Origin of the sequence: Microcoleus sp. N3A4 (genome assembly GCF_036701805.1) — a bacterium.
Lineage (GTDB): Bacteria > Cyanobacteriota > Cyanobacteriia > Cyanobacteriales > Microcoleaceae > Microcoleus.
Map to the genome: position 1 here is coordinate 1 of NZ_JAUBRJ010000036.1, position 57671 is coordinate 57671.

The window sequence follows — 57671 nt, forward strand, 5'->3', positions numbered from 1 at the left end:
GGGGAGAGGGGGAGATTGGGAGAGGGGGAGAGGGGGAGATCCGGAGAATGGGGAAAATCTTCCTTGATTTCTCTTCCTTCTTCCTTCTTCCTTCTTCCTTCTTCCTTCTTCGTTGTTCCTTCAGAAGCCTTCCACATTGTCAGACAATAGAAAGCAAAAGTAATCGCAGCAGTGAGGGGATAGTCGAGCAAAAATTGCAAGCGGAAGCGATAAAGTCCCGGCAACAAAACGCAAATTGCAGCAGCCCACAAACCGACTTGCCGGTTAAATAATTGGACGCCCAGACTGTAGACTGAGGCGAGGAGAATTGCACTAAATAATAAATGAACTAGGGTTGCCCGATCGACCCCTGTACCGAAAACCTGAAGAAACGGAACCGTTAAGATGTACGCCAAGGGCGGAATTTTCGTCGAAAGCAGCCAGAAGTTTGTCCACCACTCCCCGGAAAACCACTGAGGATGCTGCAACGCCTGCAAGTAATTCAGCGTGCTAGTCAGGTATTCTGCCTGATCCCACGCGGGGACGGATCGATCGAGGGTAAACCAGAGGCGATCGCTAATTGCCCCCAGCAGCCAAATTATGCCCAAGACAAGCAGACTCTTACTTCCGCTGTCCCGATGTTGCTGTGCCATTGCGATTTTTGGATTTTAGATTGCAGCTTTTAGCTTACAGGCGCGCGGTTCCGGGCGATCGAAAAATTAATTGAGAAAAGTGCTTGCTAAATTCTGTATGTGTCTGCTAAGATAGTAAAGCGCGAAAAAACAAGCCGGGATAGCTCAGTTGGTAGAGCAGTGGACTGAAAATCCACGTGTCACGAGTTCAAGTCTCGTTCCTGGCATCGCAAAGCCCTCACAAAGTTGAGGGTTTTTTTTTAGGAAAATCCGAGCCATGCAGTCAATTATCGAACTCGATTTGCCTGAAAGTTTAGCTGACGAGATTGATGAATCTGTTCGACCTGAATATTTGAAGCTGTGGATAAGCGTTCAACCGCGCCGAGAATAGTTTTTAGAATGAATTATTTACATCTGCTTGCGCTCATTGGTAACTTGGTCAACTCGGGGCGATTGCCTTGAAATGCCATCCAGCTATGGTTTAGGACACCAGAAAACTAATAATTTGGCATACTAAGTACGGAAGAGCCGATGCTTCCAAAACCAACAACTTCCACGGCCAGATGTCTGGTGTTATCGGCAGCGGCAACGCTGAAGTTAGCAATAACCAATTTCTTCAAAATAATAACGCCAATACGGCAGATATACTGAAATTAATCGCATCTTTGCGTGAAACCTGCGCGCAGTTTCCCGAAGACATTCGAGATGAGATAATTATTGACATTGAAGATGTCGAAGCCGAAGTCATTCGATTTTAGATTTTAGATTTTAGATTTTGGATTGACCCTACGGATCAATTCGGGGGCTTGAGGATTTGAGATTTGAGATTTTGGATTGATTCCACGGATAAATCGCGTGGCGGGTACCACCTTTGAAATTCTTGGTCAAGAAACCGGAGAACTCATGGAATAAAACAAAATTTTAAAAAAGGTTAACAGCTATTTTAGCGATCGCAATTCCGATCGCAGGCATGACTGATTTTGCCGATCGGGCGATCGATGTCAGCAACAAACTGGCTATCAAACTCAAGCTACCGTCAGGACGCTAAATCCTTTAAAATTAAGGTCACGGGGGCGATGTTCGCCCCACTCATCCCAAAAAGCTCGGTGTTGCCATGCGTAAAATTGTACTATTCATTGCATCTAGTTTGGACGGTTATATCGCCCGCTCGAATGGCGATATTGACTGGCTGTTTACAGACCAAAATTACGGTTATACTAAATTCTTAGATAGCATCGATACGGTTCTCATGGGTCGCAAAACTTACGAACAAGTTTTAACTTTTGGCGAGTATCCGTACCAGGAAAAAAAGAGTTATGTTTTTACAAAAAATCTAGATTTTCAAGCAACTTCAGATGTCGAATTCGTAACACATTTAGAGAGTTTTGTCAATGATTTGCGCTTGCTTGACGGCAAAAATATTTGGTTGGTGGGAGGTGCTCTGCTGATTCGCGATTTCCTGAATCAAAACTTTGTCAACGAAGTGATTCTCTCGGTACACCCAATTATTTTGGGCGAGGGAATCCCTTTATTTGCTAATCCCATAAATACTACAGCTTTGCAGTTAACTGGATGTCAGACATACAGTTCTGGTATGGTTCAGCTATCTTATGATGTCGCGACTTGAGGGCGCGCCCAATTGCTAAGTCGCTTGCCAAATACTGCCAGTTGGTTATCGAAAAAGGTAAGATAGGAATAAGTAAGTTAGTTATCGATATATTATGTCTGCCAGAGATGTTTTTCATGAAGTTGTCAAAACAGCTTTGCAAAAAGAAGGCTGGCATATTACCCACGATCCGTTTCCGATTAGTGTGGGCGGTGTAGATATGTCGATCGATCTGGGAGCAGAAAGGCTGATTGCCGCAGAAAGGGAAGGCGAAAAAATTGCCGTTGAGGTCAAAAGTTTTTTGGCAAAATCGTCGGCAATCTCGGAATTTCACAGAGCATTGGGGCCGTTCATTAATTATCGAGCCGCACTTAAAGAAAAAGCACCCGATCGCATTTTGTACTTGGCTGTGCCGTTAATAACTTATGAATAATTCTTTCAACTAGATTTCCCGAAAGCAAGGATCGAGGAAAACCAGGTAAAAATGATTGTTTATGATACAGCACTTGAGGTTATTGTAGAATGGAAAAATTAAGCAAATATCGGCAAATTGTGCAGCAAATGTTACTGGAGTACGGCAAGCGCAAACCTGCTCACGGAGACATTGAAGTCGAGACTATTCTTGATACAGAACGAGATCATTACCAAATCTTTTATGTGGGCTGGGACAAGCAGACTAGGGTGCATCACTGTAGCATTCACATTGATATCAAGGGCGGGAAAATTTGGCTTCAATGGAATGCCACTGAAGATGATATTGCTGAAGATTTAGTAATAGCCGGAGTTCCAAAAGAGGATATTGTTTGGGGATTTCAGCCGCCCTTTATGCGAAAGTATACGGGTTATGCAGTGGAATAGATCGCAGATGATGAAATGTGTTTGCTGCTTGTTGCTATTAATATCTTTTTTCGGGAATGCGCTTCCTGCTGACGCCTCTGTATGCCGCAATTATCGAGGAAGCGAGATTTGCATTGTCGATATCAAACGCAGTGCGAAAAATTATTGGGAATACAGGGTAATTCTGAGTGTTGATGGAGTTAAACAGCCTCTGGAAGTCTACAATTGCCGCGATCGCACTACAGTTAAGAAAGATGGAACAGTTTTGACGTTTGGACAAAACAACCCTGGTGAAATCGTCTGCCGTTTTTTTAAGAAATAGCATATTCTGGACGCTGCTCAAAGCCCATCCCACTCATTGTTTGATTGATTTAACTGGTTCCAAGGCTCTGCCTTGGAACCCATATAAGCGAGGCTCTGCCTCGGCTGGGAAGATGGAGGCAGAGCCTCTGGATCTGCGTTACCAGGCTGCAGCCTGGTAACGAGTAGATAGTGAAGCAATCACGGAGTCTGCGATTGCTTCGCGTATAGCTCGCAATGACAGTTACAGCGGTGTGCGGTGTACATCATACGGTTAGAATTTGCCGTCTACTGCTGAAACGCAGCGTTCGCAAATTAGCGGATGTTCGATCGACTCTCCGACGTGAGTAGAGTAATTCCAGCAACGATCGCACTTTTCGCCGTCTGCTTTGACTACACCAATCGCCAACTCGGGAGACTGGAAACTGTACGGCAATTCTTGCAGAATTGCATTCGATTCTACCAGTTCCACTTCCGAAGTAATGAACAAATACCGCAGTTCGTCTACACCGCTGCCGGTCATTGTAGAATCGTGCGTTACAGCTATTTCAGCAGGAATTTCTGGTTTGGGTTCGATCGCAACTAATTCTGCTGTCGGGATTTGGGGTGTTTCTACAAACACTTTTTCGGCTGGGGCTGTTTGTGCGATCGCCTGTGTTTCTACAAGCACAAGCGCCGTATCTAATGCCGGTGCGAGTACCATCGCCTTTGTTTCTGCAAGTACAAGCGCTGTACTCCGGCCCACCACATCTGCTGTCAGCGAATCAATTTGTTCTGCAATTTCTTGACGGTTGGCGGCAAACAACAAGTGACGGAAAGCAAACCAGATTGTAAATAAGATGCCGATGACTTCCAATAGGCTTCCCAATACCGGAATCTGATTCATAGTATCCAAAATCGCCAGCGTTACTCTGCCGGTTATCAACACAGAGGCTAACAGCCCAAGTGTTACCAAAACTTTTTGGTATTCTGTAAAAAAGTTGCCCGCGTATTCAGGCAGATCCGCCACAAACTGGACGCTTCGATCTAAAATTTGCTGCCAATCTAAAGCCGACGGTTCAGGGGCAGAATACTGTACGATCGCAGAAGATCGATCGCTCTTTTCTGCGATCGTTTCCGCCTCAACATAAACTGTGTTTTCTGTCAAGACTTTGGCAACTTTTGCCGCTTGTTCTTCCTGTTTATCTTGTGCTGCTTTTGCTTTCTCTTCTGCGGCTAACTCGATGACTGAATTTTGCGATCGCACATAATCCACCAATTCTTCGCTGCTGGGATTCAAAGCTTGCAATTGCTGTCTTTTCTCAACATCGGGAACGTACACCAAAACCTTAGCTTCCAAAGAAGAACCGATCGCCTTTTCAATCCTGGCTTTTTCCAAAACCTTGTTAACTTCGCCGCGAACTTGCCGCAAATACTGCCAGCGAGTAGCCAATTCTGGATTGTGCCATTTTGCATCAATTTGCACCCAGCCGGCTTCAAATACTGACTTGTAAGGAGTCGGATAGGGAAGGTACTGCCAAATATCCTCAGCCATGTGACACAAAACAGGTGCGATCGCCTTTGCCAAATTCTCCACAGCAATTGCAATCACCGTCTGACAACTGCGGCGGCGACGGGCATCTTTGGCGCTGATGTAAAGTCTGTCTTTGGCAATATCCAAGTAAAAATTCGACAAATCCACCGTGCAGAAATTCTGCACAGTTTGGAAAAATCGCGAAAATTGGAAACTTTCAAAAGCATCTTGGACTTCCGCAAAAACTTCGCCCATTCTGTGCAGCATATAGCGATCGAGTTCCGGCAATTCCTCGTAAGCAACAGCATCTTTTGCCGGGTCGAAGTCATGCAAATTTCCCAGCAAAAACTTAGCTGTATTGCGAATTTTGCGGTAAACATCCGACTGCTGTTTGAGAATGTTTTTGCCCAAAGGCACATCGGCAGAGTAGTCTACCGAAGACACCCACAACCGCAAAACATCGGCTCCATATTCCTTAATTACGACGGCCGGATCGACGACATTGCCTTCAGATTTGCTCATCTTGCGGCCTTTTTCATCGAGCACAAAACCGTGAGTCAAAACTGTTTTGTAAGGAGCGACGCCGTTAGTTGCTACACTCGTAAGCAAGCTGGATTGAAACCATCCCCGATGTTGGTCTGAACCTTCCAAATACATATCAGCAGGATATTTCAATTCCGATCGACCTTTGGCAACTGCGGCCCAAGAAGAACCGGAGTCAAACCACACATCCATCGTGTCGGTTCCCTTGCGGTAAGTGCGGCCGTTGTTGCGGTAAGATTCCGGCAGCAATTCGGCGATCGACAATTCCCACCAAGCATCCGAACCGCGTTCGGCAAAAATGGCTTGCACGTGGGCGATCGTTTCTTCATTTAACAGCGGTTCGTTGGTTTCTTCGTCGTAGAATACGGGAATGGGAACGCCCCAAGTCCGCTGGCGAGAAATACACCAATCCGATCGATCGCTAACCATTGCAGTAATCCGATTTTCCCCTTGCGCGGGAATCCAATTCACATCGGCGATCGCTTTTAAGGCTTCATCTCTAAACCCTTCCACCGACGCAAACCACTGTTCCGTCGCCCGAAAAATAGTCGGCTTTTTCGTGCGCCAATCGTAAGGATAAGAGTGAGCGTAACTTTCCTCTTTAATCAAACAATTTGCTTCGGCAAGGGCATCAATCACTGCGGCATTGCCGTTTCCGAGCACATTTAAACCTGCGAACTGTCCGGCTTCTGCGGTGAAATTTCCGTTCTCATCTACAGGTGTTAAAACTGGTAAACCGCAGCGTTTTCCGACGATAAAGTCTTCTTGTCCGTGCCCCGGTGCAGTGTGCACCAATCCCGTCCCTGAATCAGCGGTAATGTAGTCGCCGCCGGCAACAATTGGACTTTCGCGATCGAACAGCGGGTGTTTGTAGATGCAGCCTTCTAATTCTTTACCTGAGAAGGTGGCAAGTATTTTTAATTGAGTGTTAAAAGTTGCCGACAGCCGATCGACCGCATCGACAGCTACTAACATAAATTGTTGTGCGATGTGGGAATTTGCCGGCGGTTCCACCACCGCATAAGTCAGTTCGGGATTGACTGCGATCGCCAAGTTTGCCGGAATTGTCCAGGGGGTAGTAGTCCAAATCGCCGCCCAGAGGCTCGGCATATAGCGCTTGAGCTTCTGTTGCAAAGATTTTGACAATTTTTTCACGTGGAAGCCGACATAGATGCTGCGCGACGTGTGGCCTTCGGGATATTCCAGTTCGGCTTCGGCGAGGGCTGTTTTCGAGCTCGGACTCCAGTGAACCGGTTTGAAGCCTCGGTAGATGTAGCCTTTGAGCACCATTTGACCGAATACGCCGATTTGGGCGGCTTCGTATTCGGGTTTCAGAGTTAAATACGGGTGTTTCCAGTCGCCCCAAACGCCGTAGCGCTGGAAGGATTCGCGCTGCTGTTCCATTGTTTGCTGCGCGAAGGCGGAGGCTTTGCGGCGGAGTTCGATCGGAGTCAGATTGAGCCGCTCCTCCGATTTCATGTTCTGCAATACTTTAAGTTCGATCGGCAATCCGTGACAATCCCAACCGGGCACGTAGCGGACTTTTTTGCCGCGCAGCATTTGGTAGCGGTTGATAAAGTCTTTGAGGATTTTGTTGAGGGCGTGGCCGATGTGGAGTTGTCCGTTGGCGTAGGGCGGGCCGTCGTGGAGGATGAACAAGTCGCCTGGGTTATTCTGGGAGAGGCGATCGTAGATGTGTTCCTCTGCCCAAAATTGTTGCAATTCTGGTTCCCGTTTGACGGCGTTGGCGCGCATATCAAACTTGGTTTTGGGCAGGTTTACCGTGTCTTTGTAAGATTTAGCTTCCATTTTTGACAAACTTTTTATGTAGTTAGTTGTTAGTAGTTTGCGGTTATTTGAGAGATGATATCAAGTCCGGTTAAATAATCATAATTAAGTTTGTAGTGAGGAACGCAAGTCCTCTCTCGTCCTTGAAGTGTTGACAGCCAGATATTCTAGTATAAGCGATCGACCGCACATTCGATCGCAGCAAATCCGTAGAGATATCTCTCTTCTCTTCCTCTGCGCCCTCTGCGCCCTCTGCGGTTAAATCATTCCTAAACCGAGGTGGCGCTACTGAGTCAGCCAACTGAACATTTCACCGACGGTGAGATTAAAGGATTCGGCGAAGGTTGGAACGGGGATGCGATCGCCCGGTTCTTCAAAAAATGCTATGGTGCGATCGGCAAAATAGACAAACACCAGTTCTTCTTCCGGGTCAATCAGCCAGCCCATCTGAGTTCCGTGGGCGAGACAGTGAAGGATATTGCGGACGACTTTGGTTTGGCTTTGGTCTGGGGAGAGGATTTCGATTGTCCAGTCGGGGGCGATGGCGAAGGTGTTGGCGACTTCGCCGTTTTCGTCGCGGGGAATGCGTTCCCAGGTAAAGACTGCAAGATCGGGTACAGTCGATCGACCGCCAAAGGTACAGCGCAATTCTGGATAGGCGCGGGCGATGCGTTGGGGTTTGAGTACCCGGTTGATGTCAGCACCCAAATCGCTTTGAATTGTGCTGTGTTTTCCTTGGGGCATAGGTTTCTGGATAATTTGACCGTCGATGAATTCGCTGGCGGGTTTGGTTTCCGACAGTTGGAGAAATTCATCGAGATTCAAAGATTTAGTCGGGGTTTGAACCATTGTTTTAATTTGATTTAAGTTGAATTTGTATTAGTTAAGCGATCGCGCATTTAATTTATACTCACATCTCTCAAGAACAGGCAAGATGCCTGTTCCACAAAGAGTAAATTTGCTTGTGGGGTGGATTTCTTCAAACTCTTGTGGGGTGGGCATCTTGCCCGCCCAAAAGCTTAAATTTTAAGGTTCAACCACTTATTAGCCGCCATTCCGGTTATAGAAATATTCCCAACCCGCGGCTGACGGCATTTCCCATACGATCGCACAATGACGCGGCCGGCACTCCCTGTCCTTGCTGTTCCCATTTTTCCACGAGTTGGCGGCCCAGGGGCGTGAGGCGAAAACTGTCGGTAATGCCTTGTCCGTCTACTTCCCGCCGCAGTACGCCGACTTGGATCAGCCAGAGTAGGGAGTTTTCGGCTGCGAGTTCGGATACGGGCGATCGGGTGTAGCCGCTTTCGACACCGGAATTTGAGGCGATCGCAGTTAGGAAAACACTGTTATCGCGGATTGTCTGGAAGAAGTGTAATAGAAAAGGGGAACAGCGGACGGCGCGATCGGCTCTTTTGACGGTGCGGCTGGGATAACTAATAGATTTAAACGCTTCGGATGGGATAAAAGTCATTCAAAAAACCTCTGAACAGGTACTATATTTTTAATTGTTACAGATTATATGGTAAGTTTGGCGGTTGATTTACTAAACCAAGAAACTATCTATCTCATCAATAAACCTTTTGAGTTGCTTAACACTGTTAACCAAGTGCAAATACAAAATTTCATAATCAAGATTATTTATAATCTCTTGCGATGCTTTTTCACTTTTCTCATAATTTCTACTTACTAATCGATAAATTTCATCTAAATCTTGACTAGGATGTGCCCTTTGTTCAGGATCGATCATTCTTAGGTCTAAACCACATTTTTGTAGGATAAAATCACAGGTTAAACGATTATCTACTTTAGCCAAATAATTCCATTCTGCTAAAAACCATGCTTCAACTTCCATTACAGCTAAAATTACAGAAATTGGAACTCCTATTTTTTGCAAAGGTTTCAACAATCCTCTGATTCCTGTTTCTATTTCTTCTTTTTTCCCTAAAGGTGTTGGGTATAAATCTCTAAGCCCTAAAATTTTTTCATAACCCTTCTTGATTAAGCTCTGATGCTGTTTTCTGATATCAGAAACTACATGAGCATCATTACCACAATCATATAAAAGGACAAAAAAAGGAGCATTTTTTATGGTACTTAATTTAAGTGGTTGAATTCTACGATTATCTTTACCGCCTTGAAATTTATAAGTTTCAATAGATATTTTTTTATGACCAGCAATTTCCTGAAATAACCTTTCAACAAATATCTGTTCTGTTTGTCCTTCAACAAAACAAGCAATTTTCTTTGGTGTCATAATTTATGCTGCCTCTTCATCACCTTCTTTTTGTAACAGAAACTCACTGGTGAACAAATCAAAGTTATTAAGTCCAATAAACTCAAACTCCTCAATCTTCTCCCGTGAATTATAAATATTATGTAATTTTGCACTCCCAGGAGTTCGTTCAATCAATGACCAATATTCTAGCGGAACACCATTCATAATAAACTCATCATTGGTAGTCATAATAAGTTGAATTAATCCTGTTTTAGCTTTGTCTATTAGAAGTTTAATTATAGACGAAGAGCGTTGATAATCTAACCCTTCTCCAATATCATCAATCACAATACAACTAGGTTTACTCGCTAGTAAAGAGTAGTTAATTTGAATAAACAATGATAAAGCTCGAAACATTCCTTGTGACATTTCTAATTGTTCTGTCACGGAAGTTAAATCTGCTTCCTTAATGTATAGAGATTGTGGTACTTCCTCTGAACTATCAGCAGCAGAAATATCGGAATTGATGAAAGATGGCACTTTTATTCCAACTTCTAATAACTGATAACCAATTTTCGTCATATCAGAGATAATTGCGTCTATAAACTGCTCGCCAATTTCCTGTTTTCCCAGCACAAATATACCGACAACAGACCTAGCATCTTTGACCTTTATCTCATTTTTTGATAATTCTCGGTCTCGAGGAAAGGGAGGAACCCACATAAAATTCTTACCTAGTTCTGTTCCAAACTCATAAAATCTTAGGGAACTAGACCATTGATATAAATCCTCTAAAAATGGATGCTGAATAGAATCTCTACGCTTAACTACTGCGAGTTCTGTTGGGTCAGTTTGAAACCGAATATCTTGGTCAAGTTCTTTAGCAAAGATAGTACCTTTGCCTGATTCATCCCTATCTAAAAGTGGCTCATTGCTTTTACTGCCTATAATTAATTTTTCTTTAATTACAAGACCTTTCTCTATTTTCAATATATATTCTGTTTTTTCTTCAGACCGATCAATATCAAACAACAAATGCCATTCAGAGCTTTTGGCTTGTGGAAGAAGAGACCTACTATTTGATAGTAACTGTGACAGAGTATATATGGTTCTCACAATTTTTGATTTACCACTAGCATTTTTACCTACAATTAAATTTATTGGGCTTAATTGACATTCTTCGACTCGCCATTCACCAGGCAGACCTTTATTATACACATACTTAAAAATATCGAGCTTCATAAATTTGTTACCTTTATTACAAAATTTTTATAACAATAGGATCAAACACCAATAATTTAACACACAGTCGCCCATCTGAGAATTACGACCGCAGAAACACCTCGGTCCCAGAAAGGTATAGAATACTTAGGATGCAGCAATCAATTTACCCACTATGACAGAAGACAAAACATTGACAACCGCTAGCGGAATTCCGGTTGCAGATAACCAGAATTCCTTGACTGCGGGTGAACGCGGGCCTATCCTCATGCAGGATTTTCACCTGATGGAAAAACTGGCTCACTTCAACCGGGAACGCATTCCTGAGCGCGTTGTCCATGCAAAAGGAGCCGCTGCATTTGGCACGTTTACCGTCACCCATGACATTACTCGCTACACCAAAGCTCAGCTATTCTCAGAAGTTGGCAAACAAACTCAGGTTCTCCTGCGTTTCTCTACCGTAGGCGGCGAACAAGGTTCAGCGGATGCCGAACGTGACCCCAGAGGTTTTTCGATGAAGTTCTACACTGAAGAAGGCAACTGGGATTTAGTAGGCAACAACACGCCTATTTTCTTCATCCGCGATCCCCTGAAATTCCCTGATTTTATCCACACCCAAAAGCGCCATCCCCAAACGCATCTCAAAGATCCTGACGCGAAGTGGGATTTCTGGTCTCTGAGTCCAGAAGCTTTGCATCAGGTGACAATTCTGTTTTCCGATCGCGGTACGCCGAAAAACCACCGCCACATGGACGGTTTTGGCAGCCATACGTTCAGCCTCATCAACGATCGAGGAGAACGGGTTTGGTGCAAATTCCACTTCAAAACCATGCAAGGTATTGATAATTTCACCGCCGAAGAAGCGACGCAGATCAAAGGCGAAGACCCCGATCATGCGACTCGCGACTTGTTTGAGTCGATCGAGCAAGGTAATTATCCCAAATGGCGGTTTTGCATTCAAGTAATGACCGAGGCCCAAGCCGCAGAGTATCGCGAAAACCCCTTTGACTTGACGAAAGTGTGGAAACACTCAGAGTTTCCATTAATTGATGTGGGAATTCTTGAACTCAATCGCAATCCACAAAACTTTTTTGCTGAAGTGGAACAGGCGGCATTTTCTCCTTCTAATGTCGTTCCAGGTATTAGCTTCTCTCCAGACAAAGTGCTGCAATCTCGCATCATGTCTTATGCAGATGCTCAACGCTACCGTCTCGGTGCAAACTATCAGCAATTGCCCGTCAATCAACCAAAGTGTCCGGTGATGCACTATCAACGGGATGGCGCAATGGCACTGGGTAACAACGGTGGTAGCGGGCCGAACTACGAACCCAACAGCCACGAGGACGCGCCGAAGCAAAACTGTGCTTATGCTGACCCAGCTTGGGACTTAGGAAATGTCAAAGTCGATCGCTACGATCACCGTAAGGGCAATGACGATTACACCCAAGCAGGAGACCTCTATCGCTTGATGAAACCCGACGCACAGCAGCGGCTTGTCGCTAACATTGTGGACAGTTTGAGTGCAGCAAAACCGGAGATTCAGATGCGCCAACTGTGCCATTTCTTCCGCGCCGATCCGAATTACGGCCGCCAAGTTGCAGAAGGTTTAGGAATTGCGATCGATCCTTCTATGATGGCTGCAGCAGCTCAACCGGTTGGTGTGTAGAACCTCTTAGCAACCAGGAAACGGCAGTGCCGTTTCCCTACAATTAATCACGGTAGCCAGAACATGGCATTGCCGTGTCCCTACCCAAAATAATATTGTAGGGACACGGCACTGCCGTCTCCTCTATATGATTCCGGTGCAACCGGAATTGATATCATGTCTGAGTGCAACCGGAATTGATACTAGGGGCGATCGCGATTTTTAGCAAAGGTCTCTTGCAAAGCGACAGAACCAACTAAAATAAGTTGAGGAACTGCAAGAAAAACCAAACAAGGGAAACAAAACTATGACTTTACCAGTTGGGTGCGCTGCCCCTCAGTTTACCGCCAAAGACACCAACGGCAACACCGTCTCCCTCTCCGAATTCGCCGGTAAAACCGTAATCTTGTATTTCTACCCCAAAGATGACACCCCAGGCTGCACAAGACAAGCCCAAAGCTTCAAAGCAGCCCATGAAGAATACAAGGGCAAAGATATAGTAGTTCTCGGTGTCAGCCGAGACAACGAAGAATCGCACCAAAAGTTCACAGAGAAATACGGTTTGCCTTTCCAGCTATTAGCAGATGTTGATGGCACGATTACCAAAGCTTACGATGTCGAGAAGGGCGATTATGCCAAGCGCGTTACTTTCGTCATCGACGGTACAGGCAAAATTATTCAGGTTTATGAAGGAGAAAATCTGAAAGTTGACTCTCACGCTCAAGATATTCTTGTAACCATAGTTTAGTCGATCGAACTCAAAGGTACTTACCGCCCTTAGACTAAATCTAGGGGCGGTTTTATTTGCGATCGAGCAGTTGTATTGATAAAATTAGAAGTTATAGCAATTCCGGTTACAGATGAAATTGCCCTCAGAGTGCGATCGAATACAGCCACCGACAACACGGCAAGGTCGGACACGGCAATGCCGTTTCCTTACCCCAAAATAATCAATCTTCCTCGCTCGGATGTAACCATCTCCCGATTAATTTTCGGGAAACGGCACGGCGCCGCGTCCTGACTGTGGGTAATATCAATTCCGATGAAGCGCTGAATAGATATTATTCTTGTTATAACTGAACAATTACCAGATTTGTGAAAATTTTAAAGCCAGATTTAACTGCAAACATCGCTCGAGGAGATTGAAATGACAAGCAGCAACATTATTTTGAGCTACTTAGGCCCACAAGAAATTGAGGCAAATCGAGCCGCTGTCTTAGTTGGCAGTTTTGACAAAAATCAAGTGGCGGCGATTTCAGCAGCAGAAGGCTCAAATGCCCTGAATGTCGGGATAAATCTATCTACAGGCATTTGGAACATCAGTTTAGAAAAAGGATTCGATAGCGCAGGAACTCGCGCAGTGCAGGTGAGGGCAACTGATAAGACCGGCAAAGTTATCGGCCAAAAAACAGTTAACATCAAAGTTAATCCTGCTTCTAAGTCACCCGCTCAATTTTTCACGTTAATTACTCTCAGAGATACCGTATTCAAAGCCGGAACACTGCCCGCGAGCAATCTAAACCCGCAGCAAAAAGCGGAAATACCCGCAGGTAAAACTTATCAAATTACCGACTACGAGTTAGAAGACGGACACCTGAACATTCAACTAAATAATGCAATTTCTCCGGTGGGAAAGTCCGGCTTTTTCTACGAAAAACACGTACTCGTCGCCAAAGGCGCAAAAATTCTCATATTCGATCGCGCCGAGTTGCCCGCCCCGCCACCTGGAATGCAGTTACTGTGGGTTATCAAAAAGACCTGGTTAAAGCTCAACCCGGCAGATTCTACTACTTTAGGACAAACTCAGAAATTACAATTTAACCCGGGAGAAACTTTCAATATTCTCGGCTACGCTTGCGTGGAAAACCATTTTCGAGTCGCTTTTGCTCGGGCAGTTCCTAACTTAGGAACTTCGGGATTTCTGTACTCGCAGCACGTCCAAATTTTGCGAGACGGGAGGGGAATTCCGTTTGATACAAATGCAGTTACGATGACTGTTATCAAAACTACTGCGATCAAAAAACAGCCTGTAAATGCTGCTAACCTGCCACCCCAAGAAAAATTTACTTTGCCGGCGGGAATGATTTACGGAATTGCCGGATTCTCGATCGAACAAAGCCACATTAAAGTCTCGCTGAACGAGAATTTGCCGCAATTTGGCAATACGGGTTTCATTTATCCCGATTTTGTGCAATTCAGCCGCGGTGGCAAATCTTTCAATCCCGCTGTGAATTTAACTTATCAAGGGCCCTCAGAAGTTTTAATAAATCAGCCGATCGTCCTTCGGGGTACTTTTGACCGGCAACAAGCCGCAAAAGTTGAGGTGATAGCTGAGGATAAATTTCCGCTAAGCGTCACGCTAAACCAACAAGCCAGCACTTGGCAAGTGAATTTTCCTAAAGGATTTAGCGTAGCTGGAGCTCGCTGGCTCAGGTTGCGGGCAACTGACAGCAAAGGCAACGTTACTGGCAGCCAAATAATTTACATTACCGTAAGTTCCGATCCGCTGACAGTCGGAAAAGGTTTGACCTTAAAGATAGTTTCTGACACTTTGTTTAAGGTAGCTCCGCTTGATGCTTCCCGGCTCAACAATCAGCAAAAAGTTCTTGTCAAAGCAGGTCAGACTTTGGCAGTTAGCAAGTACGGATTTATTGACGGGCATCTCAAGGTGGTTGTGGATTCAGCAATTTCGCCGATCGGCACTTTTGGTTATTTTTACGAACCCGACGTTCAGTTGGCCAAAGGTACTCAAATCCTAAAATTCGATCTGGCCGACGTACCGAATAGCAACGTCAGCGCTCAACTGTTGGTAACTCAAACCACTCAGATTAAAGCTCAACCCGAAGATTCCTCTAAACTGCCTGCAAATCAAGTTGCTGACATACTTTTAGGTAGCACCTATGCCATTACTGGTTATGCCTGCATTTTGGGGCATTTCCGAGTAACTCTCGCCGAATCTATTCCCGGTTTCGGCAATATCGGATTTATTTATTGGCAGGACGTTAAAATCAAAAAAGACGGCAAAGAAGTTCCCTTTGACCCCGGTGCTTTGACGATGACAATCCTGCAAGCAACTGTGTTTAAAAAACGGCCGGTAGATGCTGCTAGCCTGAGCAGTACCGAGAAAACTACGCTGCCTTTAGGTCGAGTTTACGGCGTGGAAAGCTACGGTTTGGAAGGATCTCACCTGAAAGTTTCCCTGACTGAAGAACTGCCGAATTTGGGCAATACAGGTTATATTTTTCCTAGTTTTGTTCAGTTCAAGCGGGGAGATAAAATTTTCGATCCGGTTCCGAACAATGTGGAATTGAACGTGCCGTATTTTTCGCAGCGGGACAATCCGCGTTTTGACTGGTCTACTTGCAACGTAACTGCGATCGCGATGGTATTTTATTACTACGGCATTCGTTCTCAGTGGGGGGGACAGTTGGAGGATGAGTTGTTGCAGTGGTGTTTCGACTATGCCGGTCAGGGTTCTCAAACCGATCACAACGTACTTTCGGCACTGATTCAAGCTTACGGGTTTAAGACAAGTTTTAGTACGACTCGTATGTGGGCCGATGTGCGATCGGAATTGCTGAATCGGCGGCCGGTAGTTTTAGCGGGAGATTTTACTGCGGCCGGTCACATTATTACTTTAATTGGCTACAATTCTCAGGGTTATATCGTACAAGATCCTTGGGGAGATGCACTCACTGGTTACAGCGATACTGAGGGGAGAAAGTTGATGTATCCCTACAGTTACGTCAATCAAGTTGCGGGGCCAGATGGGAATGTTTGGGCGCATTTTATCTCTCGATAATTTACCAGTCTTATCGATCGCCCCTATTAAGCTGCTACGCATCTAAATTGTATTTTTGGGCGGGCGGGACGCCCAACCCCTACTCCCCACAAGAATTTGCTCGAATTTGACTGTCAAATTTAGATGCGCCTCAGCTTATCAACTCCGTCGATCGCTTGCGATAAAAGCTTACTTGTCCTGAGTCAATCGAAACGCAGTGAAGCAAAGCATCGGGCGAGATGCTTCGCTTCATTTGCTAGGGACTAAGTGGATAAGCTGTTCTGCATTTAAATTGTATGTCAAAAAACAATCAAACTCTTGTGGGGTGGGCGTCCCGCCCGCCCAAAAATACAATTTAAATGCGCGACAGCTTACAGCGTATTCCAGGTTTGTGAATTGTAGGGACACGGCAATGCCGTGTCCCTACTGGCTTATTTATCAATAAATCTTTACAGAGTTTTATGCGATAAACCCTTATGGTTGAGACAACAAATTTTTTACTCTTTTTTCAACCCGCAGTAGGTATCTGATGCCAAAATTAAATACTCAAGTTTCAGGAAGTGCGATCGCCTTTATCGATTCTCAAGTTGAAGATTATCAAAGTTTGATTGCCGGGGTAACACCGGGTAAGGAAGTAGTGGTTTTGGATGGGGACAGAGATGCGATCGACCAAATTACGGAAATTTTAGCTCTTCGTACCAATATTGACAGCATTCACATAGTTTCTCACGGTGCTCCGGGTAGCTTGCAACTGGGCAAAACTAGATTGTGTTCTGAAAATCTGGAAACTTATTCCGAGAAATTGCAGCAGTGGCGGAGTGCTTTAACTCAGGGTGCGGAGATTCTGATTTACGGTTGCAATGTTGCATTGACATCCTTCACCTTCATCCAGCGCATCGCCCAACTCACAAATACCAACGTTGCCGCCTCCAAAAACCTCACCGGAAGTGTAGCAAAAGGTGGGGACTGGGAACTAGAAGTGACAACCGGGAAAATAGCAGCCTCTTTAGCATTTCGGCCTGAAGTTCTAGCAGCATACAGCCACGTCCTTGCAACCTTCAGTGAAGCCAGGAACTATACTGTACCAAATGCTGGAGACATTGATACGGGCGACCTTAATGGTGACGGTTTCCTCGACTTAGTAGTGACAGGTAAGCAGGATCGCTTCTTCCCAAGAGATATTTCCATATTGTTGGGGACGGGCACTACGGGCAGCTTTGGTACTCCTATCAGCTTACTTAAGCCAGCAGGTAAGGAGAATCCCACTGGCGTTGTAGTGGGCGACTTTAATGGAGACCGTAAACTCGATTTAGCTGTAGCCAATCGTAAGGATGGACAAGGTAACGGCAATTTCGTTTCCATCCGGCTGGGGACAGGTACTGGCAGTTTTGGCGATCCTACCAACTTTGGTGAAAATATAGATCATGCTTCGATCGTAACCGGTGACTTTAATGGAGATGGTAAGTTAGATTTAGCCACAACTCCTTATCTGGATAACTTCATTTCAATACTTTTGGGAGACGGTGCTGGTAGCTTTGGCACTGCCGTTAAGATTAACACACAAGCACGCAAGTTTACTCTTGACACAGCCGACTTCAACGGCGACGGCAAACTCGATTTAGTCACGTCGAACTATGAACTGACTGATAACATCTCCGTTTTCTTAGGAGATGGTAAAGGCAACTTTAACTCCCCCGTTAACCTTACCTCCCCCGGAACTGAGTTTCGCACTGTCGTCACAGGCGACTTTAATGGCGACGGCAAACTCGATATTGCGGCTAATAACAACTTGAATCAATCTGTCTCAGTCTTCTTGGGAGATGGTACGGGTAATTTTGATACTGCTAACAACTTTAGTGTCACACCTTATCTATTTGGAGGTCCCGAATCTGTGGTTGCAGGGGATTTTAGTGGCGATGGCAAACTCGATTTAGCCACGTCTAACTACGTGCAGCAGGAACTTTCAGTCTTGTCAGGAGATGGTACGGGTAAATTTGGTACTCTCAGCAACTTTACGCTCCCGAAGGCCCCGAACACTGATGGTTATATTGCTTTTGCGGTTGCGAGAGATTTTAATGCTGACGGTAAGTTGGATATAGCTACGGCTTCCGGTCAAACTGTCTCGATTCTGCTGAATACATCGAATACAGTTAATTTTGGTGCGGCCACTTACAGCGGTGTGGAAGGAACAACAGACACAGTAGTTAATATTCCCGTCAAGATCACCGGTGGCACTCCCTTAAACGATGTAGTTGTGCCAATTCTCCTCGACTCCAGCAGCACAGCCACCCAAAATACAGACTACACCTTTTCCCCTACTTCGATTACATTCCCCGCCGGTGCAACAGGTGCCGCACTCACCAAGAATATTGCAGTTACTATCAAGCCAGACAATATCTCTGAAAATGCCGAAACCGCAATTTTCAACCTTGGCACTATTACCAATGGCGTTGCGGGTGCCACAAAAAAAACCACACTAACTATTTCCGATCCGGTTTCTGTTGCTTATGCCATTGCCACCGATACTGCCACCATTGACGAAGGCAATAGCGGCAAAACACCTCTAACTTTCACTGTGACTCGCAGCAACGTCACTAACGGGGCAAGTAGCGTCAAATATGCAATAGGAGGAACTGCTACCAACGGCAGCGATTACAACAATATCGGCGGCACTTCTGGGGCAAAAAATGCTACTGGCACGATTGATTTTGCGACGGGTGAAACATCAAAAACCATCACTCTGGATGTGTTGGGCGACACCACGGTTGAACCCGATGAAACTATAGCAGTCACCCTGTCAGATCCTACAGGCATCGCAGCGGTAACACCAATAATTACCACTGATACCGCTACCACAACTATTATTAATTACACTGCACCGACGCCGACACCGCCGACGCCAACACCAATACCTATATCAACGCCGACACCGACACCAACACCGCCGACACCGACACCAACACCGCCGACACCGACACCAACACCGCCGACACCGACGCCGACACCAGAACCGACGCCAGCGCCGACACCGACACCGACGCCGACGCCAACACCCACGCCGACACCAGAACCACCGACACCAACGCTGACACCAGAACCACCGACACCGACACCAGCGCCCACACCGACGCCGACACCGCCAACGCCGACACCGCCGACGCCCACACCAACGCCGACACCAGAACCACCGACACCGACACCAGCGCCAACACCAACGCCGACACCGCCGACGCCAACACCGACGCCAACACCGACGCCAGCGCCAACGCCATCGGAAACTCCGACGCCAGCGCCAACACCAGCGCCGACGCCGACGCCGACACCGACGCCAACTCCCACACCATCGGAAACTCCGACTTCACCAACTCCCACACCATCGGAAACTCCGACGCCGACACCATTGGCAACACCGACACCAAGTTCAACTGAAAGTGATTGCATTTGCAATACTATTAAATATCCAAATTTGGATTTACCCAATGAAGCTGAAAATATTATCACCAGCAATGGCAGCGGTGAAATCCAGTTTGGTACTCCCGATAATGACGCTTTTTACGGCAGTTCAAATCCGAACATATTCGATGCGGGTTTCGGCAATGACAACTTATATGGGGGCGAAAACAACGATACTTTTTACGGCAACAAACAAAATGATTTTATTAGTGGCGATCGGGGAGATGATATCCTGTTGGGTGGCAAACACAATGATATCATTTTCGGCGGTGAAGGTGAAGATATCATTTTCGGCGATCGGGGCAACGATTCGATAAATGGTCAGGAAGACAACGACTTACTTTTTGGCAATGCCGGTGCTGATTTTATCGACGGCGATAAAGGAAATGATATCGGATTGGGGGGTAAGGGAAATGATATTATCTTTGGCAGCGAAGGTGAGGATAGTCTTTACGGTAACTTCGGAGATGATAGTATCTGCGGAGGCGATGGCAATGATTTCTTAAGCGGAAATCAAAATAATGATTTGCTAGATGGATGCCTTGGGAATGACACTCTTTATGGTGGCAATGGTAACGATACATTGCTGGGAGGTAGCGGTGATGATGTTTTGTTTGCGGGCCGCGGTGATGACAGTTTGAATGGCGGTAATGGCACCGATCTTCTACTGGGTGGTAACGGTGATGATTTGCTGACTGGCGGTTTGGGAAGTGATGTTTTGTCAGGAGGTGCTGGCAACGACCGATTCTTGCTTTCCACCAATTCTGGCATCGATACTATCTTGGATTTTGAGGATGGCAAAGATTTGCTAATACTCGCCAACAATCTCACTTTTTCCAAACTGTCAATTACTCAAGAAAACAGTGCAACTTTCATCCGTTTGTCAGCAACAGGTGAAATTTTAGCCTCTCTCAATGGGGTGTCTGCCAGCCAGATTAATGCTGCCAATTTCAATCTAGCTTAGAGGAGTAGTAGATACAGCAGATTGCAGTTTATGAAGTGCAGGACACGGCATTGCCGTGTCCCTACGGGGAGCGATCTAAAATCCATTTCAGCTAATCTTGCGCTGAATTTTGCGTTTCGCCGCACCAATGCCTAGAATCCCAAATCCGGCTAAAGTACCGAAGATAGTAGCAGGTTCTGGTACTGGTTCAGCAGAGCCTTGTTCAAAAGAGCCTTTAATGGCGATCGCATCGTTAGCGCACTCGGCAAAAAAGTTAGCAATATAGTTCCCCGAAGGCATTGAGGATTTATTGAAACTGAATCCGATTGTTTGAGAACCTACTGCATTAAACTGAGCGAAATTAAGACCGAGGGCGCTCAAAGTTGCTGGCGTTAAAAGATTGATTTCTCCTACTTTTGTACCCGTAGCAATTGAGTTGAGAACAGTCCAGTTACCTGTTTGTTCAAAATAGGGGTCGGTGGCAGCTAAATCTCCCATAGACGGCGTTCCACCTGCTGATAGAACGCGATCGTTGAATTGACTTATATTTGTAAAGCCAGAGTTAATTTGGGTGACGTTCTTAGCAGTAACGTTACTGTAAATGCCTGTTGTGGCTACGCTGGAGTCATTTCCTCCGGCAAAGCGGATACCAAACAAGCTGCCGTTTGCGTTAGCTGTCTTGAAGTTTTGACCGGAAAAATTGAAGAATAAATCGCCGTAGTTGATGTTGCCTCTTTGAGTTAGTGGGTCGGCATATCCTGCTAAACTCAGATTGGAGTTAATCGCGATGAAAGCTGTATCTGATGTTTCTTTGATGGCGATGCCGTAAAATTCAAATTGGCCACCGCCGATTTGAGTCCCTGTCACACCGTCGCTGAAGGAATCGATCGCATAATTCCAGCCGTTAGATAGCGTTGCTGCTGTAGCTTTTTGTTGCTGTAGTGCGATAATTGCACATAAAACAGCCACTGAGTAAGTCCAGTGGATGCTGTTTTTAGTAATGGAATTCATAAAATGCTCCCTGGGAATAATTTTTAAAGTGTCCAGTCTGCTCGATCGACTATTTTTAATTTTTAGTAAATCATACATTCCGACCGAATTTATTAAAGTTTCGGTAAAGATTTTGTCCGGCGATCGCATCTCGATCGCTCTCCGTAGGGACACGGCATTGCCGTGTCCCTACCTCTGCTATTTACCTCACTCACTTACCTGAAAAGTATACAGAGGACACGGCGAGTGCCTTAGTCCCTACAATTAATCGCGGTAGGGACTAAGGCACTCGCCGTGTCGAAAGCTGTGGGTAATATTAATTCCGATGCTACCGGATTTGATATGATGTTGTAGATGCCGATGCCTGATTCTGTTAATATTTCGATTGTTTGATTAATAATTTTCATAACTTGCCTGCCATCTCCAGCCCTGTTCAATAGACCTCTTCAATAATTATTGTGGAACAGGCATCTTGCCTGTTCAAGACTGGCTTTTATGGAGATATCTAATAATTATAATTACGTTTGTTGTGATGACTTCACTGCTCAAACTCTAGAAATGCCGATCGCCCACAATTTTACTACTTTTACTACTATAAGCGATCGACCGAAAAGGGTCTCAATCGTTTAACAAAACTGTGAATCAGCACTTTTTCTGGAAGTGCTGCACAAAGCGAGAATTGGAGAATCAAAAAAATTTAGACGGCGAGTAGCGATCGCACGTTTTTAGAACAGTCAACAAACTTCCTGCAATACATCAGGTGCAGGCATCGCGGGTTCTTTCTAACTAGGGCGGTGGTTTCAGCACTTGAAGCGCTGCATAAATCAATCAAATTTCACAAATAGTTGCTCGCAACTATTGGGCCTTGCCATTTTTTAAATGCTGTTAACCTATCACCGAGAGTTCGTTGACTATCTTGACTCTTCCCTTGATCACAGAACGCAGCAGGCGGTTGATCGAAAGTCTGCATTCATCGTCGAGAGAGTCGTCTAAAACAGCGGCCATCAAACCGTAGCGATCGGCTAAAGTCAAACAACCCGTATCGGTAACAGAGGCAAGCATTTCGGAAATAGCGCCGGGGATAAGTTGAACTAAAAACATGAGACGTTCCCTTAATTCGATACTTGTATCATCTCTCGTTCTCCGAAAATCAAGAGTGACGCTGGCATAGCAAAGAACGTGATGTTTTGAGGCAAACTGTGTGACAGCGACGGCTCTAATTGTGTGACGAGCTGCGTTTTAAGTCTGCGATCGCAGTCACAACATTATCTTATATATTCCAATTTCCCCCTCTCCCCTCCTAAATCTAAAAATTTAGAGAGATTTTTCGGTTTTGTGGGTGTTTTTACCAATTACCCAATGTATAAAACGCATGGTCACAATGCGAAATATTCATAAAACTCAATATTTTGTAAAAATAGCTACGAATATTTACAGTGGTGCGCTTTACATTAGCTCATAACTAAGGTGCATCGAAACTCAGCGATCGACCGAACCATCGGTAGCAACTATAACCATAAATAGTTTTGCGACGTTCGAGCCAGCACCCAGTCAAGCTCAAGTTTACAGAAGACCAACCATGCTTAAAAGAAATTCCATCTAGTAACTAAATATACAGTTTTAAATCCATACAGTCACTAAGGTTAGCAGGAAACACACACTTTATGCTCCAAGTCAATACCTCCCCACACAAGCCAGCAGCGAGGGTAAACCGATGACCCAAACAGTAGAACCCAAAGCCCAAGCGAGCCTGAACAAGTTTGAAAAACTCAAAGCCGAAAAAGATGGCTTAGCATTAAAAGGCGAACTAGACCACTTCGCCACAATCGGCTGGGAAGCAATGGACGAAACCGATCGCGAGCACCGCCTCAAATGGCTCGGCATCTTCTTTCGGCCAGTAACTCCCGGCAAATTCATGATGCGGATGCGTCTCCCCAACGGCATCATTACTAGCAATCAAACCAGAACGCTAGCAGAAATCGTCCAGCGCTACGGCGACGACGGCAGCGCCGACATCACCACCAGACAAAACCTGCAACTGCGCGGAATCCGCATCGAAGACGTGCCAGACATCTTCCGCCGCCTCAAAGAAGCGGGCATGACCAGCATTCAGTCTGGCATGGACAACGTGCGGAACATCACGGGTTCCCCAGTCGCGGGCCTGGACGCGGACGAACTGATAGATACGCGGGAACTGGCGAACCAAGTCCAAGACATGATTACCAACAGCGGCGAAGGCAACCCCGCGTTTTCAAATTTGCCGAGAAAGTTTAATATTGCGATCGCAGGCTGCCGCGACAACTCAGTCCACGCAGAAATCAACGACATCGCCTTCGTACCAGCCTACAAAGACGGCAACATCGGCTTTAACGTTTTAGTCGGCGGTTTCTTCTCCGCCAAACGCTGCGAGGCGGCAGTTCCCCTCAACGCCTGGGCAAGTCCCAGCGACGTTGTAGATTTGTGCAAAGCAATTTTAACTGTGTTTCGCGATCGAGGCCCGAGAGCAAACCGCCAAAAATCGCGGCTGATGTGGCTGATTGACGAACTCGGAATCGAACAATTCCGAGCCGAAGTCGAACAAGAATTAGGTCGCACTTTGCCTCCCGCCGCCCTCAAAGATGAAATCCTCTGGGACAAACGCGACCACATCGGTATCTACGCCCAAAAACAATCCGGGCTTAACTATGTAGGGCTGCACGTTCCCGTCGGACGGCTAACTGCATCGGATTTGTTCGATTTGGCCAGAATCGCCGAGGTTTACGGCAGCGGCGAACTCAGGCTCACCGTCGAAGAAAACGCGATCATCCCTAACGTTCCCGACTCGCGGATTGAATCGCTGGTAAAAGAACCGCTGTTGCAGCGTTTTTCGATCGACCCCGCACCCCTGATGCGAGCATTGGTTTCCTGCACCGGCTCGAAGTTTTGCAACTTCGCCCTCATCGAAACCAAAAGCCGCGCCGTGGCAATGATTGAAGAACTCGAAGCCGAACTGTCAGTTCCCAAACCGGTCAGAATTCACTGGACTGGTTGCCCCAATTCCTGCGCTCAACCCCAAGTAGCAGACATCGGTTTGATGGGCACAAAAGTTCGCAAGAACGGCAAAACCCTCGAAGGTGTAGACATTTTCATGGGAGGCACAGTCGGCAAAGACGCTCATTTGGGTACTTGCGTCCAAAAAAGCATCCCTTGCGAAGACCTCAAACCAGTGCTGCGCCAACTTTTAGTCGATAACTTCGGGGCAGTTCCCAATCTATCTCAAGAAAATGAGGTAGCTTCCCTCAACCGGCAACTGCAACTGACGGTTGAGATGGACGAAACGGCAGTCCCGGCAGCCAAACCTCAGACATCTACTGTCATTTTCGCTCGATCGGGCAAAGAAGTTGCTTGCAGCGAAGATGAATTCATTCTCGATGTTGCCGATCGCGCTGGGATTGAACTCGATAGCAGTTGTCGATCGGGAACCTGCGGCACTTGCAAGCAAAAACTCCTAGAAGGCAAAACAGTCTACGACAGCCAACCCGACGCGGCGGCCGGCTTAGAACCGGGGTTCATTTTAGCTTGCAGCGCGCGGGCGATCGGCAAAGTGTCGATCGACGCTTAATCTCACAATGTGAGATGGATCGGGACAAACAAAATCATGTCATTTCACAGTCAACAGTCAACAGCGTCGCCCTGAGCGCAGTCAACAGTCAACAGTCAACAGTCAACAGTTAACAGTCAACAGTCAACAGTCACCTGACGGTGCAACCGGAATTGATATCGCATCTCACATTTCCACCATCTCAAAGTACAACAACAATTCAAGACAAATGAGCAACCTTTCCAGAAGAAAATTCATCATCACCGCCGGAGTAACAGCAGCCGGCACCCTCCTAGCCCACGGTTGCAGTTCCGGTTCCACCACATCTAGCGCAACTCCCAGCGGCGCCACACCCAGCGCCGCCCCAGCAGTCAACATCAACCCCGCCGACGCCCCAGAAGTTACCGCAGCCAAACTCGGATTCATCGCCCTCACCGACTCAGCACCCTTAATCATCGCCCAAGAAAAAGGGCTGTTTGCTAAGTACGGCATGAAAGACGTACAAGTTACCAAACAAGCATCTTGGCCAGTTACTCGCGACAACTTAGAACTCGGTTCCGACAAAGGCGGCATTGACGGCGCCCACATCTTATCCCCGCTACCTTACCAAATGACATTAGGCACTGTTACCAAAGGCAATCAGCCAGTGCCGATGTACATTCTCGCTCGGTTAAATACTAACGGTCAAGCAATTTCCCTCAGCAAAAAATACCTCGAATTAAAAGTAGGTACAGACAGCGCACCCCTGAAAGCAGCTTTTGGCAACCAAAACCTTCCTGTTGCTATGACTTTTCCCGGTGGCACCCACGACTTGTGGCTGCGCTACTGGCTAGCAGCCGGCGGTATTAATCCAAATACAGATGTTTCGGTGATTCCCATACCGCCGCCCCAAATGGTAGCGAACATGAAATCTGGCAGCATGGAAGCCTTTTGCGTAGGCGAACCTTGGAATGCTCAGCTAGTTACTCAAAAGGTAGGATACACCGCCTTAATAACTGGAGAAATGTGGAAAGATCATCCTGAAAAAGCTTTAGGTTTAAGAAAAGATTGGGTTGACAAAAACCCCAAAGCTGCTAAAGCAATAACAATGGCCGTACTGGAAGCCCAGCAGTGGTGCGACAAGGCAGAAAATCACGATGAGATGTGCCAAATCATCTCTCAAGATAAGTGGTTAAAAGTTCCAGTAGCAGATATTATCGGTCGCTCAAAGGGTCAAATTGACTACGGTACCGGCCGCATTGAAGCTGCCAGCCCAGTGGCGATGAAATTCTGGGCTGATAATACTTCCTATCCCTACAAGAGTCACGATGCTTGGTTCCTCACTGAAAATATTCGCTGGGGTTATATCCCGGCAACTACCGACATCAAAGCAACGGTTGATAAAGTTAACCGCGAAGATATTTGGAAAGCAGCAGCGACAGCACTTGGCGTTCCCGCAGCCCAAATTCCTGCTACGACTTCTCGCGGTGTCGAAACCTTCTTTGACGGCGTGAAGTTCGACCCAGAAAAACCAGAAGAATATCTGAAGGGTCTGGCAATCAAAAAAGCATAATTAGTCAAATGTTGACTGTTGACTGGGGACAGTTGACAGTTGACAAACGCCTAAAATTGATAGTGTTGGGCGGAATGAAACCGAGGGTTAGTTCCACGAGTCGAACCTGCTGAACTCTGTTCAAATTATCTACAAATAATCGATTATTCACGATACTGCAAAAACAAAAATGGCAACAAACCTCGCTGTTTCTAAAAGCAAAAATCCAGTAAATTTCGTTCTGGATCTGGTTCAAAAAAACCGCCGAAAAATCATCCGCCCGCTGGTAGCAATTACAGTTCTGCTCGTAATCTGGCAAATCCTTTGCAGCAGTCCAGAGTCGAGCTTGCCGGGGCCAATCAAAGCTGTCCAAGAAAGCTGGAATCTGATTATCAATCCTTTCTTCGACAACGGCGGTACAGACAAAGGCTTGTTCTGGCAAATTTTGGCTAGCTTGCAGCGGGTGGCGATCGGCTTTACTTTGGCAGCAGTTCTCGGCATCAGTTTGGGAATCCTGATCGGTACAAACTCCTTAATGTTCGATGCTTTAGACCCGCTGTTTCAAGTATTCAGAACTATCCCGCCTCTGGCTTGGCTGCCGATCGCCCTGGCCGTATTTCAACAGTTCAATCCCTTTGAAGCAATGGGGGTGAAAGCTAACGAAGTTTCAGCGCTTTTCGTGATCTTAATTACAGCAATTTGGCCGATTTTAATTAATACCACAGTAGGCGTTCAACAAATACCCCAAGACTACAGAAACGTCGCCCGCGTATTGCGCCTCCCCAACCAAAAATACTTCTGGAAAATCCTGCTACCATCTTCAGTTCCTTACATCTTCACGGGCTTGAGAATTGGCATCGGTTTGTCTTGGCTGGCGATCGTAGCTGCGGAAATGTTAGTCGGGGGCGTCGGCATCGGCTTCTTCATCTGGGACGCTTACAACAGTTCTCGACTCAGCGCCGTGATTCTAGCAGTGCTTTATGTAGGAATTGTCGGTTTAATTTTAGACAGAATTGTTGGTTTCATCGCTTCCAAAGTTGTTCCCGAAGAACAGAAATAGAATTTGGGCATGGGGCATGGGGCATGGGGCATGGGGCATGGGGCATGGGGCATGGTTGATTAGTGATTGGTGATTAGTTATTAGGAAGCGGGAATAATTATATATGCCCAATCCCCAATGCCCAATCCCCAATGCCCAATCCCCAATGCCCAATCCCCAATGCCCAATGCCCAATCCCCAATGCCCAATTAATAACTAGCATCTAGAAATTACAAACTAACCTAAAATTGCCATGTCAGTATTTGTTGAAGTAGACCACGTTGACCGCGTATTTAACTTGCCAAATGGAGAGCAATACATCGCTCTTAAAAATATCGAACTGAAAATAAAACAGGGAGAATTCATCACCTTAATCGGACACTCGGGCTGCGGCAAATCTACACTGCTAAATATCATCGCCGGCCTCGACAACGCAACTCAGGGCGGGATTACTTTAGAAGGGCGCGAAGTCCGCGATCCAGGCCCGGATAGAATGGTGGTGTTTCAAAATTACTCGCTGCTACCTTGGCTGACGGTGCGCGAAAATATCGCCCTAGCAGTAAATGAAATTTACAGCGGTAACTCTAAAGAAGATCGCGAGTTGGTGATCGAACACCACATTAAATTAGTCGGACTCGGACACGCCGCCGACAAACGCCCAGGCGAAATTTCAGGGGGGATGAAACAAAGAGTTGCGATCGCCCGCGCCCTGGCGATTCGCCCGAAACTGCTGCTGCTAGACGAACCCTTCGGCGCCCTCGATGCTTTAACTCGCGGCGGTTTGCAAGAACAGTTGATGAAAATTTGCGAGGAGAGCAAAGTCACCAGCGTGATGGTAACTCACGACGTGGACGAGGCTTTATTGCTCAGCGATCGCATTGTGATGCTCACCAACGGCCCGGAAGCGCAAATCGGGCAAATCCTCGAAGTGAACATTCCCCGCCCCCGCAAGCGCATGGAAGTTGTCAACCATCCGAGTTACTACGCGCTGCGTAACGAAATGGTTTACTTCCTCAACCAGCAAAAGCGGGTCAAACAGCGCAAGGCCAAACAACAACCGCCTGTCATCGCCCGCAACGGCCTGGAAAAAATCAACCTCGACATCGGCTTTATTCCCCTCACCGACTGCGCCCCCTTAGTCGTAGCCAAAGAAAAAGGATTCTTCAAAGCCCACGGCTTGGAAGAAGTTACTCTCAGCCGCGAACCTAGTTGGAAAACGATCGCCCAAGGAGTCGCTCAAGGACGGCTGGACGCGGCGCAAATGGTTGCAGGAATGCCGATCGCCATGCTGTTGGGCCTGGACGGCGAAGCCCCTGTGCCCGTCTGCAGCGCCCTCACGCTGTCTCGCAACGGCAATTCGATTGTTTTCGGCAAACACCTTTACAAACAAGGTATTCGGACATTAGAGGATTTCAAAGCTGCGATCGCCAAGAGTCCAGATAAAGTTCACACCTTGGGCACGGTACACTCCGCCTCCATGCACAATCTGCTGTTCCGCTACTGGCTGGCCGCCGGCGGCATCGACCCCGATCTCGACGTGGGCTTGACCGTGATTCCGCCTCCGCAGATGGTATCGAATTTAAAAGCAGGCAACATTGACGGCTACTGCTCGGGCGACCCCTGGAACTCCCACGCAGTCAACAGCGGTACGGGTTTTGTCATGGCCCGTTCCCTCGATATTCTGCCCGGACACATCGAAAAAGTTCTCGGCGTTACCGAAGATTGGGCTCAGAAATATCCTCAAACCCACCTCGCTCTCGTCAAAGCGCTTTTGGAAGCCTGCGACTACTGCGACGACCGCCGCAACCGCGAAGAAGTCCTAGAATTGATTAGCCAAGGACAATACATCGGCGCCGATCCGAAAGACATCCGTCCGGGGTTCATCGATCCGTACAACTCCGGTACGGAGGCAGAACCTGAAATGCTCTACAACTTCAACCAGTTCTACGTTGACAAAACCAATTGTCCAGACCGCCTAGAAATGGTGTGGGTGATGGCGCAGATGGCTCGCTGGGGACTGATTCCGTTCCCGAAAAACTGGGTGGAAGTGGTCGATCGAGTTTTGCGGCCCGATGTTTTCGGTCAAGCCGTGCGCGAATTGGGTTTGCCGGATATTTCCAGAGCTCGCCGGACGATCGAGCTATTTGACGGCACTGTGTTTAATCTAGACGACCCGATCGACTATCTTCACAATGTCAAAATCAAGCGCGGCGTCCGCATTGAAGAAATCTTAATTGAACAAATAGGCAGTCAGTGTTCCATCAAACTGCCAGCATAACCAGCAAATAGGAAGAGGGAATGAGGAGCAAGAAATCAGGAAACAAGACTCCACATTTCCCGCTTCCTAACTCCCTAATTTCAAATTCTCAATCCTAAGTTGTCATGACTAATACCCCAACCCAAAATCCCAATACTGAAAATATGCAAACTCTCAAAACCCCCCAAACAACCAAAATTCAAACGGAGAAGCCAGACTTTCTTACGATTAAAGACGTATCGAAAGTCTACGAAACTCCTAAAGGCCCTTACGTCGTTCTCGACGGTGTAAACCTGACTGTTAATGAAGGCGAATTTATTTGTTTGATCGGTCACTCGGGCTGCGGCAAATCAACTTTGCTGAATATGATCGCGGGATTCAACGGGCCGACAAACGGAGAAGTGGCCCTGCAAGGTTCGCAGATTACTGAACCAGGCCCCGATCGCATGGTGGTGTTTCAAAACTACTCGCTTTTGCCGTGGCTGACTGCTACTGAAAACATTCACCTCGGCGTTGAAAATGTTTACCCGGAAAAGTCCGCCGACGAACACAATACGATCGTCCAGGAACACTTGGAATTAGTCGGGCTTACCGAAGCTGGTCACAAAAGACCGGGCCAATTGTCCGGGGGGATGAAACAGCGGGTGGCGATCGCCAGAGCTCTGGCAACTCAACCCAAACTCTTGATTTTAGACGAACCTTTCGGGGCTCTAGACCCAATTACGCGGGAAGAGTTGCAGGAAGAATTGCTGAAAATTTGGCGGCAGCACAAAATTACCGTCATTATGATTACTCACGATATTGATGAAGCTTTGTTTTTGGCCGATCGCATCGTGATGATGACCAACGGGCCTGCAGCTTCGATCGGCGAAGATATGCACGTTCCGTTCAGCCGTCCCCGCAACCGGGTGCGGATTATGGAAGACCCGAAATACTACGAACTTCGCAACTTTGCTTTGGAGTTCCTGTTTTCTCGCTACGCGCACCACGAAGGCGATGAAGCAACGGACTCGGAGACAGAAGCCGCCGCGCTACCGATGCCATTACCTGCTAGCAAAAAGCCTGGGGCTGCTAAGACTGCTGACAGGCCGATCGCACCTGCACCTTTTGTGTCTCACGCAGCCGTTGCCTCAGAAGCTTCGCCGATCGAACGCGGCATCCTGGCAGCCTCGTGGTTGGTAGCAATGGTTACTTTAGCTGCGGTCAATATGTCTGTTGTTTCCAGCCAGCTAAAGCAAGCGAAACTAGCAGAAACTGCACCGCAGGCGGCGACTCCGGCGGCGGTTGTGAGTTCTCCCCCCAGCCCGGAAATCGCAGCAAGTTCGATCGCGCCAACTGCCAGCCCTGCACCCATCGCTGCCAGCCCTGCACCCATCGCTGCCAGCCCTGCACCCATCGCTGCTGCCAGTCCTGCACCCATTGATGCTGCAAGTCCTGCACCCATTGATGCTGCGGCTAGCCCTGCACCCATCGCTGCTGCTAACAGCGCCACCGCGCCCAATGCAGCAACCAGTGCCACATCAGAGATTTCTGACCAAGCCGAACTCGATGCGATCGGACAGCAGTTGTATGCACAAATCGACCAAAAATGGAGAACAACTCCGACATTTACCGAAAGTTTGACTTATCGGGTCAAAGTGAAACAAAACGGCGATATCCTACAGTTCGATCCCACAAATAAAGCAGCTAAAGATTTCATCAAAGAAACTCCTCTGCCGGTTTTGCAAACTCCTGCCGGTGCCGCAGCAGTCGCTGAAAAAACTGCTGAATTCCAAGTAACTTTTAGCCCCAACAACGGCGGCGTATTAGAAGTTAAAACAGGAAAGTAGGCGACATAATACTCCCGCACCAAATCTCAGGTTTGTATTAACAATCAAGTCCAAAGTAGTATCGGCCCGCTGTTTGAGTCCTGCAAAGATTCCTCCTAGCCCCCATCCTTGGGGGTGACAAGAATTAGGTTTTGATTCCCTCTGTTAGAGGAAGATTTAGGAGCAGCGATTTACTGGCTACAATCCAGATAGCTCTGGAGTTTGAGCGAGATAGCGGTTAATTTAAAATCAGGTATTGTCCGTTTATATGAAGCATTTTTGCGGTAATTTAGTAATTATTAAAACGTTATTTGCAGGAGCCATCAGTTCCTACTATAATAACAAATTACCAATTACCCATTAGCTTTCAAAAATTAGCATCTAAAATCACCAGATGGAAACTATAAAAACTCTTTGTCCTTATTGCGGTGTAGGTTGCGGTCTAGAAGTTGTTCCAGACAAAAAACAAAGTTGGAAAGTTCGGGGCGATCGCAATCACCCATCGAGTCAGGGCATGGTTTGTATTAAGGGAGCAACGGTAGCAGAGTCGATTCGGAGCGATCGGCTACTTTATCCGATGATGCGAGATACTCTCGACCAACCGTTCCGCCGCGCTAGCTGGGACGAAGCTTTCGATGCAATTGTTAACCGCATCCAAACAATTCGCAGCACCAGCGGCCCCGATGCTTTGTGCGTTTACGGTTCGGGTCAATTCGCTACAGAAGATTATTATATTGCCCAGAAACTCATGAAAGGTTGTCTGGGTACAAATAATTTTGATGCCAATTCTCGCTTGTGTATGTCTTCAGCAGTTTCGGGATACGTTCAAAGTTTTGGTTCGGACGGGCCGCCTTGCTGTTACGACGATTTAGAATTAACAGATTGCGCTTTTATTATCGGCAGCAATGCAGCGGAATGCCATCCGATTGTGTTTAACCGATTAGCAAAATACCACAAAAAACATCCAAATGTCAAGATGATTGTGGTAGATCCGAGGCGGACTCCGACTGCTGAAGCGGCGGATTTGCACTTAGCAATTAAACCGGGTACGGATATAGATTTGCTTAACGGAATTGCATATTTGCTGTTGCGGAGGCAAGCAATAGATCCTGAGTTTATTCAAGAATGCACGGCGAATTTTTCAGCTTTTGCTGAGGTTGTTAGCAGCTACACGCCGGAGTTTGTAGCCTCGCGCTGCGGGATTACTGTCAGCGAGTTAGAAACGGCGGCCAACTACTGGGAACAGTCGCAGCGGGTTTTGTCGCTGTGGTCGATGGGAATCAACCAGTCGTCGGAAGGCACGGCAAAGGTGCGATCGCTGATTAATTTGCACTTGATGACCGGTCAAATCGGCAAACCGGGATGCGGCCCGTTTTCCCTGACCGGCCAGCCAAACGCGATGGGAGGGCGGGAAGCAGGAGGACTGTCTCACTTATTGCCGGGATACCGGTTTGTGAAAAATGACGAACACAGAACCCAAGTCGAGGAGTTTTGGGGCATCGCACCGGGAAGCATTTCCCCGAATCCGGGCCGCACAGCTTGGGACATGATTGTGGGCTTGGAAACTGGCGATGTCGAGTTGCTGTGGATTGCAGCTACTAATCCGGTGGTGAGTATGCCGGATTTGGAACGCACTAAGGCGGCTTTGCTGCGATCGCCCTTTACTATTTATCAAGAAGCTTACTATCCCACTGAAACCTCAGCCTACGCTCACATCCTGCTGCCGGCAACGCAGTGGAGCGAAAAAACCGGAGTAATGACGAATTCCGAACGCCGCGTTACGCTTTGTCCCGGTTTCGACGTTCCCTCCGGGGAAGCGCGCGACGACTGGAGGATTTTCGCTGAAGTGGGCCGCCGGTTGGGTTTTGCCGAACACTTTGCTTTCGAGAACAGTGCGGAGGTTTTTACAGAGTACGCGCAGTTGACGCGGGGCCAGCCTTGCGACATGACCGGTCTGAGCCACGAATACATCCGCCAAGAAGGGCCGCAGCAGTGGCCTTGCCGGGAAAACGAGCCTGTGCATCCAGGGAACGAAGCGAAACGGCTGTATACTGACAGGCGTTTTCACACTCCTGATGCGCGGGCGAGATTTTCGGCCTATCACTCCCGGGGACTGGCAGAACCTCCCGATCCGAATTATCCGTTTGTGTTGACGACAGGGAGACTTTACGGACACTGGCACACGATGACGCGCACGGGTAGAACAGAAAAAATTAATCAATTGCACCCCGATCCGTTTTTGGAAATTCACCCCCGCGATGCTGCCAAATTGCAGATTAAGGAGGGGGATTTGCTGGAAGTTCGATCGCGCCGCGGCAAGGCGCAGTTTCCGGCAAAAGTCACAAAGGCGATCGCCCCGGGTACGCTATTTGTACCGATGCACTGGGGTTCTCTCTGGGCTGAAGGTGCTGAAGCTAATGCCATGACTCATTCTGCAAGCTGTCCAGATTCCAAACAGCCCGAGTTAAAAGCTTGTGCGGTGCAGTTGGTGCTGGTTGGGGCAGAAACAGCAGCAGAAGTTGCCGCAGAAGTTGCAGCAGAAGTTGGGGAATTTCATTGGGCAAAATCCACCCTAGCCGTCACTTCTTGAGCTGGCATCCAACTATGGGATGTGACAACTCACATAGCCCCACCAATCTCATCACCTTGGTTTCTTGCCGCAGGCTCGCGTAAAATCCTAGTTTTTTGTCAAAAAACCGGGTTTCTGAGCAGTTGCTGAGGCACGATCGCAGGGTGATCTACTGGACTCAAAACCTCTGTCGAGCGAGCAATTTTGAGCCATTACGCACCCTAAAAGCTAGGTTTCCCCGGCAGAACCCGGGAACCAGGAAAATTAAATTATTCTGAGTTTTTCCTTCTTTAATTCGGGGTTTTTCCTTCTGACGAATGACTTCTGCCTTCTTTGTAATTAATCGAGTCAGACAATTGCAGTTTGCACCTGTATGTGCTATCATCTTTTTACAAGGCTTTATTTTCGGCAGTACAGTTCGTTCTATCGGCGTTCCTCCGGATTTAAATCTCTACACCCTCTGATTCTGGAGAATGTTCAATGTCAATCTATGTCGGCAATTTATCCTACGAAGTAACGCAGGAGCACCTCAACCAAACTTTTGGAGAGTACGGAACAGTAAAGCGCGTTCAGTTGCCTGCTGACCGGGAAACAGGTCGGATGCGGGGCTTCGCTTTTGTAGAAATGTCTACTGAAGCAGAAGAAGCCGCAGCCATTGAGGCTCTTGACGGTGCTGAGTGGATGGGTCGCGACCTCAAGGTCAATAAGGCAAAACCCCGCGAAGAACGCGGTCCTTCTAACAGCGGTAACTGGGGCAACAACGATCGCGGTGGCAATTCTCGTCGCTACTAAACCACCCGAGCTAAATATTTAGCTCTCTTGTGTTGGGCCGAGCGAGCCGGGAGTCAACAATCATTATCTCTTGAGAGTTGTTGATTCTGCGATCGCACCGTTTCTTAAAGTCCTCAAAATATTGCTAGCCAATAGTTTGAGGATTTTTAATGGCAAAATTTTATTAATTAGGAGTACGATCGCGTGCGATCGATTCCTGACCGACATGAAAAACTCTAAAATATAATCGGCAGGCATAGCCTCCGCAGCCACCTTCCCCACAGCCTGGTGGCGCAGTGAAACCAAGCAATCGCAGAGTTGGGCGCTTGCAAACTGTACGGAACAATGACAGAATCATATCAAATCCGGTAGCATCGGAATTATATAGCGCTCACGTCGTCCATAGCGAACGATCTATGTCGTTCGCTATGGACACTCGCACTGATACGCTCCAAATATATGATTCCGATGCAACCGGAAACGATATCATCAGTGAATGATGACTAAATCACTGGTATGCTGAAAAAAATATTTAGGCAAATTTCTAAGTTAGGCAATGATGAACAATTTTTGCATTTTACAGAAAGTGTAGAAGTAATAATATCGAAAATTTTATCACTGGCGATGATTTTGGTAATTATCGTCAGCGTTTGCGATTTGCTGGTTTTTTTAGCAAAAGAATTGCTAAACGACCCCCAGACTTTGTTAAGAGATACGTTGTTTGTTATATTTGGATTATTTTTAAATATTTTAATTGCTCTGGAAATATTGGAAAATATTACAGCTTATCTCAAAAAGCACGTAATTCAAGTAGAGCTAGTAATTGTAACTTCTTTGATAGCAGTATCTCGAAAAATCATTATTCTCGATCTGGAAAAGAAAACAGCAACCGACTTGATTGGTTTGGCAACTGCAATTTTCGCGCTTTCCATCAGTTACTTGATAGTGCGGTACACAAATAGAGAAAATAATTAATATTGGGAATTGGAAATTCGGGATTGGGAATTGTTAATAACTAATATCATGTCCGGTCGCTCGACCGGACATGATATTATTCCAATAAACCAGGAGGAGGCACAATTTCAATTCTGCCTTGTTCTAAGTCAACAACTGGCACAATCTCTTCCACAAAAGGAATCAATATTTTTGTGGATTTAGGCTCTTTAACGCGAATTTTCCGTGGTTTGCGGGTATTTCTAGGGTCAGCGTTTGCTTTGGGAGTTTCAGGCTGTTTTGGCTTTTCTAATTCTGCGACGACAGTTTCCGACGGCGTTAGATTCGTTTCTACCTCTAAAAGGTCGTTACCTGCGGGAATAATATCACTTACCTTGCCTAAAATTTCCCCGGTTAACTGGTTAAAAACTTCCATACCGATCAAATCTTGGACGTAAAACTCATCAGATTCGAGGTAAGGTCGATCGGTCTTTTCAACAAACAACTTGCAGCCCCGCAATGCCTCAGCACCGTCGCGGTCTTCCACACCCTCTACCTCTACAGCATACAGCCCTTTGCCCGGGATGTAGCGACCGCCCAAAAACTCGATCGGTTCCGGTTCACTTTTATTAGGGCGCAAAATCCACCGCTTCCCCGGTTCGATAAACCTTTCCGGGAAATCCGAATCGGGATAGACTCGCACTTCCCCGTCCAAACCTTGAGCTGCTACAATTTTACCGATTTCTATCCATTCAGACATAAACTTTTTGGGAATTAGGAATTGGGAATTAGGAATTGGCAATTGACAATTGACAATTGGCAATTGGGCAGAAAAGCATCTTCGCAGAAAAGCATTGGTAGTAAACAACAAATAACTACTGACTACTGACTAATGACTACTGACTGCTGACTACTGACTTCTTTACACCAATCCAGTTCTCAGCGCTACAACGGCTGCTTGCACGCGGTCATCCACTGCCAACTTATTCATAATACCGCGAACGTGAGTTTTAATAGTATTTGGACTCAAGTAAAGCGCCGCTGCAATTTCCGGGTTGCTGTTACCTTCCACCATTAATCTTAACACCTCCAATTCCCGCTGCGACAACTGACCAAAAGTAGTTGTAGAGGCAGGGATCGGGGGTTTGAGATGTTCGATGACAGTACGGGCAATTTGAGGATCGAGGTATGTAGCCCCCTCTGCGGCGGCTGCAATCGCTGCTAACAGCCTGTCTACGGTAGCACCTTTAATACAATAAGCATCAGCACCACTAGAAAGAGCAGCAATAATTTCAGTTTCTGCCGTGTGAGAAGTTAACATTACTACTCGAACTTCCGGCAGTTGTGCTTTAATTTGCTGCGTCGCTGCTATGCCGTCGAGCCGCGGCAAACCGATATCCATCACAATAATATCAGGTTTGAGTTTCAGTGCGGCTGCTACACCTAAATAGCCGTCTTCTGCTTGTCCTACTATTTCTATTTCTGGGGAATCGGCTAAAACTTGCTCTAATCCCAGTTGCATCATCGGATCGTCTTCAACAATTAAAATTCTCATAATACGAAGGAAGAAGGAAGAAGGAAGAAGGAAGAAGGAAGAAGGAAGATTACTTAGTTGTTAATATGTTACATGAACTTATACCGAACCAATAACAAATAACCCATAACAACTAACTAAGGACTAACTTTTAAAACTTCAACGAATTCGCCCGGCCCAATCCAGGTGTCCCCTGGAGGCAAAACTGCTAAACCACTCGTATTGGCGAGGTTAATTAAATTCGCTGAATTTTGGCTGCCGCTAGCAGGTTCAAATTCCCAGACTCCGGCAACTAAATGTAGTTTACCCCAAACATAAGTTTCCCGCCGGCCGTGCGATCGCAATTCAACATTGCACCTAGCTTTGACAAACTCCGGCCCCCAAGCATCAGACCCAATTCCAGACATCTTTCTCAAAGCAGGCACAACAAACCTCCAACAGCAGACTAAAGCTGAAACCGGATTTCCCGGCAAACCAAAATAGAGACAATCCGAACTCGCAATCGGCGAATCCGATTTTTTTTGATTTCGTTTAAACGCAGCAACCGTTAAAGGTTTTCCCGGTTTAATCGCCACAGAACTAATGTGAATTTTTCCTCCCAAGTTCCCTAAGATTTTCTCAATATAATCGTAGTCTCCTACCGAAACGCCGCCCGTAGAAAGCACCACATCTGCTGTAGCAACAGCCCGATCGATCGCCTTATTTAACGCATTTTCATTATCACGAACAATCCCCAATCGAATCGGTTCAAATCCCATTTGTGCCAACAAAACTGTCAAAGCATACTGATTCGAGTCTACCAGTTTCCCCGGTATCAAAGGTTCGTCTGGGGATACCAATTCGTCACCCGTAGAAAAAATTGCCACCCGCAGGCGCCGGTAAACCCGAACTTGAATGCACTGTGCAGTTGCTAATACCGCCATTTCTGGGGCGTTGATAACCGTACCGGGAGTTAGCAAAGTTGTTCCTGCTTGATAAAAAGCGCCTTTGTGCCTGACAAATGCTTGCGGTTTTTCAGGAGAAACTAAGATAAAAATACGATCGCCCTCACGCCGCGTTTCCTCCTGCATTACCACCGTATCAGCACCTGCAGGCATCACAGCACCCGTAAAAATTCGCGCCGCTTGTCCCGCTTGTACAGTATGTTGAGGCTGATATCCCGCTGGAATCTCTTCAACTAAATCGAGTGCGACTGGTGTTTCGGCGCTGCAATTTTCCACATCAGCAAACCGCACCGCATACCCATCCATTGCCGAATTATCCCAATAGGGAAAATCCAGGGGACTTGTCACTGGCGCAGCCAAAATTCGCCCCGATGCTGCCAACAAGTCCACAGTTTCTACATCCCGCTGACTGTCGGGGGGTTGCGCCAAATTTAGAACGATCGATTCTGCTTCTTGTACTGACAGCATGACTGTCTCCTTGTTTGATAATACTCTTCTTACTTTAGCAAATTAGCAGCTATACTGGAGAAGTATTTTTTTATTTCTTTGCGGTCAAGTTTACTTGTATTGTACCTCGCTTATGACTGTTTTTCGCTCGGTTTTGCGACTCAATTGTTTATCGGTTTTGCTGGTGATAATCCTGCTGATATTAACTCAAATGTCAGGTTTAAAAGTTAGCGATTTATTCTTTCACCCTTTTTTCGCCCGCACTCCCAATGTTGCCTTGTTAACTCGCACCTTTCAACTATTATGTTCTGTGCCAGTCATTGTTTGTACTTTTAGCTATGGTTTGGCTAAAACTATTCAACCGCGCCATTCAGAAAATCGATTTATTTTGTTCTCGGCTTTGTTAACAGGTGGATTTCTCCTGAATGAAATTTACAGAATTCATATATATATGATAGCATTAGGAATTCCCAAGCTAGGAGTAAGTCTTTTGTACGCCCTTGTTTTGTCCTCCTACGGATGGTTTTTTCGGCGAGAACTACAGTTGACTCCCTACCAAATACTGTTAGCTGGGTTGGGCTTGTTGTTTTTTGCGATCGGCGTGGATTCGCTGCATTTAAAAAACCAGATAATTTCCAGTTTACTAGAGGGAGTACCTAAATTGTTTAGCGAAATTAACATTGCATTTTATTATTGGTATGTCTGCAAGTGTTTTGTAGAAAAAGCTTTTTATAAAATTGTTGACAGCTAATTGCAAACAAGCGATTTTGTTACAATATGATTTCCGCCAAAAATTGCCATGACAACTATTAAATAATCACAACAAATCCCGACAAAATACCATGATAGCAGTTACCATCAATTTTAATGCGATCGCCCAAATAACCGACGACCAATTTTATCAACTCTGTCGCGAAAACCCCGATGTCAAATTTGAACGCAACGCCCAAGGAGAAATAATCGTCATGTCACCCACAGGAGGAGAAACCGGAAACCGCAATTTTGAAATAGCTACTGATTTTGGAATTTGGAACAGACAAACTAAACTGGGAGTTTGTTTCGATTCTTCAACTTGCTTCAAACTGCCCAGCGGTGCAAATCGTTCTCCCGATGTTTCTTGGATTGAAAAATCAAGATGGGATGCACTAACTACCGAACAAAAACAAAAATTTCCTCCGATTGCCCCGGATTTTGTCTTAGAGTTAATGTCGCCCACCGATAGCCTAAAAGACACTCAAGACAAAATGGAAGAATACATGAATAACCAAGTAATACTATGCTGGTTAATTAACCGCAAAACCCGCCGAGTTGAAATCTATCGCCAAGGACAAGAAAAAGAAATTTTGGCATCTCCAACAGAACTATCGGGAGAAGATGTTTTGCCCGGTTTCGTGCTAAACTTGCAAGCAGTCTGGGAATAACTAGACATCTTGCATCTATCAGCGTTTATTTGCGTTCATCTGCGGTTAAAAAAATCTCATGGAAACCAATACAGAAACCACTGCAACCACTGGCTTAACAGCGGAACAGCACAAACAGAAAATGCAGCGCCGCCAAGAAGTACAGGCGCAGCGAATTGCTAACTCCTCCAAAGAAAAAGGTTTAATTATAGTCAATACAGGTAACGGCAAAGGCAAAACCACCGCAGCTTTGGGAATGGTTGTGCGATCGCTCGGTCACGGCTACCGCGTCGCCATAGTACAATTTATCAAAGGCGCGTGGGAACCCGCAGAGAAAGCTGTTTTTCAACTCTGGGAAAAACAGCTAGAATTTCATGCAATGGGAGAAGGTTTTACCTGGGACACGCAAGACCGCGATCGAGATATCGAAACAGCTCAAAAAGCCTGGGAAAAAGCTATAACTTTTATCTGCAATCCCGAATTTAAATTAGTGCTTTTAGATGAAGTTAATATAGCATTAAAGCTAGGTTATTTGCAAGTAGAACAAGTCCTAGCAGGGTTAGACCAAAAACCTGAAGAAACCCACGTTATTTTAACAGGTAGAGGCGCACCACCTGCACTAATTGAACGCGCTGACTTGGTGACAGAAATGACTTTAGTCAAGCATCCATTCCGGGAACAAGGAATTAAAGCTCAGCCAGGTATTGAGTATTAATAAATGTGGCATCAATTATTCAATTCCTCATCCAAAATCTCAAATCGATTCATAACTAGGCCGGCAACTTTACAGTAAAAGTTGACCCGTTGCCAAGCTCACTCTTAACGCTAATTTCTCCCCCTAGCATCTGAGAGTATTTCTGGGCAATTGCTAAACCCAAACCCGTACCTCCATACTTGCGGGTAGTCGAAGCATCAGCTTGCGTAAAAGGTTGAAATAACTTCTGTACCTGTTCCGCATTCATCCCAATTCCAGTATCAGCACAGTTAAAAATTAACCAGTCAGAATCGTAACTATTCTCGTCCTTTGTAATTCTTTTAACGCTGAGTGTAATCGTTCCTTGCTGAGTAAACTTAGCTGCATTGCTGAGCAAATTAAACAAAATCTGAGTCAGTTTCATTCGATCTGAGTGGAAGTCGCCAATCCGATCTGGATACTCAACATTCAGGCGATTGGAGTTTCGCAAAAATAGTGGTTTAACAGTTGTCGCTACCTCTTGAATTACCTCCGACAGGTCAAAAGTTTCTAAGTCAAGCTCCGTCTGGCCGGCTTCAATCTTTGATAAATCTAGAATATCATTTATTAATCCTAATAAATGATTCCCGGCCTTGTGAATTTTTTCTAAATCAATAACAAAATCATCTTGCCCCAAATCCAAAGCATCTTCTTGCAGAATCTCGCTGTAACCGATAATCGCGTTCAGAGGAGTTCGCAGTTCGTGGCTCATGTTAGCCAAAAACTGACTTTTAGCCAAACTCGCTGCTTCTGCTGCTTCCTTTGCCTTGTACAGTTCTGCCTCAGCTTGCAAGCGGTCGGTCACGTCGTGAGCCAGCACTAATTCGGCAGTTCTGCTATCAAATAGCAGAGCATAAGAAGTAATTTCTACATCAATAATTGTGCCGTTTTTTGTCTGGTGCTGCCACACATCTGCCAAATCAATACCGACATCTACTTGGGATATATTTTCTAACAATCTCGGCAGCTTTTGGGGGGGACGAATGTCCGCAATGGTCATGTTGAGAAATTCGTCGCGAGTGTAGCCGTAGTGGTGGATAGCAGCTTCATTGACGGCTATAAATTCCAGAGTTTCTAAATCGTAAACCCACATCGGATGGGGGTTATTTTTAAACAAAAGTCTGTAGCGTTCTTCGGAGGCTCGCAGTTCGGCTTCGGCTTGTTTGCGTTCGGTAATGTCGCGGAAAACAGTGCAAATAATCTCGCGGCCACCGTAGGAAATCACGTTGGCGCTTACTTCTACATCCACACAGGAACCGTCTCGTCGCAGGTAGAGAACTTCGCCAATTCTGAATTTTTTGTCCGCCAGCATCAACTCGATATTGCTGTCAACTAGGTCTTTAGAGTAAGCGACGATATCGTAAACAGTCAGTTGCGAAATCGCATCAAGACTGTAATCGAGCAAGTTTCTAAACGCTGTATTGGCTTCCAAAAGGCGTTTGGTTTGAGCGTCCCACAGGAAAATGCACTCTGTAGCTTGCTCGACTACGGCTCGGTAGCGGGCTTTTTCCTCAAGTTGTTCGCTTTCGGCTTGGGCGATCGCCCCCAGCATTCCGTTGATAGTACGGGCAAGGTCTGACAACTCGTCTTCGCCCGTCACGGGCAGCCGTACCGAGAGGTCTTGGCTGCTGCTGATGCAGTTCACTGCTTTCGCCAAACCGCTCAACCGAGATAGTACCAGATGCTCTAGCAGCAGCAGAGTGCAGCCGACCAACCCAACTCCGGCTAACCCTACAGACACCAGCAGGTACAGCAAACTGATCTGACCTTGCCGGTATATTTCTCTGGGGATATCAACCCGCAATAGCAGCGCAGGTCGATCGTAAATATCGCGGATCAGAGTGTAACCCGCGATCGACTCTTCGCTTAAAGGACTCACCAAAATCGGTTTTTTTTCCGACAGTTTCTCCCGCGCTTTCTGAAAGTCTGCAGGCAACCGAGCCTCATTAACGCTGTGTACGATTAGCGGCAAGCGAGTAATTCTAGAAAGCTTCGCAATGCCCGCAGCATCCAAATTGCGCCCGAATACCAGCGTACCTCGGATCGGGCCGGTGCTTTTAGTCGTGAGAATTGGTCGGGAAGTAATCAGTATCGGCCCTGACGGTAGCAGCAGGATACCAGCGAGGCTGCTTTCGGCGTTGGGGTGCTGCAATAGCGGGTCATTTAGAGAAATGTGCTGTTTTAATGCTTCTGGAACAGGCGTTAGTTTCAGCTTTTCGCTGTCTAAACCCGTACCGTAAACTATTTTGCCAGAAGTATTGACAAATACGGCTATATTAACTCTTATATTAGCCAGCCCTTCTGGAATTAAATTGGAGGCAATGAATTCTGAGTTGCGGTTTTGGATAAAAGCGTAGGTGTCGTCCCACGCTGACCAGTCGGCAAAGCGCGAGTTGAAGTCATCTGCGGTTTGTCCGAACACGTTGAGCACTCCCTTGACAACCTGTGTAGCTTCTTGTTCCTCTGCTTTGGCAAGGCTGCCCAAGAGGATTCTTGAGGAGGTGGCATATAGAATGCCAGTCAGTCCCGCGATAGTAATGCCAACGATTGATAGTGTTTTCCGACGCAGTTTCATCTTGCCGTGTGTGTGGTGTCCGTCCGAAATTGTCAACTCAGAAGCAATTTTACTGCTGTTTCCTGCGCCCTGACTGCTGGGGAGTGTTTTAGGGTGCCCCGGAGCCTCACATTTTCTCCAGTATTTCCAATTTCGTGTGGGGGGCATCCTACCGCTGCGTTGTTAAGGAGTATACAGCTAACATCCGCTGACTTCAGGCATGGGGATGAGAACTCGTTTTTCGTTAAACAATACCTCGGCCAAAGGGGAAAATTATCTCAGAAAGTAGGTTGGGTTGAGACCATCGTACCCAACAAATGCGTCTTCGTTTTGCTTCGCTCTACTAAACAAAGCAAGAAAATGGCGAAGGTCTTGGTTAAAGAAACCCGGTTTATGAGAGAGGTTTGACAGCTAAGCATTTAGGAAGCAACCGGGTTTCGAGATCGTTTTTCCTACAGGCAGATTTGTGCTTCGCCACACTTTTAAGCCGATCGAACTACTGCTGCTGGTTTCCCCACACCTGCTGTTTGTGAGCTTCCTTGCAAATACCCAAGATGCGCCGATCGTTGTCGCTGATGCTCGAAATGGGGTAATACTGTTGCAAGTTTACGGAGTAGGGAGAGCGACTGCCGTCGTAACTATCCACTACTGTTAAATTTAACTGAGTTCGATCGCTTGTGCCGTAAAAACAGTAAAAAGCAGACCGAGGCAGGTAAAAAGCGCCGACTACCTTACTCTGCCGCATTTCAAATACAAAATATTCTTTTTTAAGTTCCTCTGGTTTGCTCGACTGACCGTAGAGGTAAATTCCCTCTGCTAAACCTGTGCTAACTGTATCTGGCGCAGGATTTGGGGGAGATTGCGAGCCCAAAACGCCGGATTTGATGTCCGAGTGCTGTGTCCCGCGTGCGGGGAATGCGATGCTGAAGTTACCGGGCGAGAGAGCAAGCGCGATCGCGATCGCTTCTAAACTTCCTGTCAATATCAAATAAGTCAAAACCACTCCAGACCCCAAAATTTAAAATAGTTGCCTCGAAGCACCTCTTGCCTCTTGTACCAGTTTCAAAAAGCTCGTAGAGAAACCGGGTATCTGGCTTCACGCTGGTTATTAACTTGAAGGAACGATCGCCCGCCCGGTTCCTGAACTTAAATATAAGATTAGTCTTGACAAATTTTGCGATCTGCCGAAAGCGCGATCGACCCCTCAAATAATACCATTTTAGATTTTAGATTTTAGATTTTAGATTTTAGAATTGAAGAAGTTGGCGTGAGCTATTCCATAAGGGTTTGGAGTACGGCCCTACAGTTGCATTCTTTTTTTTTACGGCTATAAAACTCTCCTTCCCAGCGCCGTGCCAACACGAAAAAAAAAGTTGAGATTGTGGGAAAAATCTCAACTTTTTTAGTGACTAACTGGCCAAGTATTCTCGGACTTGAGATTGGCGCCGCCGCAGGTGGGCGAGGGCTTGATGTTCTAGCTGCCGCACCCGTTCCCGGCTGAGATTGAGCCGTTCTCCGACTTTTGCCAGCGACATTTCAGTGCCGTCTTCCAAACCGAAGCGCAGAATTATCACATCTCGCTGCTGGGGGGTAAGTTCTGATATCAAAGTATCGAGGTCTTGCCGCAGCAATTCCGAGGTAATGTAGTTGTCTGGAGATGCAGTTTCGTCTTCTAAGAGTTCTTGCAGTTCGGTATCTTGATTATCTCCTACCCGCAAGTCCAAAGAAACTGGATGTCTGGCCATCAGCAGGTATTCCCGAATTTGGGAAGGTTGCAGTTCCAAGGCGGCGGCAATTTCCGCTGGGGAGGGAGAGCGACCCAACTGCTGCGTGAGTTCCCGCTGCACTTTTTTGATTTTATTGAGTTTTTCGGTGATGTGAATTGGCAATCGAATGGTGCGGGCGTGTTGGGCGATCGCGCGGGTAATTGCTTGGCGAATCCACCAGTAGGCATAGGTAGAAAATTTGTATCCCCGCATCGGGTCAAATTTTTCGACTCCTCGTTCTAAACCGAGGGTGCCTTCTTGAATTAAATCCAAGAATTCCATATTGCGTTTCTGGTATTTTTTGGCGATCGCCACTACTAGCCGCAAATTCGCTTCAATCATCTTTTGCTTGGCGCGCCGGCCTAACTGCAATATCCGGTTCAGTTCAGCTTCGGTCAACTCCATTTCGGCAGCCCACTCTTGATTCGTTAGATCCCGCTGCGATTCTTTAGCAAGTGCTTGTTTTGCTTCGATTAATTTCATCATTTGCTGCACTTGCTTTCCGAAAACAATTTCTTCTTCTCGGGTGAGCAGCGGCACGCGACCGATCTCGTGCAGATAGGTACGAACCGTATCCGTTGAGGAGTATGGCCGGGTGCCCATGCGATCGGCTTTCACTGTTTTGTTTTTGGGGGTTGTGGTGGACATGGGTGAGTATTGCACTCCTTGTAACAACAGATAAAAAGTTGGTGATACCCTGTCCCACTTTTCCAAGTGGGATAAATACTGCCACAGAAGGGATGTTCCCCCTCCTGTTTATCGGTGACGATCGGTAGAAGCTTGTTGTATGGGATTACTTTTGTGCTTGATTTTCCAGTAATTCCCGTCGATTTTCGGTAGCTCGCTAGCTTTAACGGCTAGTTCAAGGCTCAGTGAAGCAATAGTTTACTTTTCTCAATATTATTACCATTTTTGAGGATCGTAAAGGGTAAAAACCTCTGTCTTAAGGTCAAGATTCTACATTTTTCCTTAAGGTTTTAAATTCCCTGCTAGTTTTAACTCCTACTCAACTTCACAATACTCATGCAAACAGACTCATGCAAACAGACTCATGCAATTCGAGGGCTTTGTTTTGCTCTCTGTTCCATCATCGCTTGAAATTTTCTCGCTGCCTAGATGCTGCGATGCGAGATAACCGAACTCCATCGCCGTATTAGCTACGGCTTAGGCTTTAAAATATATATTGACATTTTTCTTAGAATATGCTACTACAACTCGGCTGTGAGAAAGTAAAGGTGTATAAAGGCTGGCTGTTGGGCTGTTTAAGTTGAATTGTGCCGCGATGCTCAACCAGATTTAAGCTTATGCAGATTTTGTGAAGTTAGGGATGAGGGGTGAGGGGGGGGAAAGGGGAAAAGCTTTTGACTGAAAGCTGGGGGCTAATTTTTTTGACGTTCGATCGTAATTTCTAATTAAAGAGATTTTAAGGGCGATCGCACTTTGTAGCTCATCTAATTCTCAAGGCTAGATTAAACCCGCAACAAAAACGACTACTCTATATTAAAATTAGCACAAAAGCTCGATCGGGTGCTGCAATGAAAGCTAAAAATTTCCCACAACTAGCATTACTATCGCTGGTGTGTGTCGCCTGTGTGCAAAACCCATTGGCACAAGCACCCGCCGCGTCGCCCCCACCCAATAGCCCAACTCCTACGCCAATTCAAACTCCATCCATTTCACCTCCCGTTCAAACACCAATAGCACAAGAACCCGCCGCATCGCCCGCACCCAATACTCCAACTCCTACGCCAATTCAAACTCAATCTCCAAAACCAAGTCCGACTCAAACGAGTTTAGAGGTTGCCCAGAAAACTACAAACTCTCTGCCACCTACGCAAACTTACGACCTCCGGGTTATAACTAACCAACTATGGGGACGGCTGACAAAAATTACCTTTGGTGAAAATAGCATTATAGTGACTATGGCGATTACAAATGGTCGTCAGGAAGTTGTCAGGCTTAACGTTAAAGATGGTATATATCTCGAAGACAACACATCCTATAACGTCCGATATAATTTATTACCTCCCTCTAATAATACCGAAATTATGATTAAACCAGGCACTACGCTCAAAGGGCAGTTTGTATTCGTAGGTTGGTTAGCACCCGGAGCTACTCACCTGTCGCTAAAGTCAAGTTTCCCTTGCTCTTCTGAGGGAAAAAATGGAAAAGAAATTCAACAATGTTCAGGTATCAGCTTCAATATTCCAATTAACAGGTGATTGAGAAATGACCAAGCTCATTAGACTGATTAATACTACGATAATCTCATCATTGCTTTTCGCGACCTCATCCTCTCAGTTGGCTGCCAGTAAATCCGCAAAAGTCGATACTGTTGAATCAGAATCAACAGCAGTTACAACCTTAGAAGTAATACCAATTACTCCTACTACAGTAAAAGTTGAAATTATTGCTCAGACTACAGTAAAAATTGAGAATATCACCGCTAATCAGACTGCCACAGAGGAGCAGCTACCAACTCAAATAACAACCGAGACTGTGAAAAAGATTGAAACAGAGTTGAACGCCGAAAAAGTACCAGAAGGCATCAGAATTAATGTGCCAGAAACTATTTTATTTGATTTTGACAAATATAACGTCCGCGCCCAAGCTAAACCCACTCTCACCAAGATAAATCTGCTGCTGAGACATTATAAAAACGCCCAAATATTCATCAACGGACACACCGACAACCACGGGGAAGATTCCTATAATCTCGAACTTTCCCAGAAGCGAGCCGCAGCGGTAAAATATTATTTTATCAACGTTTTCAAGGTGCAGAATACCCGAATGCAAACCAAAGGGTACGGCAAAACTAAACCGATTTCTCCTAATAATAATTTAGACGGCTCAGACAACCCGGTGGGGAGGGAGAAAAACCGCCGCGTTGAATTAATTATTAAAACATAGGAATTAGATTTTTTTACCGCAGATGCACGCAGATTAACGCTGATAAAGAGGGAGTTTATAATGGTTTAATCTGTTGTTAAAATCCTAAATCCATTTTGGCAGCTTCAGCTTCTGCAAATACTTGTTCATCGGGCATTTCTTGCCAGTCAATATCCCCAATTTCTCTGTAGAATTGCTCGTCGTAAGGACGAGTTTGCACGACTACGGGCATGGGTACGGCGTGCCCCAAAACTAATGCTTGCTGTTTGGAGTCGAGTTTTGCCAAAACCGATCGCAAACTCTGCCCTCCAGAAACGCCGGTAAAAATAGCATCGATGTCTTTATCGTCGTTTAGCAAAGCTGTGATGCGCGTTCCGACTTGCGACATGACTTCGGCGTCGATTCCTGACGGGCGCTGGTCTACAATCAGCAGGGTTACAAAGTATTTTCGCATTTCTCGGGCAATTGTACCGAAAATAGTCGATCGGACGATCGCCGGATCGAGAAAGCGGTGGGCTTCCTCAATGGTAATCACCAACGGCTGCGGGCGATCGCACGGATTTTTACTCTGCAAAAACTTCTCAGCTTTCCGCACGTAAGATCCGTGAATGCGGCGAGTAATCACGTTTGCTGCTAACATATATGACAGCAAATCCGAGTGCGAACCAAACTCAATTACTACATTCTTCCCCGCATCCAAACACTGCACAACTTCAGTTACATAATTTTTCGGACAGCGTTTGCGAATGTATTTCAAATCGTTTAATCGCTCTAATTTCCGCTGCAAAGCCATAATTGAAGATTTATTTCCCCGCTTTTCTTCGCAAAACATTTGGATATCTTCGTTGGTCATTTCCAGCAACTTGTTGATCCAACCACTGCCCAACTCATTTCGCAAAATAATCGCATTTTCGATACTAGCTTCCGACAAATTTAACTCGCGCTGCACCAGCGCGATGTCTTCCACTTCAATTTGATCGAAACTCAAAAACAACTCTTGAGCGTCGCGGACTCCCCGGCGTTTGGTCGATTCTGGATCGAGGGTATAAATCTGAATTTTATCGGGAAACAACTGCCGCAAACCTTTAACAGTGCTGAACTGTTTCCCTTCCGAAACTGCTTCCCACCCGTACTCCGAGTGCATATCAAAAATTAGATTAACCGCAGCTTGCTTGCGAATAATTCCCGACAGCAACAAGCGCGTCAGAAAAGATTTTCCCGTTCCCGACTTGCCAAAAACTCCGTTGCTGCGTTCCACAAACCGGTCTAAATCCAAGCACACAGCAACGTCCATGTCAATCGGTTTGCCGATCGCAAAATTGCGGCGGTACGGGTCATCTTCCCAGCCAAAAACTGCCCGAAAATCGGTTTCTTTGGCATCAAACACCTGGGAAAAGTGGCTGGGAATAGTTTTGACCGGCAGCAACTCAATATCCGCACCCGTTTGTGACTCAAAAGAAGCCAAATTTCCTAACGCCAGCTTATTCTCGCGAACTCCGCCGTTTTTCGTCGGGTCAAAAATTGCCTGCTGTTTTTCTCGTTCTGCAGTCAGCATCAACATCGGCGAAAGTTCGATCGTACCGTAGGTGCTGCTACCGGCTAGCACTGCTAGAAGAAAATCGTCGTTGGGATTGGGAGGATTCGATAAAATGCGGGCGCTGGATGTTCCGAGAGACACGTCGGTGAGCATACAGAAAAAGTGCGATCGCACCCCCCGCACTACTAGAAATTTCCCCACCCTCATATCTTCCACCGAAACATCGGCGTGCAGTCGCACTTCTAATCCCTTGCTCAGGGAACCTTGAATAACAGAGCCTAACGGTTTGTCAGTAGTCATTAGTCAGTTGTCAGTTGTTAGTGGTTATTTGTTAGTGGTTATTTGTTAGTTGTTGGTTGTTATATTATGTCCGGTGGCATCGGAATAATATATTTAGATTATCTCAGTGCGAGCGTCCCCGCTCGCGGAGTGAATCGCGAGCGGGGACGCTCGCACTATATAATTCCGATGCCACCGGATTTGATATTATTTGTTATTTGTTATTGCACAGCTCTTCGCAACTGCCAACTGCCAACTAACAACTGCCAACTGGCAACTAGCAACTGCCAACTGCCAACTGCCAACTGACTAATTACCATTCCGATTCTAGTGGCAATTCAAAGAAACTCGGACTCAGCTCTACATCGGTCAAATCCGTTTCGCTCAAATAAGCGTCGGTCAAAGATACCCCCTTCAAATTTGCGCCTTTGAGGTTAGCACCTTTAAGATTAGCACCTCTAAGATTAACTCGGAATAAATGAGCGTCGCTCAAATCTACCTCAGTTAAATCTGCTCCCTCCAAATTTACTCTCATCAAATCTGCTTTTCTGAGGTCTGCTTCGGTTAACTTCGCGCCGCTGAGGTCAGCTTTTGTCAAGTCTACACCTCTCAAGTCTGCACCGCTCAAGTTAGCGAACAGCAAAGTAGCTCCGGTGAAATCTGTCTCCCTCAAATCGGCATCGCTTAAATTAGCCCCGCTGAGGTCGGCCCTTGTTAAGTCTACACCCCGGAGGTCAGCAGAACTCAAGTTTACTTGGTGCAAAATTGCGCCGCTTAAATCGGCTCCTCTTAAATCAGTTCCCTCCAAGTTTGCACCTTTGAGGTAAGCTTTTTTTAAGCTGGCTCTGCTGAGGTCTACATTTTTGAGATTGACCGAACTTAAGTTAGAACCGCTCAAATTAGCTCCGCTTAAATCCGATCCGTTTAAGTCGGCTCCGGTTAAGTTTACCCCTTGCAGCGATACATTGGGAGCAATTAAATAAGCTCCGCCCAGACCGGGGTCAATGCCTTCTGAAAACAATGTTTTGTTGCTGTAAACAGCTTTTTCTAAAATGGTGCCGCTCAAAGTGGCTTCCCTCAAGTCCGCTCCGCTGAGGTTGGCTCCGGCTAAGTTTGCCCGATCGAGTTTTGCGCCAAATAAAATAGCTTTGTATAAGTTTGTCCGCCGCAAATCGGCTCCTTTTAAATCGGCTTCGGTCAAATCTACCATAGCCAGATTTAAGCCCGGGAGCGAAGCATTGGGAGCCAGCAAAAATGCTCCCATTGCACCCGGGTCAATATCCTCGGGAAAAATAGTCCGGTTGTTGTAGACGGCTTTGTCTAAAATGGCGCCATTCAACTGAGAACCCCGCAAATCGGCTCCGCTGAGGTTGGCTCTGGTTAAGTTGGCTTCCTGGAGATTTGCTCCAACTAAATTAGCCTTGATCAAACTTGCTTGTTTGAGGTTGGCTTGACTGAGTTCTGCTCCTACGAGAGTAGCTTCTCGGAGGACAGCACCGGTCAAATCTGCTCCGGTGAGGTTGGCTAAATTAAGAAATGATTCAGCTAAATCCGCCCCTCTGAGATTGGCGCCGGTGAGGTCGGCTTCTATCAGGTCTGCATACTTGAGAATAGCGTCGCTGAGGTTGGTTTCTCGGAGGTCGGTGCCTCTGAGGTTGGCTCCCCTGAGTTCCGCACCGCCGAGGTTGGTGCCTTTAAGCGCTTGTCCCCTGAGATCGAGTCGGTGCAGAAAGTCACCAACGTTCATTTCCATGTCAAATTCGCTCTCTTTAATGCTGAACCTAGCTTGACATTCCGAGGGCTTAATCGGGAATATGGCAAAAACTGTAGATTTTTTGAGGTTCGAGCCGATCGCAAATTCCGACTAATTCCGACAAAAGAAATGTCTCGCGATCGAGCTGGACTTGCAGAGTTTTGAGCGGATCGGCACCGGAGGAAACCATGAATTCTAATTTTTGCAAATCCGACCAGGTGGCGATTTCGCCGAGAATTTGACCGATCGCCTTGACGTAAGGATGGTTTGGCTCTTTGTACCAGTCGGGGGCTGCGAGTCCGGCTTGGTCGAAGCCGAGATGAACGATGAGAGAGCTTTCTCCGAAAAGGGCTATTCCCACCGGCCGCGCTTCTTCTTGCAGCAGTAAATCGCGACTTGCTACCAACTGCCGCAGTTTTTCGAGGTGTTCGTACCGATTTTGAATGGCAGAATCTTCCTCTTTTCCTTCTTCCCTCTTCCCTCTTCCTTCTTCCTTCTTCCTTCTTCCTTCTTCCTTCGCTTCGCCCCACTGAATCGCCACTGTGATTAAATAAGTTTGCAGCAGCATATGACCGAGTTTTTCGGCTTTTGTTGCCAGATAGAGCGAGTTATAATCTGTGGCTTCAATTAGTAAGGGGACGCGATCGGCTACTTCAATTCCGTAACCTTTCAAACCGGCAATTTTGCGCGGGTTGTTGGTAATCAACCGAATTTTTTGAACTCCCAAATCGTTGAGCATTTGCGCTCCGACGCCGTAGTTGCGTAAATCGGCGGGAAATCCCAAACGCTCGTTTGCTTCTACAGTATCGTATCCGATATCTTGCAGCGAGTAAGCTTTTAGTTTATTTACCAATCCAATTCCCCGACCTTCTTGGCGCAAGTAAACTATGATGCCGGCACCGGCATTTTCAATCATTTTCAGTGCGGCTTGCAGTTGCATCCGACAGTCGCAGCGCAGGGAACCCAAAGCATCCCCGGTCAGGCATTCGGAATGCACCCGCACCATCACGGGTTTGTCTTTAAATTCTGCCGGGTCGCCCTTGACAACGGCGACGTGTTCTGAGTTGTCTTGAGTGTCGCGGTAGGCGTAAATCATAAACTCGCCGAATTGAGTTGGCAATTTGGCCACTGTTTCGCGGCGGACAAATCGATCGTGCTTGAGTCGGTAGCTAATTAAGTCGGCAATACTGATGATTTTGAGGTTGTGGGTTTTGGCGTACTCGATCAATTCCGGCAACCTCGCCATCGAACCGTCGGGGTTTTGAATTTCGCAGATGACGCCGCTGGGATACAGGCCCGCGAGTCTGGCGAGGTCAACCGAGGCCTCGGTGTGACCGGCGCGTTTGAGGACGCCACCGTCGATCGCCCGCAGGGGGAAAATGTGACCGGGACGGCGCAAGTCTTGAGGTTTGGTGTCCGGGTGGATGGCTACTTGGATGGTGCGGGCTCTGTCTTCGGCAGAGATGCCGGTACTGACGCCGTTGACTGCATCGATGCTGACGGTGAAGGCAGTTTGATTGTTGTCGGTATTTTTGCTGACCATCAGGGGCAATTCCAGCCGATCGAGTCTTTCGCCACTCAAGGCCAGACAAATCAAACCCCGCGCGTTCACGGCCATAAAATTGATGTTGTCGGGGGTGGCGAATTGGGCGGCACAAATCACGTCGCCTTCGTTTTCGCGGTTTTCATCATCGACTACTACCAGGAGGCGACCTGCTTTGAGGTCTACGAGGGCGCTGTCAATTGAGTCAAATTGAAAGGATTGAGTTGAGGTGTTGTTATTGGGCACTGAGAAGTTCAAGCTATAAACAGTAATGTTATGGAAATAGAATCTATGTTTGATTGTAACCTTTTGTTTCCGGCAGGGGGATTCCCCGATCGAGATGAGTTTGACAAGATTTCTGAACTCACTTACTATAAATTTTACACTTTGTCAACAAAATATCTCCCCAGTATTTCACGAGCTTGACTGATATCGCGAACATTTTAGGTAAACCGTACTTTGAAGCTGCTAATTGCCTCATTTACAATATGGATTGTTTGGAGGCAATGAGGCGGCTGCCGGATCGATTTGTAGATTTAACCGTTACCAGCCCGCCTTACAATATTGGCAAAGAGTACGAAAAATCCTTGGTGTTAGATGAGTATTTGAGCTGGTGCGATCGGTGGATAGCGGAGGTTTACCGGGTAACGCTCGATCGAGGGGCGTTTTGGCTGAATTTAGGTTATTTGTCAGTGCGCGATCGGGCAAAAGCAATTCCAATTTCCTATCTGCTTTGGGACAAAGTGCCTTTTTTTCTGACAATTAATATGGCGATGGTTACATCTCTCATCGAGTGCGATGGCGCCAAAGCCCTCGCCCGTGCTACGATTATTTTGGAGTAGGGAAACGGCATTGCCGTGTCCTCCGTTGCCTACGCATCAACACCTGCATAAACCTGGTTTTTTCCCTTTTCTACGACTGTAATGCTTGTTGTCGCAAAAACCAGGTTTCTAGCCTACGCAAATGAATCATCATCGGTTCGCTCGGAAACAATGATGCGATCGATTTGTTCGCGGTGGCGATCGTAATAGTTTTTTGGTTTAGTGACTAGAAATACCCAGAGACACCGGGTTTCTGAAGTCTGTGTGTGATACCTACTTACTAAAATTTTAGCTAATATAAATATAAAGACATTCTCAGCCTCAATCAGATGTTTTTGACCGAGAGATCGCAAATGGTGGTAGGCTTGGGATAGGAAGTTATTTGTTTATGAATCAAATTAAACGTGTTACCATAGTGGGAGGAACCCACGGAAACGAACTCACAGGAATTTACCTCGTGAAGAAATTCGATCGCGCGCCGGAGTTAATTGGGCGATCGACTTTTGAAACTATGACTCTGCTAGCCAATCCCAAAGCTTGCGAAATCGGGACGCGCTACGTCGATATCGACCTCAACCGCTGCTTTCGACAGCCAGATTTAGAAAATCCCCATCTCTCCAGCTATGAAGCGCAGCGGGCGAAAGAAATCTACGGCATTTTTAGCTCAAAAAACACTCATCTGCCAAACTTAATTATCGATTTGCACAGCACCACATCCAACATGGGGCTAACATTTATTCTCGCCAGCCATCATCCCTTTAACCTGCAATTAGCAGCTCATTTAACCTCTGTGTATCCCCACCTCAAGCTACTCGCTTCGGAAACCAAGAGTCATGATAGTAATTTGCTGCGATCGCTTTCCGAATTAGGCGGTACGCTGGAAGTTGGTGCAGTGCCGCAAGGGGTATTAGATGCGTCTTTATTTCAGCAAACTGAGCAAGTTGTCGGCACGATCTTAGACTGCGTGCAAGCCTACAATCAAGGCACAATGCCTGCTGCAAAGAATCCCCTGACTATTTATCATACCATTGGGGCGATCGACTATCCCAGAAACGAGAACAGAGAAATTCAGGCAATGATTCATCCTCATCTCCAATCCAGAGATTATGAAGCCCTGAATCCCGGCGATCCGATGTTTTTGACCTTTGATGGCGAGTCGGTCTTGTATGAAGGTAAATCGACCGTATATCCAATTTTCATTAACGAGGCGGCTTACTACGAAAAAGGAATTGCCATGTGTTTTACTCAAAAGCAAATTGTTGTTAGTTATTAGTTATTAGTTATTAGTTATTAGTTATATAGCGGTTCTCAGAAAGATGAGGTACGTAGTTGGGCTTTAGCCCAATAAGTCTGGGTGGTTATGTAAGCTGTCAGTCATACCTCATCTTTTTGAGAAAGGCTATATATAGCAATCCTAAATGATTTGCTTGCATTATACGCGAGCTTTCTGGCTCGCACTGCAAGGATTCTGGTCTCGCTCGATTTTGCGACTGATGCGAGGATTGCTATATATAGCAATCCTAAATGATTTGCTTGCATTATACGCGAGCTTTCTGGCTCGCACTGCAAGGATTCTGGTCTCGATCGAGAGAGGCGGCTGATGCGAGGATTGCTATAGCAATCCTCGCATCATTTGTGAAGTTCTTACTCCTTCCCCGCGGGTTCGGGGAGGGTTGGGGTGGGGTAAAAAAATTACGACTCCTGCAAGGATTGCTATATCATGTCCGGTCAATTATCTGCAATCAAGCGACTGGACATGATATTATTGGTTATTTGTTACTCGTTTGAGGCTGCTAATAACCAATAAGCAATAACATCAGTCAAAAGTCAACATCCATCAGCTAAAAACTATTTTTGAGGATTTTCAGGTGACAAAAACTCCTCTTTAGAAGCCGCAGTCAAAGAACGCAATTCCTTCCATACTTCCAAACTGAGAATACAGGTAATCAGCCACACCAAACCCGCCGTATAACCGGCAATAATATCTGTCGGCCAGTGAACTCCTAGGTAAAGCCGGCTCAAACCAATAGCAGCAATTAATACAACTGTCAAGCTGTAAATCAACCAGCGCTGCTTGGGATAGCGGGAACCCAAGAAATATCCTAGCAAACCGTAAATAACCATTGAAATCATTGCGTGTCCGCTAGGAAAGCTGTAAAATTTTACATTAACAACGCGCTCCCAAAGTTGAGGTCGAGCGCGGGCAAAAAGTTTTTTTAACAGTAAATTTAAACCGATCGCCCCCCCACCCGCGAGCGCAATAGTTGCGGCTTCCGATCGGTGATTGCGCGCTAGCAAAATAATACCCAAGCTCAGACAAATCACTAGCAGCAAGTTCGGCTCGCCCAAAAAGGTAAAGCCCAGCATTACTTGATCGCCCAGCGGAGTGTGCAATTTCCTCAGAGCTAGTAAAATAGAGGTATCGAAAGCGTAACTTTCTTTTTCCAACACCTCTTCGGCAATAGTGGCAAATCCCCACATCGCCAAAGCCGCAACAGCAAGCCCGCTAAGCCGAATTATCGAAATGAGCGATCGAATTTTAGAGCGCATTTTTTAAACAATTAAAATTTTAAAATTTTCAACTAAAAATAATACAACAAATTTGACACTCCCTGTGCTAAAGCAGCAGGGATTCTAAAGAAACTACCAAAAGGTAATTCTTGAAGGCGCTGTCAATTCACCCCTACCAACTCCGTCAAGGTCAAGCCCTAACATTGTCGCTACTTTTCTCAAAATGTTGGCCGCACCATTGCAGTCAGCATTGATGTACCAGTTTTTCGCACTCGTTCGGTACAATCCGCGTTTTACTCGTCTACCCGTCTCCTTCCACCCATCGGGTTTTTCACCGATTGTAGGTAGAAAATCACGGTCTACGAATGATGCTTTAGAAGTGTAACTTTCTTCAGTCTCGACGAATTTAATGCCGTACTGTTCGCATAGCTGAGCGATTCGGTTTTTTAGTCGTGCTGTAGGGATTTGAACAAATTTTTGATTTGTCTTTTTACCCATGTTGGCAGAATCTTTCTGCCTTTTGTTCCACCCAAAAACGATAACACCGATTCCGTTCTTAATGCAGTGATTGACTGCTAGACGAGCTGCTTTACTCACAGCATCACGCATTTGACGGTTGCTTTTTTCGGTCAATCGCGCTAATTGATGCGACCAAAAACCATTATGCTTGTCCTCCATCAAAGTTGCTACTCGCTTGTTGTACCATTGATTGACCGACTTCAAGTGCTTGCCATCAATAATAAAGCTTGTCCCTGAATTACTAACACAAGTAAGCCAGTTATCGATCGCGGTATCGATACCTAAAGCTTTTCGATTGTCTGTGACAGTTTGGGTACTGGGTATTTTGTAAACAAACTCGGCGTAAAAACAGCCATTTCTGGGGAGAATTCTAATTTCTCGGATATCGGCATAGTCTAAGTTAGTAGGCATGGGGACTTGAAAACTCTTCAATCCAAACCAAGCTTTTACTCTTTGACCGAGAGGAATTGAAATTTGACCGTCAATCAACTTTTTCCCAAGCGCTTG

General features: G+C 46.4%; 46 protein-coding genes, 1 tRNA gene and 2 pseudogenes (1 of these 49 running past the window's edge). 26 read left to right on the forward strand and 23 right to left on the reverse strand.

Going from position 1 to position 57671, the window contains the following annotated elements:
• Window positions 1-632 (reverse strand): phospholipid carrier-dependent glycosyltransferase (locus QUA56_RS20435; protein WP_333360897.1); only part of this gene is annotated, 632 nt, incomplete at its 3' end.
• 133 nt (window positions 633-765) lie between these two features.
• Here QUA56_RS20435 and QUA56_RS20440 point away from each other — a divergent pair.
• The 6 genes and pseudogenes from QUA56_RS20440 to QUA56_RS20465 all read left to right on the forward strand — a co-directional run bounded on the left by QUA56_RS20440 (window position 766) and on the right by QUA56_RS20465 (window position 3376).
• Window positions 766-838 (forward strand) — tRNA-Phe (locus QUA56_RS20440).
• A 336-nt stretch (window positions 839-1174) separates the two neighbouring features.
• A complete protein-coding gene (locus QUA56_RS20445) occupies window positions 1175-1369 on the forward strand; it encodes a hypothetical protein (RefSeq protein ID WP_333360898.1) in 195 nt (64 codons plus the stop codon).
• Window positions 1370-1725: 356 nt separating this feature from the next.
• Window positions 1726-2238: a dihydrofolate reductase family protein gene (locus tag QUA56_RS20450; protein WP_333360900.1), complete on the forward strand. Its 513-nt coding sequence runs from the start codon at window positions 1726-1728 to the stop codon at window positions 2236-2238.
• A gap of 94 nt (window positions 2239-2332) precedes the next feature.
• Window positions 2333-2752, forward strand: a pseudogene (locus tag QUA56_RS20455) (XisH family protein).
• On the forward strand, window positions 2740-3075 hold the full coding sequence (locus QUA56_RS20460; RefSeq protein WP_190732840.1) for a XisI protein: 336 nt from the start codon (window positions 2740-2742) through the stop codon (window positions 3073-3075). Before QUA56_RS20455 ends, QUA56_RS20460 begins: the two are co-directional and overlap by 13 nt.
• A complete protein-coding gene (locus QUA56_RS20465; RefSeq protein ID WP_333360901.1) occupies window positions 3062-3376 on the forward strand; it encodes a hypothetical protein in 315 nt (104 codons plus the stop codon). Before QUA56_RS20460 ends, QUA56_RS20465 begins: the two co-directional genes overlap by 14 nt.
• A gap of 252 nt (window positions 3377-3628) precedes the next feature.
• Here QUA56_RS20465 and ileS read toward each other — a convergent pair whose 3' ends face one another.
• The 6 genes from ileS to QUA56_RS20495 all read right to left on the reverse strand — a co-directional run bounded on the left by ileS (window position 3629) and on the right by QUA56_RS20495 (window position 10655).
• Complete coding sequence (gene ileS, locus QUA56_RS20470) at window positions 3629-7219, reverse strand: isoleucine--tRNA ligase (RefSeq protein ID WP_333360903.1); 3591 nt, start codon at window positions 7217-7219, stop codon at window positions 3629-3631.
• Between the two features lie 70 nt (window positions 7220-7289).
• Window positions 7290-7499, reverse strand: coding sequence for a hypothetical protein (locus QUA56_RS20475; RefSeq protein WP_333360904.1), 210 nt, complete (start codon window positions 7497-7499; stop codon window positions 7290-7292).
• Window positions 7484-8047: a Uma2 family endonuclease gene (locus QUA56_RS20480; protein WP_333360906.1), complete on the reverse strand. Its 564-nt coding sequence runs from the start codon at window positions 8045-8047 to the stop codon at window positions 7484-7486. The genes QUA56_RS20475 and QUA56_RS20480 overlap by 16 nt, the downstream gene beginning before the upstream one ends.
• Window positions 8048-8258: 211 nt before the next feature.
• On the reverse strand, window positions 8259-8669 hold the full coding sequence (locus tag QUA56_RS20485) for an Npun_F0494 family protein (RefSeq protein ID WP_333360908.1): 411 nt from the start codon (window positions 8667-8669) through the stop codon (window positions 8259-8261).
• Window positions 8670-8741: 72 nt separating this feature from the next.
• Window positions 8742-9452, reverse strand: coding sequence for a DUF4276 family protein (locus QUA56_RS20490; protein ID WP_333360910.1), 711 nt, complete (start codon window positions 9450-9452; stop codon window positions 8742-8744).
• Between the two features lie 3 nt (window positions 9453-9455).
• Window positions 9456-10655, reverse strand: a complete 1200-nt coding sequence (locus QUA56_RS20495; RefSeq protein ID WP_333360912.1) for an AAA family ATPase — start codon at window positions 10653-10655, stop codon at window positions 9456-9458.
• A 154-nt stretch (window positions 10656-10809) separates the two neighbouring features.
• On the opposite strand from QUA56_RS20495, the gene QUA56_RS20500 reads away from it, so the two are divergent.
• Complete coding sequence (locus QUA56_RS20500) at window positions 10810-12300, forward strand: catalase (RefSeq protein ID WP_333360914.1); 1491 nt, start codon at window positions 10810-10812, stop codon at window positions 12298-12300.
• A gap of 286 nt (window positions 12301-12586) precedes the next feature.
• A complete protein-coding gene (locus QUA56_RS20505; protein ID WP_333103541.1) occupies window positions 12587-13027 on the forward strand; it encodes a peroxiredoxin in 441 nt (146 codons plus the stop codon).
• Window positions 13028-13056: 29 nt separating this feature from the next.
• Here QUA56_RS20505 and QUA56_RS20510 read toward each other — a convergent pair whose 3' ends face one another.
• Window positions 13057-13200: a hypothetical protein gene (locus QUA56_RS20510; protein WP_333360917.1), complete on the reverse strand. Its 144-nt coding sequence runs from the start codon at window positions 13198-13200 to the stop codon at window positions 13057-13059.
• A gap of 226 nt (window positions 13201-13426) precedes the next feature.
• On the opposite strand from QUA56_RS20510, the gene QUA56_RS20515 reads away from it, so the two are divergent.
• Window positions 13427-16081 (forward strand): C39 family peptidase, encoded by a 2655-nt coding sequence (locus QUA56_RS20515; RefSeq protein WP_333360919.1) that lies wholly within the window; start codon window positions 13427-13429, stop codon window positions 16079-16081.
• 508 nt (window positions 16082-16589) lie between these two features.
• Complete coding sequence (locus QUA56_RS20520; protein ID WP_333360921.1) at window positions 16590-20477, forward strand: DUF4347 domain-containing protein; 3888 nt, start codon at window positions 16590-16592, stop codon at window positions 20475-20477.
• Between the two features lie 87 nt (window positions 20478-20564).
• Here the strand turns inward: QUA56_RS20520 and QUA56_RS20525 are convergent, their stop codons facing one another.
• From QUA56_RS20525 to QUA56_RS20535, 3 genes are all read right to left on the reverse strand, one after another.
• On the reverse strand, window positions 20565-21467 hold the full coding sequence (locus tag QUA56_RS20525; RefSeq protein ID WP_333360923.1) for a PEP-CTERM sorting domain-containing protein: 903 nt from the start codon (window positions 21465-21467) through the stop codon (window positions 20565-20567).
• 230 nt (window positions 21468-21697) lie between these two features.
• Window positions 21698-21853, reverse strand: coding sequence for a hypothetical protein (locus tag QUA56_RS20530; protein ID WP_333360925.1), 156 nt, complete (start codon window positions 21851-21853; stop codon window positions 21698-21700).
• 478 nt (window positions 21854-22331) lie between these two features.
• Entirely contained in the window at window positions 22332-22547 is a 216-nt protein-coding gene (locus QUA56_RS20535) for a hypothetical protein (protein ID WP_333360927.1), read from the reverse strand.
• A gap of 613 nt (window positions 22548-23160) precedes the next feature.
• On the opposite strand from QUA56_RS20535, the pseudogene QUA56_RS20540 reads away from it, so the two are divergent.
• From QUA56_RS20540 to QUA56_RS20575, 8 genes and pseudogenes are all read left to right on the forward strand, one after another.
• Window positions 23161-24696: pseudogene (locus tag QUA56_RS20540) on the forward strand (ferredoxin--nitrite reductase); the annotation flags it as partial.
• A gap of 57 nt (window positions 24697-24753) precedes the next feature.
• Window positions 24754-25047: a 2Fe-2S iron-sulfur cluster binding domain-containing protein gene (locus QUA56_RS20545; protein WP_333361006.1), complete on the forward strand. Its 294-nt coding sequence runs from the start codon at window positions 24754-24756 to the stop codon at window positions 25045-25047.
• A 208-nt stretch (window positions 25048-25255) separates the two neighbouring features.
• Complete coding sequence (locus QUA56_RS20550; RefSeq protein WP_333360929.1) at window positions 25256-26578, forward strand: CmpA/NrtA family ABC transporter substrate-binding protein; 1323 nt, start codon at window positions 25256-25258, stop codon at window positions 26576-26578.
• Between the two features lie 169 nt (window positions 26579-26747).
• The gene (gene ntrB / locus QUA56_RS20555; protein WP_333360931.1) at window positions 26748-27617 is read left to right on the forward strand and encodes a nitrate ABC transporter permease; all 870 of its coding nucleotides are present in this window, start codon (window positions 26748-26750) and stop codon (window positions 27615-27617) included.
• A gap of 232 nt (window positions 27618-27849) precedes the next feature.
• Window positions 27850-29874: a nitrate ABC transporter ATP-binding protein gene (locus QUA56_RS20560; protein ID WP_333360933.1), complete on the forward strand. Its 2025-nt coding sequence runs from the start codon at window positions 27850-27852 to the stop codon at window positions 29872-29874.
• A 104-nt stretch (window positions 29875-29978) separates the two neighbouring features.
• The gene (locus tag QUA56_RS20565; RefSeq protein ID WP_333360935.1) at window positions 29979-31682 is read left to right on the forward strand and encodes a nitrate ABC transporter ATP-binding protein; all 1704 of its coding nucleotides are present in this window, start codon (window positions 29979-29981) and stop codon (window positions 31680-31682) included.
• 373 nt (window positions 31683-32055) lie between these two features.
• Window positions 32056-34251, forward strand: coding sequence for a nitrate reductase (locus QUA56_RS20570; RefSeq protein ID WP_333360937.1), 2196 nt, complete (start codon window positions 32056-32058; stop codon window positions 34249-34251).
• Between the two features lie 459 nt (window positions 34252-34710).
• The gene (locus QUA56_RS20575; RefSeq protein WP_333360939.1) at window positions 34711-35022 is read left to right on the forward strand and encodes an RNA-binding protein; all 312 of its coding nucleotides are present in this window, start codon (window positions 34711-34713) and stop codon (window positions 35020-35022) included.
• 63 nt (window positions 35023-35085) lie between these two features.
• On the opposite strand, the gene QUA56_RS20580 is transcribed toward QUA56_RS20575, so the two are convergent.
• Window positions 35086-35307, reverse strand: coding sequence for a hypothetical protein (locus QUA56_RS20580; RefSeq protein ID WP_333360941.1), 222 nt, complete (start codon window positions 35305-35307; stop codon window positions 35086-35088).
• Window positions 35308-35517: 210 nt separating this feature from the next.
• On the opposite strand from QUA56_RS20580, the gene QUA56_RS20585 reads away from it, so the two are divergent.
• A complete protein-coding gene (locus tag QUA56_RS20585) occupies window positions 35518-35976 on the forward strand; it encodes a phosphate-starvation-inducible PsiE family protein (RefSeq protein ID WP_333360943.1) in 459 nt (152 codons plus the stop codon).
• Window positions 35977-36052: 76 nt separating this feature from the next.
• Here the strand turns inward: QUA56_RS20585 and rimM are convergent, their stop codons facing one another.
• The 3 genes from rimM to QUA56_RS20600 all read right to left on the reverse strand — a co-directional run bounded on the left by rimM (window position 36053) and on the right by QUA56_RS20600 (window position 38880).
• On the reverse strand, window positions 36053-36694 hold the full coding sequence (gene rimM / locus QUA56_RS20590; protein ID WP_333360945.1) for a ribosome maturation factor RimM: 642 nt from the start codon (window positions 36692-36694) through the stop codon (window positions 36053-36055).
• 162 nt (window positions 36695-36856) lie between these two features.
• The gene (locus tag QUA56_RS20595; protein WP_333360947.1) at window positions 36857-37489 is read right to left on the reverse strand and encodes a response regulator transcription factor; all 633 of its coding nucleotides are present in this window, start codon (window positions 37487-37489) and stop codon (window positions 36857-36859) included.
• Between the two features lie 116 nt (window positions 37490-37605).
• Window positions 37606-38880, reverse strand: coding sequence for a molybdenum cofactor synthesis domain-containing protein (locus QUA56_RS20600; protein WP_333360949.1), 1275 nt, complete (start codon window positions 38878-38880; stop codon window positions 37606-37608).
• A gap of 190 nt (window positions 38881-39070) precedes the next feature.
• Between QUA56_RS20600 and QUA56_RS20605 the strand changes: the two genes are divergently transcribed.
• From QUA56_RS20605 to cobO, 3 genes are all read left to right on the forward strand, one after another.
• Entirely contained in the window at window positions 39071-39610 is a 540-nt protein-coding gene (locus QUA56_RS20605; RefSeq protein ID WP_333360951.1) for a hypothetical protein, read from the forward strand.
• Window positions 39611-39701: 91 nt separating this feature from the next.
• Window positions 39702-40280: a Uma2 family endonuclease gene (locus tag QUA56_RS20610; protein WP_333360953.1), complete on the forward strand. Its 579-nt coding sequence runs from the start codon at window positions 39702-39704 to the stop codon at window positions 40278-40280.
• Window positions 40281-40338: 58 nt separating this feature from the next.
• Complete coding sequence (gene cobO, locus QUA56_RS20615) at window positions 40339-40974, forward strand: cob(I)yrinic acid a,c-diamide adenosyltransferase (protein WP_333360955.1); 636 nt, start codon at window positions 40339-40341, stop codon at window positions 40972-40974.
• 55 nt (window positions 40975-41029) lie between these two features.
• On the opposite strand, the gene QUA56_RS20620 is transcribed toward cobO, so the two are convergent.
• From QUA56_RS20620 to QUA56_RS20630, 3 genes are all read right to left on the reverse strand, one after another.
• Window positions 41030-43714 carry a CHASE4 domain-containing protein gene (locus tag QUA56_RS20620; protein ID WP_333360957.1) on the reverse strand — a complete coding sequence of 895 codons (2685 nt, stop codon included), beginning with the start codon at window positions 43712-43714 and terminating at the stop codon, window positions 41030-41032.
• Between the two features lie 328 nt (window positions 43715-44042).
• Window positions 44043-44549 (reverse strand): hypothetical protein, encoded by a 507-nt coding sequence (locus QUA56_RS20625; protein ID WP_333361008.1) that lies wholly within the window; start codon window positions 44547-44549, stop codon window positions 44043-44045.
• Window positions 44550-44955: 406 nt separating this feature from the next.
• The gene (locus tag QUA56_RS20630; protein WP_333360960.1) at window positions 44956-45960 is read right to left on the reverse strand and encodes an RNA polymerase sigma factor, RpoD/SigA family; all 1005 of its coding nucleotides are present in this window, start codon (window positions 45958-45960) and stop codon (window positions 44956-44958) included.
• An 887-nt stretch (window positions 45961-46847) separates the two neighbouring features.
• Here QUA56_RS20630 and QUA56_RS20635 point away from each other — a divergent pair.
• Window positions 46848-47534: a hypothetical protein gene (locus QUA56_RS20635; RefSeq protein ID WP_333360961.1), complete on the forward strand. Its 687-nt coding sequence runs from the start codon at window positions 46848-46850 to the stop codon at window positions 47532-47534.
• 7 nt (window positions 47535-47541) lie between these two features.
• Complete coding sequence (locus QUA56_RS20640; protein WP_333360964.1) at window positions 47542-48222, forward strand: OmpA family protein; 681 nt, start codon at window positions 47542-47544, stop codon at window positions 48220-48222.
• A gap of 76 nt (window positions 48223-48298) precedes the next feature.
• Here QUA56_RS20640 and QUA56_RS20645 read toward each other — a convergent pair whose 3' ends face one another.
• From QUA56_RS20645 to ribBA, 3 genes are all read right to left on the reverse strand, one after another.
• Entirely contained in the window at window positions 48299-50038 is a 1740-nt protein-coding gene (locus QUA56_RS20645; protein ID WP_333360966.1) for an ATP-binding protein, read from the reverse strand.
• Between the two features lie 292 nt (window positions 50039-50330).
• Complete coding sequence (locus tag QUA56_RS20650; RefSeq protein WP_333360967.1) at window positions 50331-51770, reverse strand: pentapeptide repeat-containing protein; 1440 nt, start codon at window positions 51768-51770, stop codon at window positions 50331-50333.
• A gap of 49 nt (window positions 51771-51819) precedes the next feature.
• On the reverse strand, window positions 51820-53559 hold the full coding sequence (gene ribBA, locus QUA56_RS20655; RefSeq protein WP_333360969.1) for a bifunctional 3,4-dihydroxy-2-butanone-4-phosphate synthase/GTP cyclohydrolase II: 1740 nt from the start codon (window positions 53557-53559) through the stop codon (window positions 51820-51822).
• A gap of 176 nt (window positions 53560-53735) precedes the next feature.
• On the opposite strand from ribBA, the gene QUA56_RS20660 reads away from it, so the two are divergent.
• Together QUA56_RS20660 and QUA56_RS20665 are read left to right on the forward strand one after the other, a co-directional pair.
• Window positions 53736-54155, forward strand: coding sequence for a DNA methyltransferase (locus tag QUA56_RS20660; RefSeq protein ID WP_333360971.1), 420 nt, complete (start codon window positions 53736-53738; stop codon window positions 54153-54155).
• 367 nt (window positions 54156-54522) lie between these two features.
• On the forward strand, window positions 54523-55407 hold the full coding sequence (locus QUA56_RS20665) for an aspartoacylase (RefSeq protein WP_333360973.1): 885 nt from the start codon (window positions 54523-54525) through the stop codon (window positions 55405-55407).
• 575 nt (window positions 55408-55982) lie between these two features.
• On the opposite strand, the gene QUA56_RS20670 is transcribed toward QUA56_RS20665, so the two are convergent.
• The gene (locus QUA56_RS20670) at window positions 55983-56684 is read right to left on the reverse strand and encodes a phosphatase PAP2 family protein (protein ID WP_333360975.1); all 702 of its coding nucleotides are present in this window, start codon (window positions 56682-56684) and stop codon (window positions 55983-55985) included.
• A gap of 93 nt (window positions 56685-56777) precedes the next feature.
• Window positions 56778-57671 carry the 3' portion of a transposase gene (locus QUA56_RS20675; RefSeq protein WP_333360977.1) on the reverse strand. Its footprint extends 357 nt past the window's final position, so the window shows 894 of its 1251 coding nt (coding positions 358-1251); its start codon lies beyond the right edge, outside the window; it ends in the stop codon at window positions 56778-56780.

Coding starts and splice junctions, on each gene's coding strand:
- QUA56_RS20445 (WP_333360898.1), top strand. CDS start 1,175: ATGTCTGGTGTTATCGGCAGCGGCAACGCTGAAGTTAGCAATAACCAA.
- QUA56_RS20450 (WP_333360900.1), top strand. CDS start 1,726: ATGCGTAAAATTGTACTATTCATTGCATCTAGTTTGGACGGTTATATC.
- QUA56_RS20460 (WP_190732840.1), top strand. CDS start 2,740: ATGGAAAAATTAAGCAAATATCGGCAAATTGTGCAGCAAATGTTACTG.
- QUA56_RS20465 (WP_333360901.1), top strand. CDS start 3,062: ATGCAGTGGAATAGATCGCAGATGATGAAATGTGTTTGCTGCTTGTTG.
- ileS (WP_333360903.1), bottom strand. CDS start 7,219: ATGGAAGCTAAATCTTACAAAGACACGGTAAACCTGCCCAAAACCAAG.
- QUA56_RS20480 (WP_333360906.1), bottom strand. CDS start 8,047: ATGGTTCAAACCCCGACTAAATCTTTGAATCTCGATGAATTTCTCCAA.
- QUA56_RS20485 (WP_333360908.1), bottom strand. CDS start 8,669: ATGACTTTTATCCCATCCGAAGCGTTTAAATCTATTAGTTATCCCAGC.
- QUA56_RS20490 (WP_333360910.1), bottom strand. CDS start 9,452: ATGACACCAAAGAAAATTGCTTGTTTTGTTGAAGGACAAACAGAACAG.
- QUA56_RS20495 (WP_333360912.1), bottom strand. CDS start 10,655: ATGAAGCTCGATATTTTTAAGTATGTGTATAATAAAGGTCTGCCTGGT.
- QUA56_RS20500 (WP_333360914.1), top strand. CDS start 10,810: ATGACAGAAGACAAAACATTGACAACCGCTAGCGGAATTCCGGTTGCA.
- QUA56_RS20505 (WP_333103541.1), top strand. CDS start 12,587: ATGACTTTACCAGTTGGGTGCGCTGCCCCTCAGTTTACCGCCAAAGAC.
- QUA56_RS20515 (WP_333360919.1), top strand. CDS start 13,427: ATGACAAGCAGCAACATTATTTTGAGCTACTTAGGCCCACAAGAAATT.
- QUA56_RS20520 (WP_333360921.1), top strand. CDS start 16,590: ATGCCAAAATTAAATACTCAAGTTTCAGGAAGTGCGATCGCCTTTATC.
- QUA56_RS20525 (WP_333360923.1), bottom strand. CDS start 21,467: ATGAATTCCATTACTAAAAACAGCATCCACTGGACTTACTCAGTGGCT.
- QUA56_RS20530 (WP_333360925.1), bottom strand. CDS start 21,853: ATGAAAATTATTAATCAAACAATCGAAATATTAACAGAATCAGGCATC.
- QUA56_RS20535 (WP_333360927.1), bottom strand. CDS start 22,547: ATGTTTTTAGTTCAACTTATCCCCGGCGCTATTTCCGAAATGCTTGCC.
- QUA56_RS20545 (WP_333361006.1), top strand. CDS start 24,754: ATGGACGAAACGGCAGTCCCGGCAGCCAAACCTCAGACATCTACTGTC.
- QUA56_RS20550 (WP_333360929.1), top strand. CDS start 25,256: ATGAGCAACCTTTCCAGAAGAAAATTCATCATCACCGCCGGAGTAACA.
- ntrB (WP_333360931.1), top strand. CDS start 26,748: ATGGCAACAAACCTCGCTGTTTCTAAAAGCAAAAATCCAGTAAATTTC.
- QUA56_RS20560 (WP_333360933.1), top strand. CDS start 27,850: ATGTCAGTATTTGTTGAAGTAGACCACGTTGACCGCGTATTTAACTTG.
- QUA56_RS20565 (WP_333360935.1), top strand. CDS start 29,979: ATGACTAATACCCCAACCCAAAATCCCAATACTGAAAATATGCAAACT.
- QUA56_RS20570 (WP_333360937.1), top strand. CDS start 32,056: ATGGAAACTATAAAAACTCTTTGTCCTTATTGCGGTGTAGGTTGCGGT.
- QUA56_RS20575 (WP_333360939.1), top strand. CDS start 34,711: ATGTCAATCTATGTCGGCAATTTATCCTACGAAGTAACGCAGGAGCAC.
- QUA56_RS20585 (WP_333360943.1), top strand. CDS start 35,518: ATGCTGAAAAAAATATTTAGGCAAATTTCTAAGTTAGGCAATGATGAA.
- rimM (WP_333360945.1), bottom strand. CDS start 36,694: ATGTCTGAATGGATAGAAATCGGTAAAATTGTAGCAGCTCAAGGTTTG.
- QUA56_RS20595 (WP_333360947.1), bottom strand. CDS start 37,489: ATGAGAATTTTAATTGTTGAAGACGATCCGATGATGCAACTGGGATTA.
- QUA56_RS20600 (WP_333360949.1), bottom strand. CDS start 38,880: ATGCTGTCAGTACAAGAAGCAGAATCGATCGTTCTAAATTTGGCGCAA.
- QUA56_RS20605 (WP_333360951.1), top strand. CDS start 39,071: ATGTCAGGTTTAAAAGTTAGCGATTTATTCTTTCACCCTTTTTTCGCC.
- QUA56_RS20610 (WP_333360953.1), top strand. CDS start 39,702: ATGATAGCAGTTACCATCAATTTTAATGCGATCGCCCAAATAACCGAC.
- cobO (WP_333360955.1), top strand. CDS start 40,339: ATGGAAACCAATACAGAAACCACTGCAACCACTGGCTTAACAGCGGAA.
- QUA56_RS20620 (WP_333360957.1), bottom strand. CDS start 43,714: ATGCCCCCCACACGAAATTGGAAATACTGGAGAAAATGTGAGGCTCCG.
- QUA56_RS20630 (WP_333360960.1), bottom strand. CDS start 45,960: ATGTCCACCACAACCCCCAAAAACAAAACAGTGAAAGCCGATCGCATG.
- QUA56_RS20635 (WP_333360961.1), top strand. CDS start 46,848: ATGAAAGCTAAAAATTTCCCACAACTAGCATTACTATCGCTGGTGTGT.
- QUA56_RS20640 (WP_333360964.1), top strand. CDS start 47,542: ATGACCAAGCTCATTAGACTGATTAATACTACGATAATCTCATCATTG.
- QUA56_RS20645 (WP_333360966.1), bottom strand. CDS start 50,038: ATGACTACTGACAAACCGTTAGGCTCTGTTATTCAAGGTTCCCTGAGC.
- QUA56_RS20650 (WP_333360967.1), bottom strand. CDS start 51,770: ATGGAAATGAACGTTGGTGACTTTCTGCACCGACTCGATCTCAGGGGA.
- QUA56_RS20665 (WP_333360973.1), top strand. CDS start 54,523: ATGAATCAAATTAAACGTGTTACCATAGTGGGAGGAACCCACGGAAAC.
- QUA56_RS20670 (WP_333360975.1), bottom strand. CDS start 56,684: ATGCGCTCTAAAATTCGATCGCTCATTTCGATAATTCGGCTTAGCGGG.